The 55,001-nt window shown below is 71.2% G+C and carries 55 protein-coding genes and 2 pseudogenes (2 of these 57 cut by a window edge); 23 read left to right on the forward strand and 34 right to left on the reverse strand.

Annotated elements, in window-relative coordinates; translation table 11 throughout:
• Window positions 1–72: the 5' end (the start) of a hypothetical protein gene (locus SY2F82_RS17890; RefSeq protein WP_200420101.1), read on the reverse strand. Its footprint begins 2,304 nt before the window's first position; the window shows 72 of its 2,376 coding nt (coding positions 1–72); it begins with the start codon at window positions 70–72; the stop codon falls past the left edge of the window.
• A gap of 276 nt (window positions 73–348) precedes the next feature.
• Here SY2F82_RS17890 and SY2F82_RS17895 point away from each other — a divergent pair, with 276 nt between their 5' ends.
• Window positions 349–1,179 (forward strand): DeoR/GlpR family DNA-binding transcription regulator, encoded by an 831-nt coding sequence (locus SY2F82_RS17895; protein WP_200420102.1) that lies wholly within the window; start codon window positions 349–351, stop codon window positions 1,177–1,179.
• 67 nt (window positions 1,180–1,246) lie between these two features.
• Entirely contained in the window at window positions 1,247–1,756 is a 510-nt protein-coding gene (locus SY2F82_RS17900; RefSeq protein ID WP_200420103.1) for an SRPBCC family protein, read from the forward strand.
• Between the two features lie 64 nt (window positions 1,757–1,820).
• Here SY2F82_RS17900 and SY2F82_RS17905 read toward each other — a convergent pair whose 3' ends face one another.
• On the reverse strand, window positions 1,821–2,930 hold the full coding sequence (locus SY2F82_RS17905) for a PLP-dependent cysteine synthase family protein (protein ID WP_200420563.1): 1,110 nt from the start codon (window positions 2,928–2,930) through the stop codon (window positions 1,821–1,823).
• A gap of 417 nt (window positions 2,931–3,347) precedes the next feature.
• Between SY2F82_RS17905 and SY2F82_RS17910 the strand changes: the two genes are divergently transcribed.
• Both SY2F82_RS17910 and SY2F82_RS17915 read left to right on the forward strand, forming a co-directional pair.
• Window positions 3,348–3,671 (forward strand): hypothetical protein, encoded by a 324-nt coding sequence (locus tag SY2F82_RS17910; protein WP_200420104.1) that lies wholly within the window; start codon window positions 3,348–3,350, stop codon window positions 3,669–3,671.
• 244 nt (window positions 3,672–3,915) lie between these two features.
• Window positions 3,916–4,440: an ATP-binding protein gene (locus SY2F82_RS17915; RefSeq protein WP_200420105.1), complete on the forward strand. Its 525-nt coding sequence runs from the start codon at window positions 3,916–3,918 to the stop codon at window positions 4,438–4,440.
• A gap of 37 nt (window positions 4,441–4,477) precedes the next feature.
• On the opposite strand, the pseudogene SY2F82_RS17920 reads toward SY2F82_RS17915, so the two are convergent.
• The 3 genes and pseudogenes from SY2F82_RS17920 to SY2F82_RS17930 all read right to left on the reverse strand — a co-directional run.
• Window positions 4,478–4,858, reverse strand: a pseudogene (locus SY2F82_RS17920) (ABC transporter permease); the annotation flags it as partial.
• Window positions 4,850–5,152 (reverse strand): annotated as a pseudogene (locus tag SY2F82_RS17925) (ATP-binding cassette domain-containing protein); the annotation flags it as partial. The pseudogenes SY2F82_RS17920 and SY2F82_RS17925, both read right to left, overlap by 9 nt.
• A gap of 34 nt (window positions 5,153–5,186) precedes the next feature.
• Complete coding sequence (locus tag SY2F82_RS17930) at window positions 5,187–5,474, reverse strand: SHOCT domain-containing protein (RefSeq protein ID WP_200420106.1); 288 nt, start codon at window positions 5,472–5,474, stop codon at window positions 5,187–5,189.
• 205 nt (window positions 5,475–5,679) lie between these two features.
• Between SY2F82_RS17930 and SY2F82_RS17935 the strand changes: the two genes are divergently transcribed.
• From SY2F82_RS17935 to SY2F82_RS17955, 5 genes are all read left to right on the forward strand, one after another.
• Window positions 5,680–6,240, forward strand: coding sequence for a TetR/AcrR family transcriptional regulator (locus SY2F82_RS17935; RefSeq protein WP_236041598.1), 561 nt, complete (start codon window positions 5,680–5,682; stop codon window positions 6,238–6,240).
• Window positions 6,241–6,252: 12 nt separating this feature from the next.
• Complete coding sequence (locus SY2F82_RS17940; protein WP_200420108.1) at window positions 6,253–6,837, forward strand: DUF4865 family protein; 585 nt, start codon at window positions 6,253–6,255, stop codon at window positions 6,835–6,837.
• The gene (locus SY2F82_RS17945; protein ID WP_200420109.1) at window positions 6,834–7,742 is read left to right on the forward strand and encodes a phosphotriesterase; all 909 of its coding nucleotides are present in this window, start codon (window positions 6,834–6,836) and stop codon (window positions 7,740–7,742) included. The genes SY2F82_RS17940 and SY2F82_RS17945 overlap by 4 nt, the downstream gene beginning before the upstream one ends.
• 116 nt (window positions 7,743–7,858) lie before the next feature.
• Window positions 7,859–8,044 (forward strand): DUF1272 domain-containing protein, encoded by a 186-nt coding sequence (locus SY2F82_RS17950; RefSeq protein WP_200420110.1) that lies wholly within the window; start codon window positions 7,859–7,861, stop codon window positions 8,042–8,044.
• Window positions 8,045–8,061: 17 nt separating this feature from the next.
• Window positions 8,062–8,520: a tautomerase family protein gene (locus SY2F82_RS17955; RefSeq protein ID WP_200420111.1), complete on the forward strand. Its 459-nt coding sequence runs from the start codon at window positions 8,062–8,064 to the stop codon at window positions 8,518–8,520.
• On the opposite strand, the gene SY2F82_RS17960 is transcribed toward SY2F82_RS17955, so the two are convergent.
• Both SY2F82_RS17960 and SY2F82_RS17965 read right to left on the reverse strand, forming a co-directional pair.
• The gene (locus tag SY2F82_RS17960; RefSeq protein WP_200420112.1) at window positions 8,513–9,751 is read right to left on the reverse strand and encodes an ROK family protein; all 1,239 of its coding nucleotides are present in this window, start codon (window positions 9,749–9,751) and stop codon (window positions 8,513–8,515) included. The genes SY2F82_RS17955 and SY2F82_RS17960 overlap by 8 nt on opposite strands.
• Window positions 9,748–10,437: an alpha-ketoglutarate-dependent dioxygenase AlkB gene (locus SY2F82_RS17965; protein ID WP_200420113.1), complete on the reverse strand. Its 690-nt coding sequence runs from the start codon at window positions 10,435–10,437 to the stop codon at window positions 9,748–9,750. Before SY2F82_RS17965 ends, SY2F82_RS17960 begins: the two co-directional genes overlap by 4 nt.
• Before the next feature lie 70 nt (window positions 10,438–10,507).
• Between SY2F82_RS17965 and SY2F82_RS17970 the strand changes: the two genes are divergently transcribed.
• Window positions 10,508–11,650: a methyltransferase gene (locus SY2F82_RS17970; RefSeq protein WP_200420114.1), complete on the forward strand. Its 1,143-nt coding sequence runs from the start codon at window positions 10,508–10,510 to the stop codon at window positions 11,648–11,650.
• Window positions 11,651–11,695: 45 nt separating this feature from the next.
• Here SY2F82_RS17970 and SY2F82_RS17975 read toward each other — a convergent pair whose 3' ends face one another.
• Together SY2F82_RS17975 and SY2F82_RS17980 are read right to left on the reverse strand one after the other, a co-directional pair.
• A complete protein-coding gene (locus SY2F82_RS17975) occupies window positions 11,696–12,580 on the reverse strand; it encodes a class II fructose-bisphosphate aldolase (RefSeq protein WP_200420115.1) in 885 nt (294 codons plus the stop codon).
• Between the two features lie 12 nt (window positions 12,581–12,592).
• On the reverse strand, window positions 12,593–13,489 hold the full coding sequence (locus tag SY2F82_RS17980) for an SIS domain-containing protein (RefSeq protein WP_200420116.1): 897 nt from the start codon (window positions 13,487–13,489) through the stop codon (window positions 12,593–12,595).
• 132 nt (window positions 13,490–13,621) lie between these two features.
• Here SY2F82_RS17980 and SY2F82_RS17985 point away from each other — a divergent pair, with 132 nt between their 5' ends.
• Both SY2F82_RS17985 and SY2F82_RS17990 read left to right on the forward strand, forming a co-directional pair.
• A complete protein-coding gene (locus SY2F82_RS17985) occupies window positions 13,622–14,401 on the forward strand; it encodes a DeoR/GlpR family DNA-binding transcription regulator (RefSeq protein ID WP_200420117.1) in 780 nt (259 codons plus the stop codon).
• A 100-nt stretch (window positions 14,402–14,501) separates the two neighbouring features.
• Window positions 14,502–16,337 (forward strand): glycoside hydrolase family 15 protein, encoded by a 1,836-nt coding sequence (locus tag SY2F82_RS17990; protein WP_200420118.1) that lies wholly within the window; start codon window positions 14,502–14,504, stop codon window positions 16,335–16,337.
• Window positions 16,338–16,359: 22 nt separating this feature from the next.
• On the opposite strand, the gene SY2F82_RS17995 is transcribed toward SY2F82_RS17990, so the two are convergent.
• Genes SY2F82_RS17995 through SY2F82_RS18010 form a run of 4 tightly spaced genes read right to left on the reverse strand, consistent with a single transcriptional unit; the run spans window position 16,360 to window position 20,674 of the window.
• Entirely contained in the window at window positions 16,360–17,886 is a 1,527-nt protein-coding gene (locus SY2F82_RS17995) for an alpha-N-arabinofuranosidase (protein ID WP_200420119.1), read from the reverse strand.
• A gap of 47 nt (window positions 17,887–17,933) precedes the next feature.
• A complete protein-coding gene (locus SY2F82_RS18000) occupies window positions 17,934–19,007 on the reverse strand; it encodes a lactonase family protein (RefSeq protein ID WP_200420120.1) in 1,074 nt (357 codons plus the stop codon).
• A gap of 45 nt (window positions 19,008–19,052) precedes the next feature.
• Window positions 19,053–20,012, reverse strand: coding sequence for a sugar kinase (locus SY2F82_RS18005; protein ID WP_200420121.1), 960 nt, complete (start codon window positions 20,010–20,012; stop codon window positions 19,053–19,055).
• Window positions 20,009–20,674 (reverse strand): bifunctional 4-hydroxy-2-oxoglutarate aldolase/2-dehydro-3-deoxy-phosphogluconate aldolase, encoded by a 666-nt coding sequence (locus SY2F82_RS18010; RefSeq protein WP_236041599.1) that lies wholly within the window; start codon window positions 20,672–20,674, stop codon window positions 20,009–20,011. Before SY2F82_RS18010 ends, SY2F82_RS18005 begins: the two co-directional genes overlap by 4 nt.
• Window positions 20,675–20,922: 248 nt before the next feature.
• Here SY2F82_RS18010 and SY2F82_RS18015 point away from each other — a divergent pair, with 248 nt between their 5' ends.
• From SY2F82_RS18015 to dgoD, 3 genes are all read left to right on the forward strand, one after another.
• A complete protein-coding gene (locus tag SY2F82_RS18015) occupies window positions 20,923–21,960 on the forward strand; it encodes a LacI family DNA-binding transcriptional regulator (protein WP_200420122.1) in 1,038 nt (345 codons plus the stop codon).
• Complete coding sequence (locus tag SY2F82_RS18020; protein WP_200420123.1) at window positions 21,957–22,718, forward strand: SDR family NAD(P)-dependent oxidoreductase; 762 nt, start codon at window positions 21,957–21,959, stop codon at window positions 22,716–22,718. The genes SY2F82_RS18015 and SY2F82_RS18020 overlap by 4 nt, the downstream gene beginning before the upstream one ends.
• Before the next feature lie 73 nt (window positions 22,719–22,791).
• Window positions 22,792–23,937, forward strand: coding sequence for a galactonate dehydratase (gene dgoD / locus SY2F82_RS18025; protein WP_200420124.1), 1,146 nt, complete (start codon window positions 22,792–22,794; stop codon window positions 23,935–23,937).
• A 126-nt stretch (window positions 23,938–24,063) separates the two neighbouring features.
• On the opposite strand, the gene htpG is transcribed toward dgoD, so the two are convergent.
• Window positions 24,064–25,971, reverse strand: a complete 1,908-nt coding sequence (htpG, locus tag SY2F82_RS18030) for a molecular chaperone HtpG (RefSeq protein ID WP_200420125.1) — start codon at window positions 25,969–25,971, stop codon at window positions 24,064–24,066.
• A 147-nt stretch (window positions 25,972–26,118) separates the two neighbouring features.
• Between htpG and SY2F82_RS18035 the strand changes: the two genes are divergently transcribed.
• Complete coding sequence (locus SY2F82_RS18035; RefSeq protein WP_200420126.1) at window positions 26,119–27,564, forward strand: glyceraldehyde-3-phosphate dehydrogenase; 1,446 nt, start codon at window positions 26,119–26,121, stop codon at window positions 27,562–27,564.
• Between the two features lie 88 nt (window positions 27,565–27,652).
• Here the strand turns inward: SY2F82_RS18035 and SY2F82_RS18040 are convergent, their stop codons facing one another.
• On the reverse strand, window positions 27,653–28,768 hold the full coding sequence (locus tag SY2F82_RS18040) for a GNAT family N-acetyltransferase (RefSeq protein WP_200420127.1): 1,116 nt from the start codon (window positions 28,766–28,768) through the stop codon (window positions 27,653–27,655).
• A gap of 459 nt (window positions 28,769–29,227) precedes the next feature.
• On the opposite strand from SY2F82_RS18040, the gene SY2F82_RS18045 reads away from it, so the two are divergent.
• Together SY2F82_RS18045 and SY2F82_RS18050 are read left to right on the forward strand one after the other, a co-directional pair.
• Window positions 29,228–30,397, forward strand: a complete 1,170-nt coding sequence (locus tag SY2F82_RS18045) for an MFS transporter (RefSeq protein WP_200420565.1) — start codon at window positions 29,228–29,230, stop codon at window positions 30,395–30,397.
• A gap of 125 nt (window positions 30,398–30,522) precedes the next feature.
• Complete coding sequence (locus SY2F82_RS18050; protein ID WP_200420128.1) at window positions 30,523–31,257, forward strand: maleylpyruvate isomerase family mycothiol-dependent enzyme; 735 nt, start codon at window positions 30,523–30,525, stop codon at window positions 31,255–31,257.
• Here SY2F82_RS18050 and SY2F82_RS18055 read toward each other — a convergent pair.
• Window positions 31,250–31,663 (reverse strand): MarR family winged helix-turn-helix transcriptional regulator, encoded by a 414-nt coding sequence (locus tag SY2F82_RS18055; protein ID WP_200420129.1) that lies wholly within the window; start codon window positions 31,661–31,663, stop codon window positions 31,250–31,252. The two genes, SY2F82_RS18050 and SY2F82_RS18055, sit on opposite strands and share 8 nt — an antisense overlap.
• An 86-nt stretch (window positions 31,664–31,749) precedes the next feature.
• Here SY2F82_RS18055 and SY2F82_RS18060 point away from each other — a divergent pair, with 86 nt between their 5' ends.
• Complete coding sequence (locus SY2F82_RS18060) at window positions 31,750–33,231, forward strand: MFS transporter (RefSeq protein WP_200420130.1); 1,482 nt, start codon at window positions 31,750–31,752, stop codon at window positions 33,229–33,231.
• A gap of 170 nt (window positions 33,232–33,401) precedes the next feature.
• Complete coding sequence (locus SY2F82_RS38980) at window positions 33,402–33,500, forward strand: DUF6332 family protein (RefSeq protein WP_374707174.1); 99 nt, start codon at window positions 33,402–33,404, stop codon at window positions 33,498–33,500.
• Here the strand turns inward: SY2F82_RS38980 and SY2F82_RS18065 are convergent.
• From SY2F82_RS18065 to SY2F82_RS18075, 3 genes are all read right to left on the reverse strand, one after another.
• A complete protein-coding gene (locus SY2F82_RS18065) occupies window positions 33,461–34,126 on the reverse strand; it encodes a response regulator transcription factor (protein ID WP_200420131.1) in 666 nt (221 codons plus the stop codon). The genes SY2F82_RS38980 and SY2F82_RS18065 overlap by 40 nt on opposite strands.
• The gene (locus SY2F82_RS18070; protein ID WP_200420132.1) at window positions 34,123–35,373 is read right to left on the reverse strand and encodes a sensor histidine kinase; all 1,251 of its coding nucleotides are present in this window, start codon (window positions 35,371–35,373) and stop codon (window positions 34,123–34,125) included. Before SY2F82_RS18070 ends, SY2F82_RS18065 begins: the two co-directional genes overlap by 4 nt.
• Window positions 35,374–35,472: 99 nt before the next feature.
• Complete coding sequence (locus tag SY2F82_RS18075; RefSeq protein ID WP_200420133.1) at window positions 35,473–36,165, reverse strand: TetR/AcrR family transcriptional regulator; 693 nt, start codon at window positions 36,163–36,165, stop codon at window positions 35,473–35,475.
• A 285-nt stretch (window positions 36,166–36,450) separates the two neighbouring features.
• On the opposite strand from SY2F82_RS18075, the gene SY2F82_RS18080 reads away from it, so the two are divergent.
• Window positions 36,451–36,912, forward strand: a complete 462-nt coding sequence (locus tag SY2F82_RS18080) for a nitroreductase family deazaflavin-dependent oxidoreductase (RefSeq protein WP_200420134.1) — start codon at window positions 36,451–36,453, stop codon at window positions 36,910–36,912.
• Here SY2F82_RS18080 and SY2F82_RS18085 read toward each other — a convergent pair.
• On the reverse strand, window positions 36,902–38,134 hold the full coding sequence (locus SY2F82_RS18085; RefSeq protein ID WP_200420135.1) for a geranylgeranyl reductase family protein: 1,233 nt from the start codon (window positions 38,132–38,134) through the stop codon (window positions 36,902–36,904). The genes SY2F82_RS18080 and SY2F82_RS18085 overlap by 11 nt on opposite strands.
• 213 nt (window positions 38,135–38,347) lie before the next feature.
• Here SY2F82_RS18085 and SY2F82_RS18090 point away from each other — a divergent pair, with 213 nt between their 5' ends.
• A complete protein-coding gene (locus tag SY2F82_RS18090) occupies window positions 38,348–39,703 on the forward strand; it encodes a dipeptidase (RefSeq protein WP_200420136.1) in 1,356 nt (451 codons plus the stop codon).
• A gap of 135 nt (window positions 39,704–39,838) precedes the next feature.
• Here the strand turns inward: SY2F82_RS18090 and SY2F82_RS18095 are convergent, their stop codons facing one another.
• The 9 genes from SY2F82_RS18095 to SY2F82_RS18135 all read right to left on the reverse strand — a co-directional run bounded on the left by SY2F82_RS18095 (window position 39,839) and on the right by SY2F82_RS18135 (window position 49,074).
• Window positions 39,839–40,975 (reverse strand): ABC transporter ATP-binding protein, encoded by a 1,137-nt coding sequence (locus SY2F82_RS18095; RefSeq protein WP_374707175.1) that lies wholly within the window; start codon window positions 40,973–40,975, stop codon window positions 39,839–39,841.
• 26 nt (window positions 40,976–41,001) lie between these two features.
• Window positions 41,002–42,078: an ABC transporter ATP-binding protein gene (locus SY2F82_RS18100; protein WP_200420137.1), complete on the reverse strand. Its 1,077-nt coding sequence runs from the start codon at window positions 42,076–42,078 to the stop codon at window positions 41,002–41,004.
• 32 nt (window positions 42,079–42,110) lie between these two features.
• Window positions 42,111–43,103 (reverse strand): ABC transporter permease, encoded by a 993-nt coding sequence (locus tag SY2F82_RS18105; RefSeq protein ID WP_200420138.1) that lies wholly within the window; start codon window positions 43,101–43,103, stop codon window positions 42,111–42,113.
• A 137-nt stretch (window positions 43,104–43,240) separates the two neighbouring features.
• Window positions 43,241–44,866: an ABC transporter substrate-binding protein gene (locus tag SY2F82_RS18110; protein ID WP_236041600.1), complete on the reverse strand. Its 1,626-nt coding sequence runs from the start codon at window positions 44,864–44,866 to the stop codon at window positions 43,241–43,243.
• Window positions 44,867–44,990: 124 nt separating this feature from the next.
• Window positions 44,991–46,022, reverse strand: coding sequence for an ABC transporter permease (locus SY2F82_RS18115; RefSeq protein ID WP_200420140.1), 1,032 nt, complete (start codon window positions 46,020–46,022; stop codon window positions 44,991–44,993).
• Window positions 46,019–46,165 (reverse strand): hypothetical protein, encoded by a 147-nt coding sequence (locus tag SY2F82_RS18120; RefSeq protein ID WP_200420141.1) that lies wholly within the window; start codon window positions 46,163–46,165, stop codon window positions 46,019–46,021. Before SY2F82_RS18120 ends, SY2F82_RS18115 begins: the two co-directional genes overlap by 4 nt.
• Before the next feature lie 472 nt (window positions 46,166–46,637).
• Complete coding sequence (locus tag SY2F82_RS18125) at window positions 46,638–47,681, reverse strand: NUDIX hydrolase (protein ID WP_200420142.1); 1,044 nt, start codon at window positions 47,679–47,681, stop codon at window positions 46,638–46,640.
• A 181-nt stretch (window positions 47,682–47,862) separates the two neighbouring features.
• On the reverse strand, window positions 47,863–48,057 hold the full coding sequence (locus SY2F82_RS18130; RefSeq protein ID WP_103840602.1) for a hypothetical protein: 195 nt from the start codon (window positions 48,055–48,057) through the stop codon (window positions 47,863–47,865).
• Between the two features lie 63 nt (window positions 48,058–48,120).
• Complete coding sequence (locus SY2F82_RS18135; protein WP_200420567.1) at window positions 48,121–49,074, reverse strand: ROK family protein; 954 nt, start codon at window positions 49,072–49,074, stop codon at window positions 48,121–48,123.
• Window positions 49,075–49,344: 270 nt separating this feature from the next.
• Here SY2F82_RS18135 and SY2F82_RS18140 point away from each other — a divergent pair, with 270 nt between their 5' ends.
• Complete coding sequence (locus SY2F82_RS18140) at window positions 49,345–50,406, forward strand: LacI family DNA-binding transcriptional regulator (RefSeq protein ID WP_200420143.1); 1,062 nt, start codon at window positions 49,345–49,347, stop codon at window positions 50,404–50,406.
• Window positions 50,407–50,457: 51 nt separating this feature from the next.
• Here SY2F82_RS18140 and SY2F82_RS18145 read toward each other — a convergent pair whose 3' ends face one another.
• From SY2F82_RS18145 to SY2F82_RS18165, 5 genes are all read right to left on the reverse strand, one after another.
• Window positions 50,458–51,762: an aldolase/citrate lyase family protein gene (locus tag SY2F82_RS18145; protein ID WP_200420568.1), complete on the reverse strand. Its 1,305-nt coding sequence runs from the start codon at window positions 51,760–51,762 to the stop codon at window positions 50,458–50,460.
• A gap of 196 nt (window positions 51,763–51,958) precedes the next feature.
• Window positions 51,959–52,921 carry an electron transfer flavoprotein subunit alpha/FixB family protein gene (locus SY2F82_RS18150; protein WP_200420144.1) on the reverse strand — a complete coding sequence of 321 codons (963 nt, stop codon included), beginning with the start codon at window positions 52,919–52,921 and terminating at the stop codon, window positions 51,959–51,961.
• A gap of 57 nt (window positions 52,922–52,978) precedes the next feature.
• On the reverse strand, window positions 52,979–53,764 hold the full coding sequence (locus SY2F82_RS18155; protein WP_200420145.1) for an electron transfer flavoprotein subunit beta/FixA family protein: 786 nt from the start codon (window positions 53,762–53,764) through the stop codon (window positions 52,979–52,981).
• 224 nt (window positions 53,765–53,988) lie between these two features.
• Window positions 53,989–54,498 (reverse strand): flavin reductase family protein, encoded by a 510-nt coding sequence (locus SY2F82_RS18160; protein WP_200420146.1) that lies wholly within the window; start codon window positions 54,496–54,498, stop codon window positions 53,989–53,991.
• 207 nt (window positions 54,499–54,705) lie between these two features.
• Window positions 54,706–55,001, reverse strand: the 3' portion of a protein-coding gene (locus tag SY2F82_RS18165; RefSeq protein WP_200420147.1) for a thioredoxin family protein. Its footprint extends 118 nt past the window's final position; the window shows 296 of its 414 coding nt (coding positions 119–414); its start codon lies off the right edge, out of view; the stop codon is at window positions 54,706–54,708.

Below are 55,001 nucleotides of genomic sequence, written 5' to 3' on the forward strand. Positions count from 1 at the left end.
GAGTTCCAGGGCCGGCGCGGAGGGCTCGGTGAAGTCGCCGCACTCCCCCTCGTGTTCCCGTGCACGTTCCACTGTTCCGCTCTTCCCCCGCGCTGCGTACGGTGTGTCCGGGCAGCGACAGGATCTCCGCTGTGCCGGCGGCGCACACCTGCCGGCGCGGAATCTCCCCGATATGTGTGACAGCGGCGGGGAGGACGGAAGGATCCCAGGTGACGGGCGATGGCGCCACCTGCGGGGAGGCCGTGCGAGGATGGGGCGTCCGCGGTGCCGGCGGCGGGAGAATGACCTTGTCGGAGCCGGTATGGGCGACATGTGGGATGTGATGGGATGAAAGGGGACGGAGCGGACGTGAGCGAGAATCAGAACCTCCTCGCGGAGCAGCGCCGTGCCCTGATCCTGGACGAGGTGCGACGGCGCGGCGGCGTCCGCGTGAACGAGCTGACGCGCAAGCTCGGCGTCTCCGACATGACGGTCCGCCGCGATCTCGACGCACTCGCCCGCCAGGGCGTGCTGGAGAAGGTGCACGGCGGCGCGGTGCCGGTGGTGGAGGCCAGCACGCACGAACCGGGGTTCGAGGCGAAGTCGGGCCTGGAGCTGACGGCCAAGGAGGACATCGCCCGGGCCGCGGCCGAGCTGGTCACTCCGGGCACGGCGATCGCGCTGTCCGGCGGCACGACGACGTACGCACTGGCCCAGCACCTGCTCGACGTGCCGGATCTGACCGTCGTCACCAACTCGGTGCGGGTGGCCGACGTCTTCCACGCCGCGCAGCGCACCTCCGGCCAGCGACAGGGCGCGGCCACGGTGGTCCTCACCGGCGGTGTGCGCACCCCGTCCGACTCGCTGGTGGGCCCGGTCGCCGACCGGGCGATCGCCTCCCTCCACTTCGACGTGCTGTTCCTCGGGGTGCACGGCATATCGCTGGAGGCGGGCCTGTCGACGCCGAACCTGGCGGAGGCCGAGACCAACCGGCAGCTCGTGCAGTCCGCACGGCGTGTGGTGGTGGTCGCGGACCACACCAAGTGGGGCACGGTGGGTCTGAGTTCGTTCGCCGCGCTGGAGGAGGTCGACACGCTGGTGACCGACGCGGGACTGCCGACGGACGCGCGGACGGAGATCTCGGAGCACCTGCGGCGGCTGGTGGTCGCGGGAGAGTCCGAGGAAGGCACAGACAGCTGACACCCCGTCAGCTAGGGTGAACGCAGCCGGCTTCCGTTCGCGCACGTCCCGCGAGGAGGTTTCGTCCATGGCACACCGCCTGCGCCCGGTGGGACTCGCGTTCACGCGGACCGCTCCCGTGCGGCTCGTGTTCGCCGGGGAGATGGCCGCCTCCCCCCAGGTGGTCTTTCGGGCCCTCGCCGACGACGTACCCGGCTGGAGCGACTGGTTTCCCGCGGTGAGGTCCATAGGTCTCATCGACGAGGGCGCTGGACGCACGGTGCGTCTCGCCGGCGGCACCCGCTTCCGCGAGACGATCGTCGCGGCCGAGCCCGACGAGCTGTACGCGTACCGGGTCGACGAGGCGACCGTCCCCGGCGTCCGCGCGCTGCTCGAGGAGTGGCGGCTCACCCCCGTCGGTACGGGCACCCGTGTGCAGTGGACGTGGGCGGCCGACGGCAACGCGCTCTTCCGCCTGCTGGTGAGGCTGTCGCGTGGTGCCCTGGCACGGGTGTTCCGCGGCGCGGTGACGGCACTGGACCGCAGGCTCGCGGGTCAGAGCTCCGAACAGGGCGGGCGCCGGGCTCGCGAAGGCTGAGACGCACTCCCCCGAGCTCTTCGAGCAGCGCCCCCAGCCGTGTCACCGAGACGCCGGGCCGGGATCAGCCCGGCCAGACCCCCGTCCGCAGCAGTGACTCGATCGCCTCGGCGTACGGTGCGATGCCCAGTCCCTGGTCGGCCAGCCACACGTCCGAGTAGTACTTGTCCAGATAACGGTCCCCCGGGTCGCACAGCAGGGTGACCACGCTGCCCGTGCGCCCGTCGGCCACCATCTCCGCGACGATCTTCAGCGCGCCCCACAGGCCCGTGCCGGTCGAGCCGCCCGCCTTGCGGCCGATCGCCCGCTCCAGGGCCCGCACCGCGGCGACGGCGGCCGCGTCCGGGACCTTCATCATCCGGTCGATGGCGCCGGGTACGAAGCTGGGCTCCATCCGGGGCCGGCCGATGCCCTCGATCCGCGAGCCGCGGTCACAGGTGACCTCCGGATCACCGGTCGTCCACCCCTCGAAGAAGCAGGAGTTCTCCGGGTCGGCGACACAGACGCGGGTGTCGTACCCCATGTAGTGCACGTACCGCGCGATGGTCGCCGAGGTGCCACCGGTGCCGGCCGTGGCGACGATCCACGCGGGCTCCGGAAACCGCTCCAACTCCAGCTGGCGGAAGACGGATTCGGCGATGTTGTTGTTGCCGCGCCAGTCCGTGGCCCGTTCCGCGTAGGTGAACTGGTCCATGTAGTGACCCCCGGTCTCCTCCGCGAGGGCGGCCGAGGCCTCGTACATCGTGCGCGGGTCGTCCACGAAATGGCACCGCCCGCCATGGAACTCGATCAGGCGGCACTTCTCGGCGCTCGTCGTGCGCGGCATGACCGCGACGAAGGGCACGCCGATGAGCTTCGCGAAGTAGGCCTCCGAGACGGCCGTGGAACCACTGGACGCCTCGATCACCGGGCGGCCCGGCCGGATCCAGCCGTTGCACAGCCCGTACAGGAACAGCGAGCGCGCCAGACGGTGCTTGAGGCTGCCCGTGGGGTGGGTCGACTCGTCCTTCAGATACAGGTCGATGCCCCAGTGCTCGGGCAGTGGGAAGCGCAGCAGATGCGTGTCGGCGGAACGGTTGGCGTCGGCCTGGACCTTGCGGACGGCCGCTTTCAGCCAGGCCCGGTACTCCGGGTCGCTGCGGTCCACGTCGAGGGTCTCGCCGGGTCGGGTCATCTGGGAGGTACTCACGGCGGGACTCCTTGCCGGGGCGTGCCGATGTCCGGATCACTCGGTCGGACCTCTGCATCATAGGCATCTTTCACATGCCTTCTCACCTGCATAAACGCATCTTTGAGCCACTCAAAGGCGCACCTGGGAAGGGAGCGGGAAACAGGCGGAAATCCGTGGGGGCGCATCCGCGCGAGTGCGCCGGCCGGTCGCCGCCGCCTCGGTATGCGCACTGGTGCGACGCGCCGGGCCGGGGCAGACTGCACCGCGGGACGGGAGCCGGTGCGGCGGACTCCGCACGGGAGACCCGTCCGAGCCGGGGATGCACACTGGATCACGACCGACTCTCGATCGAGGCCGCGAGATCGCGCCACCGGGCGGGATGCGCAGCGGGCCCAGCCGACGCACAAGGGGGCGGACATCATGGCGGAGCCGGACTTCACGGCCACGGGTGTGCGAATCGGGAAGGGGCTGCGGTCGCTCACCCGGGCCGGGCAGGTCCGGATCAGCGACGGCAGGCTGCGACTGCTCACCAGTTACGGCAGCGAGATCGACAGCGCGCCGGTGCAGGCGGTGCGTGCGTCCCAGCCCTGGTTCGCGCCCGAGGACCGGGCGCTGGCCGATCTCAACGGCACGCGCTATTCACTGACCCTCGGTGAGCAGGACCCGGCACCGGGGCAGCCGGGGACGCCGTCGGCGCGGCGGTTCATCGAGGCGGTCCGCAAGGCGGCAGGTCGCGGCGGCTGAGCGCGGCGTGAGTTGCGGCGCGGCGTGCCCTGCGTCACTCTGGTCTCACATCACTCTCGGTTTACCGGCGATTACGCTGAAGAACCAGCCGCCGGTCACGACAGCGGGCGGCCCCCGTACGAAGCCGTTCCGCACCAGGCGGCCGGAGTACTCAGCCGCACAGCAGGCGGCATGCACACCCGGCCACCCTGCTGGATCCGATCTCCGTGTCTTCTTCCGGACCTCAATTCGGGGAGTCGCAGCCGTGATCAGCCAGCCAAGCAGGCACTGCACGGTGGAGCTCCAAGCCCTGCCGTCGCGGATCGGCCAGGTCCGCAGAATCGTATCGGCGCAGTTGCGCTACTGGCATCTCGATTCCTTGATCGACCGGGCCGCGCTCGGTGTGACGGAGCTGTTGACCAACGTCCACCTGCATGCCCAGCCCGACAAGACGTGCACCGTGGAGATGGAGTTGCTGCTCGACCGGCTCACCGTCTCGGTGCACGACCACGATCCGCGCCTGCCGGAGTTGCGCGCGCCGGATCCCTCCGCCACCAGCGGACGCGGGCTGGCGATGGTCGCCGCTGTGGCCGCCAGCTGGGGGGCGCGTCCGGACGGCGATTCGGGGAAGGTCGTCTGGTTCACGCTTCCCGCGCCGTCGGCGGCGCCGGCCGGGCCGGTGCGCAGCCGTACCCCGTACGAACGTGCTCTCGAGGCGCCCGCCCATGGGCGGGCGGTCGACGAGCACACGACCCGCCATGCTCCCGCCCGGTCCGCCGTTGCCGGCTGACCGGGCGGTGACCCTCTTCCCGTGCGTACCGGCCGGGTCATTCCGTGGCGATGGCCCGCAGGGCGTCAAGGCGGGCCGCCCGCCTGGCCGGGCACAGCCCGGCGAGGGCTCCGGCCGCACTACCCACCACAGCCACCACCAGGAGCTGCGCGAGCGGTATCGCAAAGGTGAAGGCGGTGTCGGACGCGCTGTCGGAGGACCTCACCAGCAGCCAGCCGAGGAAGGCGCCCAGGGCCAGCCCGCCCGTGGTGCCGAAGGCGGCGACGAGGACCGACTCCCAGCGCACCATGGCCCGCAGCTGGGCCCGGGTCTGGCCGACGGCCCTGAGCAGGCCGAGTTCGCGGGTGCGTTCATGGACGGCCAGCGTGAGGGTGTTGGCGATGCCGAGCAGGGCGATGAGCACCGCGAGGTCAAGCACCTTGTCGGCCGTCGGAGATTCCATACGGTCCACCAGGCGCCCGTCGGCGAGGAAGACGACCTCGTCGGCGTGGGCGGCGGCGACCGGATCGTGCGTGACCATGACGACGGTGCGGTCCATCTGGCGCACCGCGCGTCCGAGCAGGCCCAGGACCTCCTCACCGGAGCGGGAGTCGAGATTGCCGGTGGGTTCGTCGGCGAAGACGACGTCGGGGCGGCCGGCGAACGCACGAGCGACGGCGACGCGTTGCTGCTGGCCGCCGGAGAGCTCCGCGGGCCGGTGGTGCAGCCGGTCGCCCGGGCGGCTGTCCGCGTGCCGGTCGCCGTGGTCATGCGGGACCGCCCTTGCCGGTGCGGCCGAACTGCTCGTCCAGGACGGAGAGGCGGCGCCAGTACTCGTCCTCGTCGATCTCTCCGGAGGCGAAGCGGCGGCCGAGCACCGCGATCGGCGAGTCGCCGGTGGGGCGTCCGTCCATCGGGCGCCAGGGGCCGCCGCGGCCGCGCCGAGCGGTGCGGCGCAGGACGGTGACGGCGCCGACGACGACGGCCGCCCAGATCAGCGGGAAGAACAGGATCCACGGGCCGGGGCCGCCGTCCCAGTGAGCCAGGGTCTGCATCGTGAGGCCATCTCCCTCGGTGGGTTGTCGGGTGATGCCTCGAGACTGGCTCCGGGAGGGGGTCCGGGTCGTCGTACGGCCGAGGGCAGTGCGCGTACCTCCCGGGGAGTAGGCGGGCGTTCGAGCGCTGCTCCTTCAGGAGCGGGGTCCCGAGAGGCGGCTCGGCAGGTCGACTTCTGTACCTACTAGTATGTACAGTGCTCGAATGGGCACACCGGAGCGACTGATCGAGTCCACCCGCGAGCTGCTGTGGGAGCGCGGCTACGTGGGCACCAGCCCCAAGGCGATCCTGGAGCGCTCGGGCGCCGGGCAGGGCAGCATGTACCACCACTTCAAGGGCAAGCCGGACCTGGCGCTGGCCGCCATCCGCCGCACCGCCGAGGAGATGCGCGCCACCGCAGGGGGCGTGCTCGACGGGCCCGGGACACCGTACGAGCGGATCGAGGCGTATCTGCGGCGCGAACGCGACGTGTTGCGCGGCTGCCCGATCGGTCGGCTGACGATGGACCCGGACGTGGTGGCGAGCGACGAACTGCGGGCGCCGGTCGACGAGACGATCGACTGGCTGCGCGAGCAACTGGCCGGAATCGTCGAAGAGGGCAAGGAGCAGGGCCAGTTCGGGCAGTCCCTGGACGCGGAGGAGACCGCGGCGACGATCCTCGCGACGGTACAGGGCGGCTATGTGCTGGCCCGTGCCTCGGGTTCACCGGCGGCTTTCGACGCGGGGGTGCGAGGTCTGCTCGCCCTTCTCCGACCGACCTCTTAGGAGCTGTTGACGATGCATGCCATGCAGTACGAACTGGCCCTGCCCGCCGACTACGACATGGGGATCATCCGAGACCGCGTCTCCCGCATCGGGCATCTGCTCGACGACTGGGACGGCCTCGGCTTCAAGGCGTACCTGATGCGTGAGCGGGGCGTGCACGGCTCGCCGGTCAACCAGTACGCGCCGTTCTACCTGTGGAACACCATGGAGGGCATGAACACCTTCCTGTGGGGAGGCGCCTTCCAGGGGCTCGTGGGCGACTTCGGGCGGCCGGTGGTCCAGCAGTGGACGGGGCTGGCATACGCGGAGGGCACGGCCGCGGACTCCCCCGCCGTCGTGGCGGTGCGCCGGCGTCAACCGGTGCCCGACGGCGTCCAACTGTCCGAGGTCATGGAGGACGCGGTGCGCGAGGCCGGACGGCTGGCCGGGGACGACGGTGCGGTGCTCGCGGCGGCGGCCGTCGACACGCGGGGCTGGGAGTTGGTCCACTTCTCGCTCTGGGAGCACGACACGCCGAAGGCCGAAGGCGACGTGTTCCAGGTGCTGCACATGTCGGCGCCTGGACGGGGTGAGCTGCCGCGGGGGCGGCAGTGGTGAGCTTCGTCCGTACGGTCCTCGGCGACGTGCGTCCCGAGGACCTGGGCGTGTGCGACGCCCATGACCATCTGTTCTTCGCCAGTCCGCAACTGCCGGGCCAGGAGCTGCGCAGCGTGTCCGCGGCCCGGGCCGAGCTGGCCGCGTTCCGTGCCGAGGGCGGCTCGGCCGTCGTGCAGTGGACCCCGTACGGCCTGGGCCGGCGCGCCGCCGACCTGCCGCCGTTGTCCCGGGAGACCGGTGTGCACCTGGTCGCCGCGACCGGACTGCACCAGTCCGTCCACTACGACGACGGCACTCTCGACGGCCTGCGCGGCCGGCTGGCCGACGTCTTCGTCCACGAACTCACCGAGGGCATCGGCACGTCCGGGATCAGAGCCGGGCTGATCAAGGTCGCCGGCGGCTTCCACGCCCTCGACGCACACGCCCGCTGGACGATGTCCGCGGCGGCGGAGGCGCATCACGCGACGGGCGCGCCGATCGCGGTCCACCATGAGCTGGGCACGGGCGTGCTCGACGTACTGGACCTGCTGTGCGGCGAGTTGGCGGTCCCTGCCCACCGGGTGATCCTCGGACACCTCAACCGCAACCCGGACTTCGTCGTGCACCGCCAGGCCGCGGAATCCGGCGCCTATCTGGCGTTCGACGGTCCGTCACGGGGGAACCACGCCACGGACTGGCGGATGCCGGACGCGGTACGGGCCCTGGCCGACGCCGGCTTCGGCGACCGGCTGCTGCTCGGCGGCGACACGACCACCGCCGCGGCCCGCTCCGTGGACGGCGGCCCCGGCATGCCGTATCTGCTGCGCCGCGTGCGGCCGAGGCTCGAAGCCGCCCTGGGCAAGGAGCTGGTGCACCGCATCCTCACGGAGAACCCCGGCCATGCCTTCGGCGTGGACTGGCGCTGAGCATCGCGGACCTGCCCCTGGCCCGATCGTGTCGAGCGTTGTCCCTGCCGGCGCTTTCGGCCTGCGCGGCGGATCGGAGGATGTGAGGGAACAGGTTCCGGACGAAAGGCGACGACATGGCTCTGGAGATGCGTGACCACTGCGAGCACTGCGAGACCACCGCGCTGCCGCACGACGCGCCCGCCCGCATCTGCTCGTACGAGTGCACGTTCTGCGAGCCCTGCAGCGAGGCCATGCGGCACATCTGTCCCCACTGCGGCGGCGAACTGGTCGCGAGGCCCCGCCGTGCCGCAGCCGCCTGAGAAAGGAACACGAGCCCATGCCCTTCGTACGGGTGGACGCCCTGGGCGCCGGCCCCGAGCGCCTCGACGCGCTCGGCCGTGCCGTGCACGACGCCCTGGTCGAGACGCTCGGCATCCCGCCCGACGACCGTTTCCAGGTCCTCACCGGCCACGACGGCACCCGCAGCACGCTGCGCTACGACGACTACCTGGGCGTGCACCGTGACGAGGGCATCGTGTACGTCGCGATCACCATGCGCTCCGGGCGTCCGCCCGAGCAAAAGCAGGCCCTGTACCGGCGGATCGCCGAACTGGCCCAGAAGTACGCGGGAACCGAGCCGCGCAACGTGTTCGTCACCGTGACCGAGAACGAATCCGCCGACTGGTCGCTCGGCGACGGGGTGGCGCAGTACCTGGTCCGCCCGGGTGCGCCCGCATCCGCCGCACACGGCCCAGCCGGCGAAACCCCGTCCGGCGCCCGAAGCGGCGTCAGGTGAGGGCGGCCAGTGGGTCGTCCAGTACCGGCTGCCACGCCAGCTCCGCCGCTCCGACCAGGCTGTTGTGGTCGAGTGTGCAGGCGAGGACGGGGACTTGGCCGCTGCGGCCCCACAGGCTGCGGTCGGCGACGACCGCGCGCAGCCGTTCGGGGTCGGCGTCGAGCAGGGTGCGGTGCAGCCCGCCGAGGATGATGCGGTCCGGGTTGAGGATGTTGACGAGGCCGGCGAGACCGAGGCCGAGCCGGTCGATCAGCAGCTCGACGGCGCCGCGGACGGCCGGGTCGGTGGCGTACGCGGTGCGGATGAGGTCGTTGGCCTGTTGAAGCTGTGAGACCTCGGGGCCGGCCTCGCGCCCGGCCGCCGCCAGGAAGGCCAGCGGGTCCGCCTCCACATCGAGGCAGCCACGGCTGCCGCAGTGGCAGGGGCGGCCCTCCGGGTTCACGGTGAGGTGGCCGACCTCGAGCGCCAGACCCGAACTGCCCGTGTGCAGCCGTCCGTCGAGCACCAGCGCGCCTCCCACGCCCCGGTGCCCGGTGGCCACGCACAGCAGGTCCCTGGATCCGCGGCCCGCGCCGTGGCGGTGCTCGGCGAGCGCGGCCAGGTTGATGTCGTTGGCGGCGAAGGCGGGCCCCGTGATGCCGGAGGCGCGCACCCGCTCGGCGAAGATCTCCCGTACGGGTGCTCCCGCCGGCCAGGCGAGGTGCAGCGGGTTGAGCGCCAGGCCCTCCGGCTCGGCGACCGCGGACGGCACGGCGAGCCCGGCGCCCACACAGCGCCGCCCGGTCTCGCGCAGCAGTTCGGCGCCCGCTTCGACCACCGAGCCGAGCACCTTGGCCGGGTCGGCGTCGACGGTCTCGCAGCCGGGGGCGGTCGCGACGATGCTGCCACCGAGGCCGACGAGCGCGGCCCGGAAGCCGTCGGCGTGCACCTGTGCGGCGAGCGCGACGGGTCCGTCCTCGGCGATCTCCAGCCGGTGCGAGGGCCGGCCCTGCGTTCCGGCGGCGGCCCCCGGGTGGGCGTCGACGCGGATCAGGCCGAGCGCCTCGAGTTCGGCGGCCACCGCTCCGGCGGTCGCCCGGGTGACGCCCAGCTCTGCGGTGAGCACGGCGCGCGTCGGCGCACGACCGGTGTGCACCAGCTCCAACGCGGGCCCGAGCGCGCCGCGCCCACGGTCCAGCCGTGTCCGTGTGTTCCCTTCCCCTACCGCCCGGGGGCCCGCCTTACCGCTCATGAAGGGGAGTCTCCCATGATCCGCTGCGGGTCCCGGCCGAAGCCGCTCACCCTGAGGGTGATGTTCAACCGGCCCGTCAGCCCCAACGCGGGCGGCGCGGTCCCCGGCCGCACCCTCGGCACCCCGTGGTGGGCGAGCCGCGCCGGGCCGCCGAAGACGAACAGGTCCCCGCTGCGCAGCTCCACGTCCGTGTAAGGGCGGCTGCGGGTCTCGGTGTTGCCGAAACGGAAGACGCAGGTGTCGCCGAGACTCAGCGACACCACGGGGGCGTCGGACGTCTCGTCGCTGTCGCGGTGCATCCCCATACGGGCGCCCGCATCATAGAAGTTGATCAACGCGATGTCGTAGGGCTCCGACGGCACCGCCCGCGGGCCCAGGGCGGCCTCGACCGCCTCGCGGCCCAGTGCGGCGAGCCAGTCCGGGAGCGGCTTCACGGGGGCGCCGTCGCCGTCGACGACCGTGCGGGCGTACCCGTAGGGATACCAGTGCCAGCCGAGGCAGACCTGCCGTGAGGTCATCGTGCCCCCGCCGGGCGTGCGCACCGTCCGCAGTCCGGCCGGCGGGCGGGCCCACTCCCGGCAGGCGTCCAGGAGCCGCTGCTGACGGTCCGCGTCCAGCCAGTCGGGCACATGGACCGCGCCTGGGGCGACCTCGGCGCGGCTCCGCGGGAACAGCTCGGCGTCCATGGCCCCATCATCACGTATCCGGCCCACCGGGGACGGGCCCCACCTGCGGCTCCGCTAGCCTGGACCCACGATGAACGACCGTTTGACCACGCCGTGGGGCGAGTACGCGCTGGCCCGCTTCCCGGAGGACCCCCGCGACCGGCTGCGCGCCTGGGACGCCTCCGACGCGTATCTGCTGCGGCACCTCGCGGCGAGCGGCACCCCGCTCGACGGTTCGGTCGTCATCGTCGGCGACCGGTGGGGTGCGCTCACCACGGCGCTCGCGGCGCACCACCCGACACAGATCACCGACTCGTTCCTGGCGCACGAGGCGACCCGCGCCAACCTCGCGCACAACGGCGTCGACGCGGGCGCCGTCCGGCTGCTCAGCACCCGGGACGACCCGCCGTCCCGTATCGACGTGCTCCTGATCCGTGTCCCGAAGAGCCTCGCGCTGCTGGAGGACCAGCTGCACCGGCTGGCGCCAGGCGTGCACGAGGGGACGGTGGTGATCGGCACCGGCATGGTCAAGGAGATCCACACCTCGACGCTGCAGTTGTTCGAGCGCGTCCTCGGGCCGACCCGTACCTCACTCGCCGAGCAGAAGGCGCGGCTGATCTTCTGCACCCCCGACCCGGCCCTCGACCGGGGCGGCAACCCGTGGCCGTACCGCTACCGACTCCCCGACGGCATCGGCCCGTTGTCCGGCCGAACCGTCACCAACCACGCGGGCGTCTTCTGCGCCGACCGCCTCGACATCGGCACCCGTTTCTTCCTCCAGCACCTTCCGCGCGGCCGGGGCGCCGAGCGGATCGTGGACCTCGGCTGCGGCAACGGCATCGTGGGGCTGGCGGCCGCGCTGGCCGATCCCGGGGCCGAGGTGCTGTTCACCGACGAGTCGTACCAGGCGGTGGCCTCGGCGGAGGCGACCTACCGGGACAACGCCCGGGGGCGGGCGGAGTTCCGGGTCGGAGACGGTCTGTCCGGGGTGCCCGCCGCGAGCGTCGACCTGGTCCTCAACAACCCGCCGTTCCACTCCCACCAGGCGACGACGGACGCCACCGCCTGGCGCATGTTCACCGGCGCGCGGCGCGCCCTGCGGCCGGGTGGCGAGCTGTGGGTGATCGGAAACCGTCATCTGGGCTACCACGTGAAACTGCGCCGTCTCTTCGGCAACAGCGAACTGGTCGCGAGCGACCCCAAGTTCGTCGTTCTGAAGGCGGTCAGGAAATAGCCGAACCCGCGACCGTCCCCCACGTGGAGCGTGCCGGGGGCATGCCTACGGGGGCGGGGGCTCCGGTGCGGGCTTGCCCCCGTCCCGCAACACGGTCACGAGACGGGTCACGGTCCGGGCCATCGCCTCCCGTCCCACGCCCAGGTAGCCGCGCGAGTCGACCGCCTCGGGCCGCCCGGCGAGGAACTCCCGGATGGCGTCGGTCATCGCGACGTTCAGGGCGGTGCCGATGTTGACCTTCGTGATGCCGCCCGCGACGGCCGCGGTCAGTTCGTGGTCCGGCAGTCCCGACGAGCCGTGCAGCACGAGCGGTACGTCGAGGGCGGCACTGAGCCGCTCGATCAGGGCGTGGTCGAGTGCGGCCGTGCGCGTGGTCATCGCGTGCGTGCTGCCGACGGCGATGGCCAGCGCGTCGACACCGGTGTCCGCCACGAAGGCGGCGGCCTCGGCCGGGTCGGTGCGGGCGCCGGGTGTGTGCGGGCCGGGCGGCGGTTCGCCGTTCTTGCCGCCCACCTGCCCCAACTCGGCCTCGATCCACAGCCCTTGGGCATGCGCCCAGTCGGCGGCGGCCCGGGTCGCGGTGAGGTTCTCCTGGTAGGGCAGCCGGGCCGCGTCGTACATCACCGAGCCGAATCCGGCGCCGGGTGCCTGGCGGAGCAGGTCGTCGCTCTGGACGTGGTCGAGGTGGAGGGCGACGGGCACGGCGGCACGCGCGGCGGCCGCGGCGGCGGCGCGGGCGAGCGGGAGAAGCCGCCCGTAGCGGTACTTGACGGCGTTCTCGCTGACCTGGAGCACGACGGGGGTGTCCGCGGCCTCGGCGCCCGCGATCACGGCCTCGATGTGCTCGAGGGTGATGACGTTGAACGCGGCGACGGCACCGCCCGCGGCAGCGGCGGCGGCGATCAGCTCACCGGTGGGGGCGAGGGGCACGGCTCCTCCCTCTCACCTGGCACGGGAATCGGGTGCGAGGATCACCGAGCGGGTCAGATGGCGCGGCCGGTCGGGATCGAGTCGGCGGGCGGCGGCGAGGGCGACGGCGAGCCGCTGGACGAGGAGGAGTTCGGCGAGCGGGTCGAGGCCGCCGGCCACCCACAGCGCTCCCGTCTCCCGGACCTGCGCGGCCAGTCGGTCGGGTGCCTCGCCGAGCATCCAGGTCGCGGTGGTGTCGGTGGTGATGCTGATGGGGCCGTGCCGGTACTCCATCGCGGGGTACGCCTCCGTCCAGGCCTGCGCGGCCTCGCGCAGTTTCAGCGCGGCCTCGTGGGCGAGCCCGACGGTCCAGCCGCGCCCCAGGAAGGTGAACTGCGTGCGCTGGACGAGCCCTTCGGGCAGCGGGGACTCCAGCGCGGTGCGGGCGTCGGCGATCACGGCGTCCGAGTGGAGGCCGAGGTGGGCGCGGAGCAGGGTGAGGGCGGTGGTGGCGAACCGGGTCTGGACGACGGAGCGTTCGTCGGCGAAGCCGAGCTCCACCACCTCGTCGGCGCACTCCGTCACGGACGTGCGCACATCGGCGGTGATCGCGGTGGTCCGCACCCGACCGCGGAGCCGGCCGAGGAGGTCGAGGACCTCGGTGGTGGTCCCGGACCGGGTGAGGGCGACGACCCGGTCGTAGGCCCGGCCGTGAGGAAACTCGGAGGCGGCGAAGGCGTCCGTCTCGCCCTGCCCGGACCGCTCGCGCAGCGCGGCCGCGGACTGCGCCATGAAGAACGAGGTCCCGCACCCCACGATCGCCACCCGCTCCCCCGCCGCCGGCAGCGCGTCCTTGTGCCCCTGCGCGCTCTCGGCGGCGCGCGTCCAGCACTCGGGCTGGCTGGTCAGCTCCTGCTCGACGTACGTCATGCCGCACCCTCCCAGCCGAGGCAGTAATGCTTGCTCTTGCAAGATATAGCCAGATTTCGAGCACGATCAAGCATTGTGACGGAAGTGCTGTGCGCTAGGGTCACCCGCAAGGTCAAGGAAACGGAGAGTGGGATGTCCCGCGACGCCCGCTGGAAGGCGCTGCTGGAGCTGCTCGTCGAGCGGGGCCGGCTGGAGGTCGAGGAGGCGGCGGCCGAGCTCGGGGTGTCGGCCGCGACGATCCGTCGCGACTTCGACCAGCTCGCGGAGCAGCAGATGCTGGTGCGTACCCGGGGCGGCGCGGTGGTGCACGGGGTCTCCTACGAACTGCCGCTGCGCTACAAGACCGCCCGCCGCACCTCGGAGAAGCAGCGCATCGCACAGGCGGTGGCCGGCCTGATCACGCCCGGCGAGGCGGTGGGTCTCACCGGCGGAACCACCACCACCGAGGTGGCGCGGGCGCTCGCCGTGCGCGGCGACCTGGCGTCGGGCTCCCCCGCGCTGACGATCGTCACCAACGCGCTGAACATCGCCAACGAGCTGGCCGTGCGCCCCCAGTTCAAGATCGTGGTCACCGGCGGGGTCGCGCGACCGCAGTCTTACGAGCTGATCGGTCCGCTCGCGGACGGCGTACTCGGCCAGATCACCCTGGACGTGGCCGTCCTCGGGGTCGTGGCCCTGGACGTCACGCACGGCGCGGCGGCGCACGACGAGGCGGAGGCAGCGATCAACCGTGTGCTGTGCGAGCGCGCCGCGCGCGTGGTCGTCGCGGCGGACTCCAGCAAGCTGGGGCAGCGCGCCTTCGCGCGGATCTGCGCGGTGGAGGCGGTGGACACCCTGGTCACGGACACGGCGGCCGGGGCGGACACGGTGCGGCGGTTCGAGGAGGCGGGCGTCCGGGTGATCACGGCCTGACGACGGAGGCCGGGGGCGGATCCGCTCCCCGTGCCGCCCCCTCGCCTTGCGCCTACCCTGGGACCTGCGGTGCGCGTACCCGGTGGTCAGGGAGGCTGCGATGGCCGAAACGCCGAGCGAGCAGTACGGGCCCGGGCACTCCCGGTACCTGCCGATCGCCGACCACGGTCTGATCGGTGACATGCGCACCGTCGCCCTGGTGGGAAGCAACGGCACCATCGACTGGTACTGCTGCCCCTCCTTCGACTGCCCGAGCGTGTTCGGCGCCATCCTGGACGCCGAGCGGGGCGGGTGCTTCGAACTCGCCGCGACGGTGCCGGGCCGCACGAAGCAGTTCTACTTCCCCGACACCAATGTCCTGATCACGCGGTTCTTCACCGAGGACGGCGTCGGCGAGGTGCAGGACTTCATGCCCGTCGGAGCGCAATCGGTCGAGACCGAACGCCACCGGCTCATCCGGAGGGTCCTGTGCGTGCGGGGCTCCCTGCCCTTCCGGGTACGGGTGGCTCCACGGTTCGACTACGGCAGGCAGCCGCACACCCTGCGGCTGCTCGGTGACGTGGCGGTCTTCGAGTCCGCCGACCTGTCACTGGCCCTGACCGCCACCGTCCCCCTGGAAGGCGACGACCGCGACGTGTGGGCCGACTTCAAACTCGCCGAGGGCGAGTCGACGGTGTTCACGCTGGACCAGGTCGGTGAACATCTGGCGCCGCGCATGTGCGCACGCGTCGAGGCCGAGAAACAGTTCTCCGCCACGGTGGAGTACTGGCGGCGCTGGCTGCACCAGTCCCGATACCGCGGTCGCTGGCGGGAGATGGTGCACCGCTCCGCCCTCACCCTCAAGCTGCTCACCTACGCCCCGACCGGCGCGATCCTGGCCGCGCCGACGACCAGCCTGCCCGAGCGGCTCGGCGGCGAACGCAACTGGGACTACCGGTACGTGTGGGTGCGCGACGCGGCCTTCTGCGTCTACGCCATGCTGCGGCTGGGGTTCACCGACGAGGCCGAGGCGTTCATGAAGTTCGTGAACCGGCACATCACACCCGGCGACGGCGGACCGTCCGGCCCGCTGCAGATCATGTACGGCATCGACGGCCGCACCGACCTGCCCGAGTACGAAATCGACCACCTCGAGGGCCATCAGGGCTCCGCGCCGGTCCGGGTCGGCAACGCGGCCGCCGACCAGCTCCAGCTCGACATCTACGGCGCCCTGATCGACTCCATCTATCTCTACGACAAGTGGGCACAGCCCATCTCCAGCGACCAGTGGGACCAGGTCTGCGCGCTGGTGGACTGGGTCTGTGACCACTGGGACCAGCCGGACGAGGGCATCTGGGAGACCCGGGGCGGCCGCAAGAAGTTCCTGTACTCGCGCCTGATGTGCTGGGTGGCGATCGAACGGGCCATCCGGATGGCCCGCCGCCGCGGCCTGCCCGCCGACATGGTCCGCTGGCTGCAGTGCCGCGACACCATCTACCGGCGGATCATGCAGCGCGGCTGGTCCGTCAAGCGCCAGGCCTTCGTCCAGCACGAGGACGGCGACGTGCTGGACGCGTCCGTGCTGATGATGCCCCTGGCCAAGTTCATCGCGCCCACCGACCCCAAGTGGCTGTCCACGCTGGACGCACTCACCCAGGACCTGGTCTCCGACTCCCTGGTCTACCGCTACGACCCACAGGCCAGCCCGGACGGCCTGCGGGGCGACGAGGGCACGTTCTCCATCTGCTCCTTCTGGTACGTCGAGGCGCTGGTCCGCGCCGGACGGCTGGACGAGGCACGGCTGGCGTTCGAGAAGATGCTCACCTACGCCAACCATCTGGGCCTGTACGCCGAGGAGATCAGCCACACCGGTGAGCAACAGGGCAACTTCCCGCAGGCGTTCACGCACTTCGCCCTGATCAGCGCGGCGTTCAATCTCGACCGGGCGCTGGGGTGAGGCGGAGCGGCGTGCCGTTCCCTCAGCTCTGCGTGCGCGTCAGACGGATCATGTTCCAGGACAGGGGCTCCAGTCCGGCACGCAGGACCCCGTCCTTGACGAGGGTGCCGGTGGCCGGGTGCGGTGTCACCCGGTCGGGGTGGTCCAGGGTGTTGCGGGCGTCGGGGTCGGCGTCGGACAGCACCAGGTGCTCCTCGACGGTGTGCGCGTCGATGCCGCGCAGGTCGATCTCGAGCGGCAGCGCCTCGCTCTGACTCCGGTTGACGGCGAACACGGTGACGGCGCCGGTCTCGTCGTCGGTCACGGCGGTGGCGTGCAGCAGGGGCACATCGCCGAACCGGGCCGTGGGGTACGTGGGGCCGTCCACCTCGACGCGCAGCACCCGGCCGCGGCCGTGCCGCGATGCCTGGGCGAACGGGAAGAAGGTGGTCTGCCGCCAGGCGGGTCCGCCCGGCTCGGTCATGATCGGCGCGATGACGTTGACGAGCTGGGCGAGCGAGGCGGCGGTGACCCGGTCGGCGTGCCGCAGCAGGGCGATCAGCAGCGAGCCGAAGACCACGGCGTCGGTGACGGTGTAGACGTCCTCCAGCAGGCGCGGCGCCTGCTGCCAGTCCTCGACGTGATGCGGGTTGGGCCGGCTCTGGTACCAGACGTTCCACTCGTCGAAGGAGAGGTTGATGCGCTTGGTCGCCTTCAGCCTGGCGCGGACGTGGTCGCAGGTGGCCACGACCGACTCGATGAAGTGCTCCATGTCGACCGCGGAGGCGAGGAAGGAGTCCCGGTCGCCGTCGGTCTCCTCGTAGTAGGCGTGCAGCGAGACGTGGTCGACGAGGTCGTACGCGGCCTCCAGAACGGTCGCCTCCCAGGCGGCGAAGGTGGACATCCCGGAGCCCGAGCTGCCGCACGCAACCAGTTCCAGGTCCGGCTCGATCATCCTCATGGCGCGGGCGGTCTCGGCGGCGAGCCGCCCGTACTCCTCGGCCGTCTTGTGACCGATCTGCCAGGGGCCGTCCACCTCGTTGCCCAGGCACCACATCCTGATGCCGTACGGCTCCTCGCCGCCGTGGGCGATGCGCAGGTCGGACAGTTCGGTGCCGCCCGGGTGGTTGCAGTACTCCAGCAGCCGTACCGCGTCCTCCACTCCGCGGGTGCCGAGGTTGACGGCCATCATGGGCTCCGCGCCGGTCTTGCGGCAGAAGTCCATGAACTCGCCGAGGCCGAACTCGTTGGTCTCGGTGGTCTTCCAGGCGAGGTCGAGGCGCACCGGCCGCTCCTCGCGCGGTCCGACGGTGTCCTCCCAGCGGTAGCCGGAGACGAAGTTGCCGCCTGGGTAGCGCACGGTGGTGACGCCCAGCTCCCGGATCAGCGCGAGCACGTCCTGCCGCAGGCCGGCGGGGTCGGCGGCGGGGTGGCCCGGTTCGTACAGACCGCTGTAGACGCAGCGGCCCAGGTGTTCCACGAACGACCCGTACAGACGGGGGTGGACGGTTCCGATCCCGAAGGCCGAGTCGAGGGTGAAGCGTGCGGGGGTGGTGGCGGGGGCGGACATGGCTGCCTTTCAGGTGGGATGCGTGTACGGGACGTCGTGCGGGCTTTTCAGAGGGGAAGCGTGCAGACCACCGACGGCAGGGATGCCGCCGGGGCGGGCTGTTCGAGGGTGCCGTCGTCCCGGACCCGCAGCGCGGCGAGGGTGCCGCTGTGCTGGTTGGCGACGAGGAGGTGACCGGCCGTCAGGGTGAGGCCGCGGGGCCAGGTGCCGCCGCTGGGGACCTCGCCGATCGGCGTCAGGCCGGAGCCGGTGATCCGGAACGCGGCCACCGTGTCCGCTCCGCGGTTGGTCACCCACACGAAGCGCCCGCACGGGGAGGCGACGATCCCGCCGGGATAGTTGTCGACGTCCTGGGCCGTGGTGGCGGGCACGGCGGAGCCCGCCGTCAGGATGCCCGTCCCGGCGTCGTAGCGGTGGCAGGTGACGGTGGAGGAGAGCTCGTCGGCGCTGAACACCAGCTCGCCGTCGGGGGCGAACGCGAGATGGCGGGGGCCGGAGCCGGCGCGCAGCCGGCTCACCGCGGTCTGTGCGAGCGTTCCGGCGCGGGTGTCCAGCACATAGGCGAACACCGCGTCCGCGCCCAGGTCGGTGGCCAGCACGAAGCGGCCCGACGGGTCGACGACGACCTGGTGGGCGTGGCTGCCCTCCTGCCGTCCGGTGACCGGGCCCGACCCCTCGTGCACGACGACGTCGGTCGGCTCGCTCACCCGCCCGTCCTCGTCGAGCCGGTGCACGGCCACGGTGCCGGGATCCGTGTCGCTGCCGTAGTTGGCGGTCAGCAGCCAGCGGCCGTCGGGGTGGACGGTCAGGTGGCACGGGTTCGTCCCGCCGCCGGCGACCGGGGTGCCCAGGGTCGTCAGGGCGCCGTCGAGCTGCCGGGTGACCGCGGTGACGGTTCCGGGGTCGGTCTCGTTCGTGCTGTAGACGACGTCCAGGGTCGGGTGCGCCGCCAGGAAGGAGGCGCCGCTGACGGGCAGCGGTGGCAGCCCGCTCTCGGGGGCCGGACGGCCGCTCGCCGGATCGAAGCGCACGACGGCGAGTCCGGCGCCGTCGCCCCCGGTGTCGGGTGTGTAGGAGCCGGTGAGGACGAGGAGGGGGCCGGACGAGGCAGGTGTGGGCATGGGCTTCGCGGGACTTTCCTTGAAGGGGGACGGTGGCGGGGCTGTTCAGCGGACGTTGTCGTCGTGGTGGTCGAGCAGGGCCAGTTCGGAGCGGCGGGGCAGGCCCTCCCAGTCGCCCGCGGTGCTGACCGCGAAGGCGCCGAGGAGGGCAGCCGTCCTCAGCCGCTGCTCGGGTGGCTCACCCGCCAGCAGTTCGGCGAGGTATCCGGCGGCGAAGGCGTCCCCCGCGCCAACGGAGTCGTGGACGCGCACGGGTATCGCGGGCTGCCGGTGCGGCTGTCCGTCGAGGAGGGCGAACGCTCCCTCGGCACCCAGTTTGATCACGGCACCGGACGGGCCGAGGTCGCGGATGCCGCGGGCGAGTTCCACCGGGTCGTCGGTGCCGGGGACCGCGAGCCGGGCCTCGTGCGGTGATGCGAAGACGAGGTCGCAGCGGCGCAGCAGCGGCAGCAGGGCGTTCCTGGCCTCCTCCTCGCCCCACAGCAGGGAGCGGAAGTTGATGTCGAGTGAGAGGGTCACCCCCGCGTCGGCGGCGATGTCCACGGCCCGGGTGACGGCCTTCGCGGGTCCGTCGCCCAGCGCGGGGGTGATCCCGGTGAGGTGCAGGACGGCCGCGCCGGCGACGACGTCTTCGGGGATGTCCTCGGGGGACAGTCCGGCACCGGCCGTGCGGGTGCGGTAATAGCGCGTACGGTGGTGGCCGGCGGTGCGCCGTTCCTTCAGCATGAGCGACGTGGGGGCGGGGTCGCGTACGGCGAGGACGGTGACCCCTTCCGCGCGCAGCTCGCGCAGGACGAGGTCGCCGAGAGCGTCCTCGCTGACACGGCCGATCCAGACGGCGCGGCCGCCGAGCCGGCTGACCCCCACCGCGACGTTCGACTCCGCTCCGGCGAGCCCGAGACGCAGATCGGCGCCCAGGGACAGCGGGCCCGGCTGCGACGCCGACAGGGCCGCGAGGGTCTCCCCGACCGTCACCAGGTACGGCGTGCGCGGGGCGCTGTTCATCGGCCGACCTCCTCGGCGGTGGTCGCCCCGACCGTGTCGAGCACGGTGCGCGCCCTCTCGGTGAGCGCTTCCAGGGCCGTCGCACTCGGATCCCGGTCCGCTCCGCGCAGCAGCGGCGAGCCGATGCCCACGGCACGGGCTCCCGCGTCGATGTAGTCGCGCGCCTGGGCGATGTCCACGCCGCCGACGGCCATCAGCGGGATCTCCGGCAGCGGCGCGCGCAGTTGGCGCAGATGGGCGGGGCCGCCCGAGCAGGCCGGGAAGAGCTTGACCGCGGCGGCGCCCGCCTGCCACGCGGCGGCCACCTCGGTCGGCGTCCAGGCACCCGGGTAGCACGGGATGCCGCTCTTCGCGGTGCTGCGGATCAGATCGGCGTCCACGACCGGGGAGACGAGGAACTCGGCTCCGGCTGCCAGCGCGTCACGGGCCTGGCCGGTGGTCGTCACGGTACCGGCGCCGACCGCCACCGCAGGTCCGAGGTCGTCCCGGATGCAGGACAGGGCGTCGAGGGCACCGACGGTGGTGAGGGTGACCTCCAGGCAGGAGATGCCGCCGTCCGCGAGCGCCCGGGCCACGGCGGGCAGTCCGGAGGCGTCGGCGGACCGGAGGATGGCCATGATCCGGGTCCGGCCCAGCTGCGGGGTGATGGGGGGACGCTCCATCACCCCACCGGCCTGCACGACTTGCCGATTCCTTGCATGTCGGTCATGCGAAGTTCCTTTGGCAGAAGGTCCGGTGTCATGTCCGGTTGGCCGACGTGCTGGGCCGTACGCAGAACTCTTGTTGGGCTTCGCCCAGATATATCGTCTATTTCCGTCTGAGGAAACCGGTTGACCCCGACTCCCGCGGACGTTAAGTTCCGTCGCCGGAACGTGTCAAGACCTCCCAATCCAGCGAGAGGGGTGCCCTGTTGGCGCAACAGACCATCCGGGCCAGGCTGGTGGACGTCGCACAGGCGGCCGGGGTCTCCAAGGCCACCGTGTCCAAGGTGCTCAACGGCCGCCAGGACCTGTCCGTCCGGCCGGAGACCCGGCGGCGCGTCCACGAGGCCGCCGAAGCGCTCGGCTACCGTCCCCACTCCGGGGCGCGGGCGCTGGCGGGTGCGAGCACCCACGCCCTCGCGCTGCTGGTCCCCGCCCTCACCAACCCCACGTACGTCACCATCGCCCGCGGCGCCTACCAGCGGGCCCGTGAGCTCGGCTATCTCTCCCTGCTGGCCGAGGACTTCGACGGGCAGGAGGCGGACGAGTCCTTCAACGACCTGGTCCAGGAGGGCCGCGTGGACGGACTGCTGATCGCCTCGGCCCGACCCGGTCACCCCCTGCTCGACGCACTCCGCCGCAGCCCGGTCCCGCACGTCTTCCTCAACCGGTCGGTCGAGGGGTCCGGCCGGAACGTCACCATGGACGTGGCCCGCTCCAGCGTCACCGCCCTGGACCACCTGTACGACCTCGGCCACCGCGCGGTCGGCCACATCGCCGGTCCGCCCGGCATCACCCCCAGCGACACCCGCAAGCAGGCGTTCCTGCGGCACGCCCAGGAGCTCTCAGTCGCCGCTCCGGTCGCCTCCGGCGACTTCACCGAGGACGGCGGCGTGTCCGCGGCACTGGAACTGCTCCGTCCCGCCGACGGCGGCAAGCACCCCCCGGTCACCGCGCTCTACACCAGCTCGCTGGCCCAGGCCATCGGCGCGATGGGCGCGATCCGGAGCCTGGGGCTTCGGATACCCGAGGACATCTCGGTGGTCGGCAACGACGACCTGCCCGTCGCCGGGCACCTCCACCCGCCGCTGACGACCGTGGCCATGCCCCTGTACGAGCTGGGAACCGCCGCCGTCGACGCCCTCGTGGCCGCCATCCGGGGCACGCCGCCAGGAGACGTGGTCGTACCCACCGAGCCGCATCTGGTGCTGCGCGGTTCCACCGCACGCCCCGGAGACGCACCATGACCGCAGCTCTCGCCCGCTTCGCGCGCCGCACCGCCCTGCTCACCGCGGCCGGCTCCGGCATCGGCGAGGCCACCGCCCACCGCTTGGCCGCCGAGGGAGCGTCCGTCGTCGTCACCGATGTCGACGCGGAGGCCGCCCACCGGGTGGCCGAGGAGATCGGCGCCAAGGGGGGCCAGGCGCGCAGCCGCCGTCTCGACGTGACCTCGCCCGACGAGTGGGTCGCCACCGTCGCCGAGATCACCGCGCGGAACCGGCACCTCGACGTGCTGCATCTCAACGCCGGCCGGAACCTGCCCGGAGCCGCCCACGAACTGGACGACACCTCCTGGCACGACCAGCTGCGGCTCTCCCTCGACTCGGTGTTCTACGGCGTCCGGGCGACCGTGCCCCTGCTCAGAGCCGCCGGGGGCGCGGTCGTGATCACCTCCTCGATCCACGCGGCCATCGGCTTCCACGGCTTTCCCGCGTACGCGGCGGCCAAGGGCGGGATCGGAGCCCTGGTGCGCCAGCTCGCCGTCGAGTACGGCGGTGAGATCAGGTTCAACGCCGTGCTGCCCGGCGCCGTGGTCACGGCCCTGTGGGCGCACACGCCTGCGGAGTACAAGGCCAGGGCGGCCGCGCGGACGCCTGTCGGCAGACTCGGGACCCCCGAGGACATCGCGGCCGCCGTGGCCTTCTTCGCCTCCGACGACGCCTCCTTCATCACCGGACAGAACCTGCTCGTGGACGGCGGCCGCAGCATCAGCGCCCACGAGTGACATCTCCCGACCGCCACCACCACTGCCACCGCCACCCCCTTTCGTGCGCACAGGACCCGGAGGCCGCCGAAAGATGAAGATCACCGGTTACGAACTCTTCCTCGTCGAACCGCGCTGGCTCTTCCTGCGCGTCGACACCGACGAGGGGATGTCCGGCTGGGGCGAGCCCATCGTCGAGGGCAAGGCGCACACCGTCGCCCGCTGTGTCGAGGAGATGTTCGACTACCTCGTGGGGCAGGACCCGGCGCGTATCGAGGAGCACTGGCAGACGCTCGCCAAGGGCGGCTTCTACCGGGGCGGTCCCGTGCTGATGAGCGCCCTGGCCGGCATCGACCAGGCGCTGTGGGACATCGCCGGCAAGACCCACGGCGTCCCGGTGCACCAGCTGCTGGGCGGTCATGTGCGCGACCGGGTCCGTGTCTACGGCTGGGTGGGGGGCGAAACCCCCGAGGAGCTGGCGGAGTCGGCGGCCGAGCAGGTCGCCAAGGGCCTGACCGCGGTCAAGCTCAATCCCTGCGGTCAGTTGGAGCCGCTCGCCGCGCCCGCCGCCATCCAGGCCATCGTGGACAACGTGACCGCCGTACGCGAGGCCATCGGCCCGGAGTGCGACCTGGCGCTGGACTTCCACGGCCGGTTCAGCGGGGCGATGTCCCGGCGGGTGCTTCCGTTGCTGGAGCCCCTGCTGCCGATGTTCGTCGAGGAACCGGTGCTGCCCGAGTTCACCCAGGACCTCGGCGCCGTGGTGCGCTCCACGTCGATCCCCATCGCCACCGGTGAACGGCTCTACTCCCGCTGGGACTTCCGCTCCGCGCTGGCGGACGGCATCGCCGTGGCCCAGCCGGACATCAGCCACGCCGGCGGCATCTCGGAGACCCGGAGGATCGCCGCGATGGCCGAGACCTACGACGTCATGGTCGCGCCACACTGCCCGCTCGGCCCGATCGCGCTGGCCGCCAGTCTCCAACTCGACTTCGCCGCACCGAACTTCCTCATCCAGGAACAGGCGCTCGGCATCGGCTACGGCGACAGCAGCGGTCTGCCGGCCTACCTCGTCGACGCCGAGCCCTTCACGTTCCGCGACGGCTACATCAAGCGCCTGACCGCGCCCGGTCTGGGCATCACCATCGACGAGGACGCGGTCCGTGCCGCCGCCGAGCGCGGGCATCGCTGGCGCAACCCGGTGTGGCGCAACGCGGACGGGTCGCTGGCTTCCTGGTAGCCCCGGTCACCGCCGGACCGGAAGCGTCAAGGGCCGCAGGACGCGGTCGCGCGGCCCTCACGCGGAGCATTCCGGGCGACCCGCGCGACCCGGCGCCCCGAACTCCCGCCGCACCGGCCGGCTGGGCTACAGCGTGCGCTCCAGGCGGTCCGCCACCAGCTTCACGAAACGCGCGGGTTCCTTGGGCTGGCCGCCCTCCGCGAGCACCGCCAGGCCGTGCAGCAGTTCGGTGGTCTCGGCGAGCACGGTGCGGTCCTCGCGTTCCTTGTACGCCTGGTTCAGGCCCTTCACGAGCCGGTGGTCGGGGTTGATCTCCAGGATCCGCTTGGTGCGCGGCACCTCCTGGCCCATCGCCCGGTACATGTTCTCCAGGGCCGGGGTCAGGTCCTGCGCGTCCGAGACGATGCAGGCCGCCGACACGGTGAGGCGCGACGACAGACGCACCTCCTTGATGTCCTCGTCCAGCTGTTCCTTCATCCAGCCGAGCAGATCCGCGTATTCCTCGGTCTGCTTCTCCCGCTCGTCGTCGCCCTTCTCGTCCCCCCGCGCGCCGAGGTCGATCTCACCCTTGGTCACGGACCGCAGTGCCTTGCCCTCGTACTCCCCCACGGCGTCGACCCACACCTCGTCGACGGGGTCCGTGAGCAGCAGCACCTCGATGCCCCGGTCCCGGAACGCCTCCATGTGCGGGGAGTTCTCGACGCTCTGCCGGGACTCACCGGTGATGTAGTAGATGTGCTCCTGCCCGTCCTTCATCCGCTCCACATAGCCCTTGAGCGTGGTCGGCTCGTCGTCGCCGTGCGTGGTGGCGAACGAGGAGACGGCGAGGATGGCGTCGCGGTTCTCGGGGTCGGTGACCAGCCCCTCCTTCAGGACGGCACCGAACTCCCGCCAGAACGTGGCGTAGCGGTCCGGGGCACCGGTCATCATGTCCTTGACCGTGGACAGGACCTTCTTCGTCAGACGCCGCTGCATCATCCGGATGTGGCGGTCCTGCTGCAGGATCTCGCGGGACACGTTGAGCGAGAGGTCCGCCGCGTCGACGACGCCCTTGACGAAGCGGAGGTAGGGCGGCAGCAGCGCCTCGCAGTCGTCCATGATGAAGACGCGCTTCACATACAGCTGCACCCCTCGCTGGAAGCCCTGCGTGAACAGGTCGTGCGGGGCGTGCGACGGGAGGAACAGCAGGGCCTGGTACTCGAAGGTGCCCTCTGCCTGCAGCCGGATCGTCTCCAGCGGATCGCGCCAGTCGTGGCCGATGTGCTTGTACAGCTCGTGGTACTCGTCGTCGGAGACCTCGTCGCGCGAGCGCGCCCACAGGGCCTTCATCGAGTTCAGCGTCTCGGGTTCGCGCGCGCTGTCGTCGCCCTCTGCCGTGGCCGCCTGGGGGACCAGCCGGATCGGCCAGGTGATGAAGTCGGAGTACCGCTTGACGATCTCCCTGATCTTCCATTCGGAGGCGTAGTCGTGGAGCTGGTTGTCCGGGTCCGCCGGCTTGAGGTGCAGGGTGACCGCCGTGCCCTGCGGCGCGTCGTCGACCTTCTCCAGCGTGTACGTGCCCTCGCCACGGGACGTCCAACGGGTGCCCTGGCTCTCGCCGGCGCGGCGGGTCACCAGGGTCACCTCGTCCGCCACCATGAAGCCGGAGTAGAAGCCGACCCCGAACTGTCCGATGAGCCCCTCGGCTCCGGCCCCGTCCTCGGCCTCCTTGAGCTCCTTCAGGAGGGTGGCCGTGCCGGAGTGGGCGATGGTGCCGATGAGTTGCCCGACCTCGTCGTACGACATGCCGATGCCGTTGTCCCGCACGGTGAGGGTGCGGGCGTCCTTGTCGATCTCGATCTCGATGTGCAGGTCGGACACATCGGCATCGAGCGTGTCGTCCCGCAGCGCGGCGAGGCGCAGCTTGTCCAGCGCGTCGGAGGCGTTGGACACGAGTTCGCGCAGGAAGACATCCTTGTTCGAGTAGACGGAGTGGATCATCAGCTGCAGCAGCTGACGGGCCTCTACTTGGAACTCAAACGTCTGGGTCGGCATGGTTCGCGATTACCTCACGGGTCTTCAGTCGCCGGACGGTTGGTAGTCACTGTAAAACACCACGTGAGGACGGACTGCCGACCCGTTGCCGATAATCGAACAACAAGGGTTAGCATATGAGCGCCGCCTAGCTCGAAAGATAAGACTGTGACTGTCAACGACGACTCGTTCACCAGCTGGAAGCACCGCGAAGAGATCGCGGAGTCGATGATCCCCGTCATCGGGAGACTGCACCGGGAGCGGGACGTCACAGTCCTCCTTCACAGTCGCTCCCTGGTGAACAAGTCGGTGGTCAGCATCCTCAAGACCCACCGGTTCGCCCGGCAGATCGCCGGGGAGGAGCTCTCGGTCACCGAGACGCTGCCGTTCCTCCAGGCGCTCACCGCCCTCGATCTCGGCCCCTCCCAGATCGACATCGGCATGCTCGCCGCCACGTACAAGGCCGACGACCGGGGTCTGTCGGTGGAGGCGTTCACCGCCGAGGCCGTCGCCGGCGCCACGGGGGCGAACAAGATCGAGCGCCGTGAGCCGCGTGACGTCGTCCTCTACGGGTTCGGCCGCATCGGGCGCCTGCTCGCCCGCCTGCTCATCGAGAAGGCCGGCTCCGGCAACGGGCTGCGACTGCGCGCCGTCGTCATACGCGGCGGTGGTGACCAGGATCTCGTCAAGCGCGCCTCGTTGCTGCGCCGCGACTCCATCCACGGCCAGTTCCACGGCACGATCACCGTCGACGAGGCGAACGGCACGATCGTGGCCAACGGCAACGAGATCAAGGTGATCCACGCCGACGATCCGAGCGAGGTCGACTACACGGCGTACGGCATCAAGGACGCCATCCTCATCGACAACACCGGCAAGTGGCGCGACCGCGAGGGCCTGTCGAAGCACCTGCGTCCCGGTATCGACAAGGTCGTCCTGACCGCCCCGGGCAAGGGCGACGTCCCCAACATCGTCCACGGTGTGAACCACGACATGATCAAGCCGGACGAGCGGCTCCTGTCCTGCGCGTCCTGCACCACCAACGCGATCGTGCCGCCGCTGAAGGCGATGGACGACGAGTTCGGCGTGCTGCGCGGGCACGTGGAGACGGTCCACTCGTTCACCAACGATCAGAACCTGCTCGACAACTACCACAAGTCCGACCGCCGTGGCCGCTCGGCGCCGCTCAACATGGTCATCACCGAGACCGGTGCCGCCTCGGCCGTCGCGAAGGCTCTGCCCGACCTCAAGGCGAGGATCACCGGCAGCTCGATCCGCGTCCCGGTGCCGGACGTCTCCATCGCGATCCTCAACCTGCAACTCGCCCGGGAGACCACCCGGGACGAGGTCCTCACCCACCTCCGCGACGTGTCGCTGACCTCGCCGCTCAAGCGCCAGATCGACTTCATCAGCGCCCCCGACGCCGTCTCGAGCGACTTCATCGGCTCGCGCCACGCCTCGATCGTCGACGCCGGCGCGACCAAGGTCGATGGCGACAACGCGATCCTCTACCTGTGGTACGACAACGAGTTCGGCTATTCCTGCCAGGTCATCCGGGTCGTCCAGCACGTCTCCGGCGTGGAGTACCCGACCTACCCGGCACCGGCGGTCTGAGCGGAGGCGGGTCGGCCTCGACCGGATCCGGCCGGAGGCGGCCGACTCCCGGCACGGCGGACACGCGGTGCCGGGAGCGGGACGCCCCTCAGCGTGCTCCGGGTCGCCCTCCGCCGGAGTCCGCTCCGCCCGACGTGCGCAGGGTGCCGACCGTCTTCAGCAGCCGGTCGGCCGGTTTCCGCAACTCGGGGTGGGCCAGGACCGTGTTGCGCAGGCCCCGCACCGGCCTGCGCCACAGCCGGTACGCCGCCGCCACCGGGTGGGGGCGGGTGGCGAACCCCTCGCCCACCCGCAACTCCCGGGTCTTGAGCCAGTCCTTGTACTCCTTGTCGCCCCGCCCCAGGTCCACGAGCGTCACACCGTGCCGGGCCGCCGCCTCGGCCAGCCGGAGGTGCATCATCAAGCCGGGCGAGTAGTAGCGGAGTTCGGGGTCGTAGGCGGTGAACCAGGCCGCGAGCACCGTGCTGGACCTCGGCCCGAAGTGGGCGGCCATCGGCCGGTCGCCCGCGTACAGCACGGACAGCACGCCGGTGAAGTGCTCCTCGCGGACGCGGGAGAGGTGGTCCACCAGGTCGACGATCCACGGCCGCGAGAACCGGTCCATCCGTCCGGTCCGACGGTACTGGGCGGACTTCCACTGCATCAGCGTGCGCAGCGCCCGCGGATCGCGCTCGTCGAAGACGAACCGCACCTCGCCGACGTCGCGCCCCACGCGGCGCTCCTTCTTCAGGACCGTCTTGGCCAGCCCCGGATACGTGCCGCGCAGCCAGTGCGGGTAGTCGCCGTCGCCGGGCTTCACATCGATCACGGGTGAGGCGAACGTCCCCGTGACGTGTCGGCCGAAGGGTCTCTGTTCCTCGACGAGATGGTCGAACTCGAAGATGGACAACCCGCAGGCCTGCAACAGGTCCTGCGCGTCCCAGGAGATCCCGGGCCGGTGCACGAGGGCCTGGCAGTCGGACAGGCCCAGACCGATGGCCCGGCCCACGCCCAGGGCGTTGCGCTCGTACGGGAGGAATCCGACGGGCTCCCCGTTCTCGCGGAGCACCGCCACCCGTGCCCCACCGCGGTACCGGCCGATCCCGGTGGCGAACTCGGGTGCCAGGAAGGGATTGGCGTACTCGGGCGACACGTCCATGGCCTGGTGCCAGGCCCCGCGCAGCGCGTCGCTCAGCTCGTGCGGCCGGTGAATGGTGATGTCCACCTCACATCAACCGCCCTTCCGCAGGCTCCGCAAGGAACATGCCGGTGACGGCACAGCCCGGCAAGGCATGGTGACGACTACTCATGGATCTGCTCGTGGACCGCATGGACGACCGCTCCCCCCTGTGACGCTGTCGCGTCCTGTCACTGCTTCGGGCCCTTCCGGCCCGGACGCCGTGTACGCGCTCGTGTCACGATCGAGGACCGGGACGAAACACGTTCGGCAGGGATCAAACGTCGCGAAACACTGCGCACGCTGTCAAGAGCGCCTGCCGTAACGAAAGTGCGCACGGGAGACGTTCCGCTCGGCCGCCTCAGGGCCGCCCCCCTCCCGGACTTACCGTTCCGGCGCGTGCGACACCCGGCTCGGGCGGTACCCGCCATCGCCTTGCCCAGCCGGGGCTGACTCTCCTAGCCTCATTTTGTGCCGCTCATAAACAAATCAGTCCTGCACAAAGGCGTGCCGGGCAGCGACCTCACCCGGCTCCGTGTCGCCCTCACCGCCTTCTTCGCCCTCGACGGCTTCGTCTTCGCCGGTTGGGTCGTACGCATCCCGGACGTCAAGGAGCAGACGGGCGCGTCGGCGAGCACCCTGGGGCTCGCGCTGCTAGGGGTGTCCGCGGGCGCGGTGATCACGATGACGCTGACCGGCCGGCTCTGCCGCCGGTTCGGCAGCCACCCGGTGACCGTCGTCTGTGCGGTCCTGCTGTCGCTGAGCGTGGCCCTGCCCCCGCTCACCCACTCCGCACCGGCGCTCGGCGCCGTCCTGCTTGTCTTCGGGATGGCGTACGGAGGCATCAACGTCGCGTTCAACAGTGCCGCCGTCGACCTGGTGGCCGCACTGCGGCGGCCGGTCATGCCCAGCTTCCATGCCGCGTTCAGCCTGGGCGGCATGGTGGGCGCCGGGCTCGGCGGACTGGTCGCCGGATCGCTGTCGCCCACCCGGCACCTGCTCGGACTGACCGTGACGGGCCTGCTCGTGACCGCGGTCGCCGGGCCCACGCTGCTGCGCCAGCGGCCCCCGGAACCGCCGGACAGGGCGCGGCCCGAGGACACCGCGCCACACCGTCTCGGCACCCGAACGCGGGGCCTGGTCACCGTGTTCGGCCTGATCGCGCTGTGCACCGCCTACGGTGAGGGCGCGCTGGCGGACTGGGGCGCGCTGCACCTGGAACAGGACCTCGACGCCCACCCCGGGGTGGCGGCGGCCGGTTACTCCTGCTTCGCGCTCGCCATGACGGTGGGCCGGATCAGCGGGACCACGCTCCTCGAACGGCTCGGGCGGGTCCGTACGGTGGTGGCCGGCGGCGCCACGGCATCGGCCGGCATGCTGCTCGGCTCGCTCGCGCCGTCGGTGTGGGCGGCCCTGCTCGGCTTCGCCGTCACCGGGCTGGGCCTCGCCAACCTCTTTCCGGTCGCCGTGGAGCGAGCCGGTGCGCTCGCGGGCCCGGGCGGAGTCGCGGTGGCCTCGACACTCGGTTACGGCGGCATGCTCCTCGGCCCGCCCGCCATCGGGTTCATGGCCGACTGGTTCTCACTGCCCACCGCGCTCACCAGCGTGGCCGTCCTCGCGGCCGTCGCCTCCGCGATCGGATACGGGGCGCGCCGCGCGACCGCAGGCCGCCCGTGACCGGAGGAGGCCGTCGAGGACTTCACACCGGCCGGGGCGGCCCAGGTCGCCCTTCATACCGGGGTCGCTCTTGATACGGGGGTCGCTCTTGCCCTGGAGTGCGCTTCATCCGGCACACTCGCCGCATGGAGACTGCCGAGTTCGTGGGAGCCCTGGACCGGGAGGGCCGGCTGCTGGCCGCGGCGGCCGAAGAGGCGGGTACCGAGGCGAAGGTGCCGACCTGCCCGGGCTGGCAGGTTCGGGATCTGCTGCGGCACACCGGCGTGGTGCACCGCTGGGCGGCGGCCTTCGTCGCCGAGGGGCACACCTCGTACCGCCCTGACAGTGGGCTGCCGGACCTCGACGGGACGGAGCTGACGGCCTGGTTCCGGGAGGGGCACCGCCACCTCGTCGACACCCTCTCCTCGGCCGCGCCCGACGTCCGGTGCTGGCACTTCCTGCCCGCGCCCTCGCCGCTGGCCTTCTGGGCCCGGCGGCAGGCGCACGAGACGACGGTGCACCGGATCGACGCCGAGTCGGCACGCGGCGGTACGCCCACCGGGATCGGCCGGGAATTCGCGGTGGACGGCATCGACGAGCTGCTGCGCGGCTTCCACGCCCGCTCCAAGAGCCGGGTCCGCAGCGAGGAGCCGCGGGTGCTGCGGGTGCGGGCGACGGACGCCGACGGCGCGGTGTGGACCGTACGGCTGTCGGGCGAGCCTCCCGTGACCGAGCAGGGCGGGAGCGGCGACGCCGACTGCGAAGTGGCCGGGCCCGCGGCGCACTTGTACCTGTCGCTGTGGAACCGGCTGCCGTTCCCGGACGTGACCGGTGACACCTCCCTCGCCGCGCTGTGGCGTGAGAGGTCCGCCGTCACCTGAGGCTGAGCATCCTGGTCAGCACCGCGCGCTGCACCGGCCGCACCTCGTCGTGCAGGGCGCGGCCCTTGTCCGTGAGCGTCACCCGCACACCCCGCCGGTCCTCGGTGCACAGGGCGCGCTCGACCAGGCCGTCCTTCTCCAGGCGGGCGATCAGCCGTGACAGCGCGCTCTGGCTGAGGTGGACCCGCTCGGAGATCTCCTGGACGCGGTAGCCGCAGGAGCCGTCCGCCGCCGGCCCCGGCCCGTCGGACAGCACGTCCAGCACTTCGAAGTCGCTGGCGCACAGACCGTGCTGGTGCAGGGCGCGGTCGAGCTCGCACTGGGTGCGGGCGTGCAGCGCCAGGATGTCGCGCCACCGGTCCACGAGCGCCCGGTCGGAAGTGTCCGCCTCGTCCTTGGCAGCCATGGCCGCACCGTAGCAGAGAGCAGGCTTTGTTGCATCCGAATTAAATGCACTTGCATCCAATGCAAATGCATGGAAGTCTGTCGGGCATGACCTCTCCGCTCACCACACCCGCGTTCGAAGGACGCTGGACCCCCCGGCTCTGGGGCACCCTGCTGGTGCTCTGCGCCGCGATGTTCCTCGACGCACTGGACGTGTCCATGGTCGGCGTCGCCCTGCCGTCCATCGGGACCGACCTCCATCTGACGACGTCGACGCTCCAGTGGATCGTCAGCGGCTACATCCTCGGCTACGGCGGGCTGCTCCTCCTCGGCGGACGCACGGCCGACCTGCTCGGCCGGCGCCAGGTCTTCCTGGTGGCACTGGGCGTCTTCGCGCTCGCCTCGCTGCTCGGCGGACTCGTCGACTCCGGTCCGCTGCTGATCGCCAGCCGGTTCATCAAGGGCCTCAGCGCCGCGTTCACCGCACCGGCGGGCCTGTCGATCATCACCACGACCTTCCCCGAGGGCCCGCTGCGCAACCGCGCCCTGTCGATCTACACCACCTGCGCCGCCACCGGCTTCTCCATGGGCCTGGTGCTCTCCGGCCTGCTCACCGAGGCCAGTTGGCGCTTCACCATGCTGCTGCCCGCGCCGATCGCGCTGCTCGCCCTGCTCGCCGGCCTGAAGCTGCTGCCGCGCAGCGCACGCGAGAAGGACCACAACGGCTACGACATCCCCGGCGCCGTCCTCGGCACCGCCTCGATGCTGCTGCTCGTCTTCACCGTCGTCGAGGCGCCGCACGTCGGCTGGGCCTCCGCCCGCACGCTGCTGTCCTTCCTCGCCGTCGCCGCCCTCCTCACCGTCTTCGTCGTGGTCGAGCGGCGCTCGGCGGGACCGCTGATCCGGCTCGGCGTGCTGCGCTCCGGCAACCAGGTCCGCGCCCAGCTCGGGGCCATGGCCTTCTTCGGCTCGTACGTCGGCTTCCAGTTCCTGGTCACTCTGTACATGCAGTCGCTGCTCGGCTGGTCCGCACTGCACACGGCACTCGCGTTCCTCCCGGCGGGCGCGCTGGTGGCCGTGTCCTCGACGAAGGTCGGCGCGATCGTGGACCGTTTCGGCACCCAGCGGCTGATCGCGGTGGGCTTCGCCCTCATGGTCGCCGGATACGCCCTGTTCCTCCGCGTGAACCTGCACCCGGCGTACGCAGCGGCCATCCTGCCGAGCATGCTGCTCATCGGCGCGGCCTGCGCCCTGGTCTTCCCCTCGCTCAACATCCAGGCCACGAACGGCGTGGACGACCACGAGCAGGGCATGGTGTCCGGCCTGCTCAACACCTCGGTCCAGGTGGGCGGCGCGATCTTCCTGGCCGTCGTCACCGCGGTGGTGACCGCCAACGCGCCCGCGCATCCCTCGGCGCAGGCCGTCCTCGACAGCTACCGGCCCGGCCTGATCGTGGTCACGGGCATCGCCCTGGCAGGCCTGCTGATCACCCTCACGGGCCTGCGCACGCGCCGGACACAGCGATCCCTGGTGGTCGCGAAGTCCCTCCAGGAGGAGGCGAACGCGGAACCGGTCGGGGTCCGCGACTAGGGTCTTTCGTTCGGATCAGCCCGGCATGATCAACGAGAGGCCCTTGGGGGACGCCTCCTCACGTACGCCCGGCGGGGTTCCTTGCCCCGCCGGGCGTACGCCTGTTTGACTTCGGGCTGTCGGGCGGCACGCGGCACACGCTCGTCACCTCGGGCATCGCGGTGGCGTCCGTGGTGTTCCTCGTGCGTGTCGTCGGCGTGCCGGTCCGCTTCGGGCGCGGTGGGGGTGCTCAGCCCAGCCAGCCCGGTCGTACCAGCCCCGACTCGTAGGCCAGCACGACCAGTTGGGCCCTGTCCCGCGCGCCCAGTTTCACCATGGTGCGGCTGACGTGGGTCTTCGCGGTGAGCGGGCTGACGACCAGCCGGCGGGCGATCTCCTCGTTGGACAGTCCGATGCCGACCAGGGCCATCACCTCCCGTTCCCGCTCGGTGAGTCCGGTGAGCGACGCGGTGGCCGCGGGCTCCTTGGAGCGGGCCGCGAACTCGGAGATCAGCCGCCGCGTCACGCTCGGAGAGAGCAGGGCGTCGCCCGCGACCACCGCCCGTACGGCGCGCAGGAGTTCCTCCGGCTCGGTGTCCTTGACGAGGAAGCCGGAGGCACCGGAGCGGATCGCCTCGAAGACGTACTCGTCGAGTTCGAAGGTGGTGAGCATGACCACCTTCACGCCGTCCAGGTCCGGGTCCCGGGTGATCCGGCGGGTCGCGGCGAGCCCGTCGAGCAGCGGCATGCGGATGTCCATCAGCACGACGTCGGGCCGCGCCTCGCGCACCGTGCGCAACGCCTCCTCGCCGTCGGCGGCCTCCCCGGCCACCTCGATGTCCGGCTGGGCGTCGAGCAGCGCCTTGAACCCTGCCCTGACCAAAGACTGGTCATCGGCGAGCAGTACCCGGATCAACGGTCCTCCCTGTGCGCGAGTGCCCCCTCGGTCGATGTCCTCAGCGGCAGTACGGCAAGCACCCGGAAACCGCCGTCCGCGCGCGGGCCCGCCTCGATCGTGCCACCGAGCGCGGCCGCCCGCTCCCTCATCCCGGCCAGGCCGTTCCCGCTCCCGCCCGCCTCGGCGCCGGTCGCGGGCCCGTCGTCGTCGACGCGAAGGCGCAGCACACCCTGAGCGCTGTCGACGTGCACGCGCGCGTGCCGGGATCCCGAGTGGCGTACGACGTTGGTGAGCGCCTCCTGCACGATGCGGAACGCGGCGAGATCGGTGCCCGGCGCAAGCCGCGGCGCCTCGCCCTCGACCGTCACCGTCAGCCCGGCGCCCGCGGCCTGCTCGACGAGTTCCGGCAGCCGGTCCAGACCCGGCGCGGGCGCGCGCGGCGCGTCCCCGGGCGTGCGCAGGCTGTCGAGCACCTGGCGCACCTCCCCGAGCGCCTCCTTGCTGGCGGCCTTGATGGTGGTGAGCGCCGTACGCGCCTGCTCCGGGTCGGAGTCCAGCAGCGCGAGGCCGACGCCGGCCTGGACGTTGATCACCGAAATGCTGTGGGCGAGGACGTCGTGGAGCTCACGGGCGATGCGCAACCGCTCCTCGTCGGCGCGCCGCCGTAGGGCCTGGGCCCGTTCGGCCCGCTCGCGCGCCCACTGCTCGCGCCGCACGCGCACGAGTTCCGCCATCGCCACGATGGCCACCACCCAGGCGGAGATGAGCAGTTCCTGCCCCCAGGAGGCCGCGGAGTCCCCGGGCGGCGGCAGCCATCGGTACAGCCAGTGCGCGACCAGGACGTGCCCGGCCCAGAACATCCCGACAGCCGTCCACGCCGCGGTGCGGCGGCCCGCGGCGAGGGCGCTGAAGCAGCCGACGGCGACGGTGAAGAAGACCGGGCCGTACGGGTATCCGGCGCCCAGGTACACCATGGCCGCCGCTGCCGTCACGAAGACGACCGGCACGGGATGCCGTTGCCGCCACAGCAGCGCTCCCGAGGCCACGACGACCAGCACGTAGGCGAGGACGTCGAGGGACGCGCGGTGGCCGTGCTGGTTGCGGGCGGAGAAGTGCGTGCCGACGACCACGAAGGCGGTGAACAGCAGGGTGGAACGCCAGGGAAGGCCGGAGCCGCGGGGCTCATGCCTCCACCACGGCGGCCCGTGCCTCCACGACGGCGGTCCTTTCCCCCGCCACGGGGCGTCTGCGTGCTGCTCCTCCATGCCGTTCACGCTAGACGGCCCTGGCGGGGGACGGCGTCGGCCGGGCGAGGTGATCACGGATACTCCCCGGGGAGTACGCCCACGGGGGCACCGGGCCCCCTACGGGAACACCAGGCCCACGCCGTGCGCGAGCTGGGCCGCGGCGTGCCGGAAGAACGTCGCGCGGTCCTCCACGACGTTGTTGAACTGCCCGAACAGCTCGAACCCCACCAGCCCGTACAGCTGCGCCCAGGCGGCGACCAGGGCGGCGACCGCCTCGGGCGGCAGGTCGGGCGCCAGCTCGCCGGCCATGCGCCGGGCTTCGGGCTCGAGCTCGGCGGGGACCCGGGTGCGGGCCACACCGTGCTGCCGGTACGCGTCGCGGACGATGCCGATCAGCAGGACCCCGACGCGGGAGGCGGCCGGGACGGTGGCCTGGGGTGCGGAGTATCCGGGCACGGGCGAGCCGTAGATGAGCGCGTACTCGTGCGGATGCGCCAGCGCCCAGGCGCGCACGGCCTCGCACACGGCGACCCAGCGCTGGGCGGGGGCGGCGTCACCGGCCTGGGCGTCGGCTGCCTCGGCGGCCTCACCGAGGGAGTCGTAGGCGTCGATGATGAGCGCGGTGAGCAGGTCGTCGCGGCTGGGGAAGTAGCGGTAGAGCGCGGAGGAGACCATGCCCAGCTCTCGGGCGACGGCGCGCAGGGAGAGCGCGGCGGCGCCTCCGGCGGCGAGCTGTCTGCGCGCCTCGTCCTTGATGGCGGCGGTTACCTCCATGCGGGCACGGGCGCGGGCTCCTTGGGGGATGTTCATGCTGGGCAGTCTGCCACGGTTCTGGAGCAGTGCACACAAACGAGAGCAGTGCGCTCTGAGGTGAGCGGCGGGCTGCGACGTGAGCGATGGGCTGCGACGCGAGCGGTGCGCGCACAGGAGAGAGACGCACACAGACCGGGGCGCCGCTTGGCAAGGAGCGGCGCCCCACCTCGAGAGCGCCGCCCTAAAAAGAGAGCACCGCTCTTGCTTTGGACCACCGATCTAGCGCACACTGCTCTCAAGCGAGAGCACCGCTCACACTTCCAGGCCCCAGGAGGCCCCGTCATGTCCGACGCCCGGTCCGCGCACGTCCGGAAGCCCGGCTGGTTCACCGTCAACGTCTTCAACCGCGCTGTGGCCTGGCTGACCCGCCGCGGCATCAGTGTCTGGGGCTCCCGGGTCCTCGCGGTCCGCGGCCGCAAGACCGGCGAGTGGCGGACCACCCCCGTCAACCTGCTGACCGTGGACGGGCAGCAGTATCTTCTCGCCCCCCGCGGCCACGTCCAGTGGACCCACAACATGCGCGCCGCCGGCGGCGGCGAGCTCCGGCTGGGCAAGCACGTGGACGTGTTCACCGCCACCGAGGTCGCCGACGACGACAAGGTCCCGCTGCTGCGCGCCTACCTCAAGCGCTGGAAGGCCGAGGTCGGCGTCTTCTTCAACGGGGTCGGTCCCGACTCCCCCGACACCGACCTGCGCCGTATCGCCCCCGACCACCCCGTCTTCCGGATCACGGTCACGAGCTGACCTCGCCGCCCGCCGGCCGCCGGTCCAGCGCGGTCAGGGCGCGCTGGGCGATCGGGCGGTTGCGGACGATCTCGCCCAGGGACGTGGCCCCCTGCGTGATGTCCTTGAACGCGTTCCAGGCGGGCCGGAAACCGGTCAGAGCCGCGTGGAAGAGACCGGGGCGGCGTTCGAACGCGTTCAGCAGCCGCTTGCCGACGCTCATCTCGACGCCCAGGCCGGCCTTGATGGCGAAGGCGTAGTTCAGGGCCTGACGGCGCGTGTCGACCGCGTCGTGCGCCTCCGCGATCCGTACCGCCCACTCCCCCGCGAGCCGCCCGGACCGCAGCGCGAACGAGATCCCCTCCCGGGTCCACGGCTCCAGCAGCCCCGCCGCGTCCCCGCACACCAGCACCCGCCCGCGCGACAGCGGCGAGTCGTCGGCGCGGCAGCGGGTCAGGTGCCCGGAGGAAATGCTCGGCCGGAACCCGGCGAGTCCGAGCCGCGCGATGAAGTCCTCCAAGTACCGCTTGGTCGCGGCACCTTCACCACGCGCCGAGATGACGCCCACGGTCAGCGTGTCACCCTTAGGGAAGACCCAGCCGTAGCTCCCCGGCATCGGCCCCCAGTCGATGAGGACCCGCCCCTTCCAGTCCTCGGCGACGGTCTCCGGAACCGGGATCTCCGCCTCCAGGCCGAGATCCACCTGATCGAGCTTCACCCCGACATGGGCTCCTATCCGGCTGGCGCTGCCGTCCGCGCCCACCACGGCCCGGGCGAGCAGCGTCTCGCCGCCCTGCAGGACGACGGCGACCGTGCGCCGGTCCGGCACCGCAGAGCCGTGCTGCTCGACCCGCGACACCGTGGCCCCGGTGCGCAGCTCGGCACCCGCCTTCTGCGCGTACTCGACGAGCTGCTGATCGAACTCCGGCCGGTTGATCAGCCCGAACAGCATCTGCTTGGAACGGCGGGTGCGGGTGAAGCGGCCGTTGTGCGAGAAGGTGACCGCGTGCACCCGGTCGCGCAGCGGCAGCTCGAAGCCGGGCGGCAGGGCGTCGCGCGAGGGGCCGATGATGCCGCCGCCGCACGTCTTGTAGCGGGGCAGCTCGGCCTTCTCCAGCAGCAGCACGCTGCGTCCCGCGACCGCCGCCGCGTAGGCGGCCGAGGCCCCCGCGGGTCCCGCGCCCACCACGACGACGTCCCACACCCGCTGCACGCCGTCCGCCGAAGAGTTCTCGCCGCTCACGATGGTCTACTGCTCCCGATCAAGCCGCCTGCCGCATCTGTCCCCCGCATCCTACGGCCGCGTCCTCACAGCCCGCTGTGGGAGGATCTGCAGCGTATGCGCCCTGTCGTCGGCATGCGCGTACGCCCGAAGGACCGCCCGTTACACACCCGCACACGTACACACCAGAGGTACTCGTCGGTACCTGAGTCGCAACCTACGAGGAGCGCTTCCATGTCGTCGAATCCGGTCGCCGAGACCGTCGCCTCGCTGATGCCCAGGGCGAAGGAGGAGCTCACCGAGCTGGTGGCCTTCAAGTCGGTGGCGGACTTCGACCAGTTCCCGAGGAGCGAGAGCGAGGGCGCCGCGCGGTGGATCGCCGAAGCGCTCACCGCCGAGGGCTTCCAGGACGTGGCGCTGCTCGACACCCCGGACGGCACGCAGTCGGTGTACGGCTACCTGCCGGGCCCCGAGGGTGCGAAGACCGTGCTGCTCTACGCCCACTACGACGTGCAGCCGCCGCTGGACGAGGCCGGCTGGACCACGCCGCCGTTCGAGCTGACCGAGCGTGACGGCCGCTGGTACGGGCGCGGCACCGCCGACTGCAAGGGCGGCGTCATCATGCATCTGCTGGCACTGCGCGCGCTCAAGGCGAACGGCGGCGTGCCCGTGCACGTCAAGGTCATCGCCGAGGGTTCGGAGGAGCAGGGCACGGGCGGCCTGGAGCGGTACGCCGAGGAGCATCCCGACCTGCTCGCGGCCGACACGATCGTCATCGGCGACGCGGGCAACTTCCGCGCCGGCCTGCCGACCGTGACCACCACCCTGCGCGGCATGACCCTGGTCCGCGTCCAGATCGACACCCTCGAAGGCAACCTGCACTCGGGTCAGTTCGGCGGCGCTGCGCCCGACGCGCTGGCCGCGCTGATCCGTGTGCTCGACTCGCTGCGCGCTCAGGACGGTTCGACGACCGTGGAGGGTCTCGACGGCGAGTCCCCGTGGGAGGGCCTGAGTTACGACGAGGAGCAGTTCCGCAGGGATGCCAAGGTCCTCGACGGGGTGGAGCTGATCGGTTCCGGATCGGTCGCGGACCGCATCTGGGCGCGCCCGGCGGTGACCGTCCTCGGCATCGACTGCCCACCGGTCGTCGGTGCGACCCCGTCGGTGCAGGCGAGTGCGCGGGCGCTGATCAGCCTCCGGGTGCCGCCGGGCGTGGACGCGGTCGAGGCGACGAAGCTGCTCCGGGCCCACCTGGAGACGCATACGCCGTGGGGCGCGCGGGTGCGGACGGAGCAGATCGGGCAGGGCCAGCCGTTCCGCGCGGACACCTCCAGCCCGGCGTACGCGGCGATGGCCGAGGCGATGGCGGTCGCGTACCCCGGTCAGGAGATGAATTACGCGGGCCAGGGCGGCTCCATCCCGCTCTGCAACACCCTCGCGTCGCTCTACCCGGGGGCGGAGATCCTGCTGATAGGTCTGAGCGAGCCGGAAGCCCAGATCCACGCGGTCAACGAGAGCGTGTCCCCACAGGAGTTGGAGCGGCTGTCGGTCGCGGAGGCGCTGTTCCTGCGGAACTACGCGGCGAGCTGAGGCCGCCCGACGGCGACGTCCACCGTGTGGCGCGCGGAGGACGTCGGCGGGCGGTCTCCGTACGGTGAAGCCGCCCGCCCCGTCGCACGCCGAGCGCCTCACGGGCCAGGGCCTTGGGCAGGTGCCCTCACCCGGTCAGGAGTTCCTCTCGGTCGGTGACTTCTCCAGCGCGGCGAGGGCCGGGTCGAGGACGATGTCCTCGCCGCGTGCCTCTACTGTCGGCTCCTCGGGGAAGTGGCAGGCGGTCAGATGTCCCTCGGGGTTGGCCGTGAGGCGGACGAGCGGCGGCTCGTCGGTCGCGCACTTGTCCTGCGCCTTCCAGCAACGGGTGCGGAAGCGGCATCCCGAGGGCGGGTCGATCGGGGACGGCACGTCGCCGGCCAGGCGGATGCGCTCGCGCCGCTCGGTGCTGTCCGGATCGGCCTCGGGAACGGCGGACAGCAGTGCGTGCGTATAGGGGTGCCGAGGCCGTGTGTAGAGCGTCTCCCGGTCGGCGACCTCGACGATCTTCCCCAGGTACATCACCGCGACCCGCTCGGAGAAGTGGCGGACGACGGCGAGGTCGTGGGCGATGAAGACGAAGGCGATGCCGAACTCCCGCTGCAGGTCCTGCAGCAGATTGACGACCTGGGCCTGGATGGACACGTCCAGCGCCGAGACCGGTTCGTCGGCCACGATCAGCTTCGGCCGCAGGGCGAGTGCGCGGGCGATGCCGATGCGCTGGCGCTGGCCGCCGGAGAATTCGTTCGGGTAGCGGTTGTAGTGCTCGGGGTTGAGACCCACCGTCTCCAGCAGTTCCTGGGCGCGCCTCTTGTGGCCCTGTGGCGGGTTGATCCCGTTGAGCTTCATCGGAGTCTCGATGATGGTGCCGACGGTGTGCCGCGGGTTCAGCGAGGAGTACGGATCCTGGAAGATCATCTGGAGGTTCCGGCGCGCCTCCCGCATCTTCGCGACGGGTTTGTGGGTGATGTCCTCACCGTCGAACACGATGCTGCCGGCCGTGGGCTCCAGCAGCCGCGTGATCAGGCGTCCGGTCGTCGACTTGCCGCACCCGGATTCGCCGACCAGGCCCAGCGACTCGCCGGCCCTCACGGAGAAGTCGATTCCGTCGACGGCGTGCACGGCCCCTATCTGCCGCTGGAACACGATGCCCTGCCGGATCGGGAAGTGCTTCTGCAGACCACTGACCTCGAGCAGGTTCTCGCCGGCCGGCGGCTTCGCGGACGCCGGGGAAGCGAGCTCCTGCTCGGGGATGGACTGGGTGGTGCTCACGGCATGCTCCTGTTCGTCCGTCGCCGTCACTGCTCGGCCCCTGCGGCTCGGCCGCCGCGGATCTGCTGTTTGGTCTCTGCGGTGAGGTGGCAGGCGGCGATGTGCTCGGCGGTACCGGAGACCGCCAGCAGTTCGGGCCGCTCCACCGTGCAACGCCCGTCGGGCACCCAGCCCTTGTAGGCGCAGCGCGGGTGGAAGGCGCAGCCGCCGGGAAGGTTGATCAGACTCGGCGGGCTGCCCGGGATCGGGTTCAGCCGCCGGGTGACGTCGTCGTGGATGTGCGGCATGGATTGGAGCAGTCCCCAGGTGTAGGGGTGCTCGGGCTGCTTCAGCACGTCCCGCACGGTGCCGTACTCGATCCGACGGCCGCCGTACATGACCAGGATGTCGTCGGCGATGTCGGCCACCACGCCGAGGTCGTGGGTGATGATGATGACGGCGGAGCCGAACTCCTCCTGCAGGTCGCGGATCAGGTCCAGGATCTGCGCCTGGACGGTGACGTCGAGGGCGGTGGTCGGCTCGTCGGCGATGAGCAGCGCGGGGTCGCAGACCAGGGACATGGCGATCATGGCGCGCTGTCGCATTCCGCCGGAGAACTGGTGCGGGTAGTCCTTCACCCGCCGCTCGGGCTGCGGTATGCCGACCCGCTTCAACATCTCCACGGCGCGGTCCTTGGCCTCCTTCTTGGAGACCTTGTGGTGCACCCGGTAGGCCTCGGCGATCTGGGCGCCGACGGTGAAGAACGGGTGCAGCGCGGACAGCGGGTCCTGGAAGATCATGGAGACCGTGTCGCCGCGCAGCTCCCGCATCTCGTTCTCGGGCAGGGCGACGAGTTCCCTGCCCTCCATCCAGATCTCCCCGGAGACCCGGGCGCGCGTGCCTTTGTGCAACCCGAGCAGGGCCAGTGAGGTCACCGACTTGCCCGAGCCGGATTCACCGACGATGCCGAGGGTCTGGCCCTTCTCCAGGGTGAAGGACACTCCGTCGACGGACTTGACGAGGCCGTCCTCGGTCGGAAAGTGCACGCGCAGGTCCCGCACGTCGAGGAAGGAGGAGGGCGCGGGCGCGACGTCCGCGGGCTGTGGCGAGGTCTGCAGGGACACTGGTGTTTCCTTGGGGGCTGCGGGGTCGGGTGTCAGGCGAGGCGTACGCGGGGGTCGACGAGGCCGTACACCAGGTCCACCACCACATTGGCGAGGACGACGAACGTGGCGGCGAAGAGGGTGGTGCCGAGGATGACGGGCAGGTCGGAGTTCTCCACCGAGTTCACCGCCAGCTTGCCGATGCCGTTGATGCCGAACACCGACTCGGTGATGACCGCGGAGCCGCCGATGAGCGAGCCGACATCCATGCCGAAGATGGTGATGATCGGCGTGATCGCGGCGCGCAGCCCGTGTTTGAGGACGACCGTGCCGGCCGGCAGCCCCTTGGCCCGGGCGGTGCGCATGTAGTCCTCGCTGAAGACCTCCAGCATGGAGGAGCGAGTGAGCCGGGTGTAGAAGGCGAGGTAGACGATGACCAGGGTCGCCCACGGCAGAAGGAGCCCCTGGAACCACGCCACCGGGTCCTGGGTGACGGGGGTGTAGCCGGAGGCGGGCAGGATCTGCCACTTGTCGACGAACACGAAGAGCAGCAGCAGGCCGACGAAGTAGATCTGCGTGGAGACACCGACCAGCGCCAGTCCGACCGCCGCCTTGTCGACGGCTTTCCCCCTGCGCACCGCGGCCGCCGTGCCCAGGCCGACGCCCAGGACCAGGAAGGCCACCGCTGCGCCGGCGCCGAGTGAGAGGTCCGCCGGGAAGTCCTGCAGCAGTGTGGTCAGGACGGGGGTGTCGGTCTGGAAGGAGACCCCGAGGCAGGGCGCGCCGCAGTGGATGCGCATGCTCTGGTCGCCGTAGTCGCGGCCGACGAAGAGCCCCTTGAAGAACTCCCAGAACTGCGTCGTGGTGCTCCGGTCGAGGCCCAGCGAATGCTTGATCTCCGAGAGGCGGGAGGGGGAACAGGTCTTTCCGCAGGCCAGGAGTGCGGGGTCGGAGGGCAGCGCGAAGAAGATGAAGAAGGTGATCACGCTGATCACGAGCAGGATCACGGCCGCTGCCAGCAAGCGGCGGATGAGATAACGAAGCATGTCGTGCTGGGACCTGGGGGGTGCCCGGTCCGCCTCCCTCTAGCTGTGGGCCGGTGGGGTGGTGCCTGCGCCCGGTTGGGCCGGACGCGGATGGGGTGGCCCCGCCGACGGCTGAACCGTCGGCGGGGCGACCGGGGTCACTGCTTGACGTAGACGTGCACGAGGCTGGGCTCGGCCATGATGGTGTCCGGGATGACCCCGCCCACCTTGGAGCCGCTGATGGCGCTGAACTTCATGTACATGAGCGGGACGACAGCGGCGTCCTTCATGATCTGCTCGTCCAGGTCCCCGTAAGCGGCGTTGCGCTGCGAGATGTCGGCCATCTTGGAAATCTTGGTGATCTGCGCATTGACGTTCGGGTCGTTCAGGTACGACAGGTCCTGGTTGGCCTGTGGGTTCTGCGCGATGAGATCACCGTTGAACAGGGTGGGGAGCACGGTGGAGGCGTTCGGCCAGTCCGCGATCCAGTCGCCCCAGGTGAGGTCGTACTGGTTCTTGATGTTGTTGACGGTGTTGAAATAGTTCGCCACCTGCATCGGGACGAGGTTCACCGTGATGCCGATCGCCGCGAGGGAGGTCTTCACCGCGTCACCGAAGTGCTCCTGGGTGGGCGTGTTCTCGATCGCCATCGACATGGTCGGCTTCGGGTCGCCGGCCTGCTTCATCAGCGCCTTGGCCTTGGTGAGGTCACCGGCCGGGTTGGTGCTGTACAGGTTGAACTTCTTGTAACCGCCGACGCCGGGGCTCAGCATCGTGCTCGCGTAGTCGCCGTACGCCTCGCCGCCGAAGGCGCCGCGGACGGTGGTCTTGTCGATCGCGTACTCGATCGCCTCGCGGACCCTGATGTCCTTGACCGTCCGGGTGTTGATCGCCAGGTAGTTGATGCCCGGAGCGGCGTTGTTGTAGTAACGCGACTTGATCGCCGGGTCGTTGGCGAACGAGTTGAGGTCGGAGCCGGCGAGCGGGTACTGCTCGATCGAGGTCTGGGCGACTCCGCCGTCCGACTTGATCTGCTGGTCGATGGCCGCCTGGTCCTGGCCGAACTTGAAGTCGAACTCCTCGACGTTCTGCTGGCGGATCGGGTCGGTCGACTGCTGCCAGTACTTGTTCTTGACGAGGACGAGTTCCTTGTTCTTGGTGTACGACTTGATCATGTACGGGCCGTCGGACCAGACGTGCGTGTCGTATGTCGAGCCCGTGTCATGGGCCTTGGGCACCGCCGACCACCCGGACATGGCCGTCGTCTCGTTGAAGTCGGCGACCGGCTGGTCGAGGTGGAAGACGATGGTGTACTGGTCCGGCGTCTGGATGGAGTCGAGCTGCTTGCCGCTGTAGGGGCCCTTGTAGTCCCTGCCGCCGACGAGCCACTGCGCCGCGTACGGCGGGCCGCCGTTGATGTCGCCGGAAAAGGCGCGCTCCACGCCGTACTTGACGTCCTGGGCGGTGACGTCGGTGCCGTCCTGCCACTTGACTCCGTGGCGCAGGTGGAAGGTCCACACCGTGTCGCCCTTGCTGGGTGTTCCCGTGTCGGTGGCGAGGTCACCGACCAGCTTCGGCGTGGAGCCCGTCTCGTCCCATCCGGTGAGGGTGCGGACGAACAGCTCGTCCGTGCTCTGCCCCTCGGTCGTGTAGGTGCGCTGCGGGTCGGTGTGGTCGAAGTCCGACTCGTCGAGGACCGTCAGCGTGCCGCCCTTGACCGGGGCACTGCTGCTGGTGTTGCTCGAGGAACCACCGCACGCGGTGGCCCCGAGTGCTATCGCCACGGCAGAGGCCGTAAGAGCGACCGTGCGCGTTCTGCGCATCATCTGGGAACTCCGTTCTTGTCATGGGCTCGGCCTCGGCAGTCGTTCGTGGGACGGCCTGTGCCGACACTCGAAGGGCAGCGCGTCAGCTGCGGTTGGCGCGGGGGTCGAGGGCGTCCCGGACCCCGTCCCCCAGGAGGTTGAGCGCCAGCACGAGGATCAGGAGCAGGACGCCGGGGATGAACAGGTACATCGGGTCCTGCAGGAAGAACTCGGACGCGTCCGAGAGGAGGGCTCCCCAGTCCGGAGCGGGCGGAATGACGCCGACGCCCAGATAGGACAGGGCCGCCTCGGTGGAGATGTTCTGCGGGACGGCGAGGGCGAAGGAGATCAGGATCGGCGCCCACAGATTGGGCAGCAGCTGGCGGAAGAGGATGTGCCGCCGGCCGGCGCTCATGATCCGCGCGGCGTCGACGAACTCCCGCTCGCGCAGGGACAGCACCTGACCGCGCACCAGGCGGGCGGTGTAGGCCCAGGCGAAGACCGCGATGGTGAGGACCAGGACCAGCAGCCGGAGGTTCTCGTCCGTCCCGCCGTGGCTGTTGGTCTGCAGCGCGTTCTGGATCACCGGGGTGAGCGCGATGATGAACAGCAGCTGCGGGAAGGCCAGCATGACGTCCATGACCCGCGACAGGGCGGAGTCGATCCAGCCGCCGAAGTACCCGGCCGCCAGCCCGGCCACGACGCCGACCACGGTGGACACCACCGCCGACGCGAAACCAACGAAGAGCGAGGTGCGCAGGCCGTAGACGATCCGGGCGAAGATGTCGTACCCCGTACCCGGCTCGACGCCGAGCAGGTGCTTGAGGCTGATTCCGCCCAGTGATCCGTACGGCTGGTTGCCCGTGTCCGGGTTGATCGCCTTGGAGTCCGGGGTGATCGGTCCCCAGCCGGTGAGCGCGGTGAGCGCCGGGGCCAGCAGCGCGACCACGATGAACAGCAGGGTGATCACCAGCGCGATCATCGTGATCTTGTCCCGCCTGATGCGCCTCCAGGCCGTCCTGGCGGGTGAGCGGCCCTCGACTGCCGTGCCGCCGGGCAGGGAGTCCTGCGACGGTTCGCCGGCCGGGAGCGTGGTATCGCCGACGGCCTGGACCGACTGGTGTTGCGTGGTCATCGTATGGACTTCCCGGAGGTGAGCTGGGGCCGCCGCGAGGATCTTCCGTCCGGCTCACCCACGGCCTTCGCGCAGGTCTCGTCGGCGGCGGGCAGGCGGACCGGGGTCGGGCGCGTGGTCGCCGTCGTGGTCGAACTCGTCATGGCGGTTCTGCCCCTGAATGCAGGAGTTGGCTGGCGGCCGGTGCCGGCGCCAGGAGACTGAGCGGACTTTCGCAACCCTGCGCGAGCTCGGTCAACACCGATAAGGCACCGAAAGGGGACTGTTTACCCGAATGGACAAGGCTTGACGGATGCGGGATGCGGGATGCGGGGTTAGCCCTGCTGTGAATACATCGCGAGAGTTTCTTGGCCATCGATTGGCGCAACGCTGCGTGGACAGGTCGGACACGCCCGGCTCACGGGGCGGGCCATTGGGCCCTTGGCTCGATCGTCGCCGCAGGTGGTGAGGTTCCTCGAACCCTTCTGCCCCGTCTTTGAGTTGATATTCACACCCGGACGGGGCAGGCGGCCTCACGCTTCTTCGGGAACTCTACGATCCCAGCGAAATCGCCGGGCATCATTAAGAATTCTCATAATTGCCGCCGTCGTCCGGGGGCAGGCGGGTCATCGGCTCTCAGCCGAGCGGAATTCCTGCTTCGAGGTACAGAGCGGCACCGCGTTCACGCGCCCGCAGTGCCCAGCGGAGCCGTTCGTAACGCACGGGCGGGAGCAGAACGGCCGCTTCCTCTTCCGTGACGAACCGGCAGTCGCGCAACTCCGGGCCGGGCAGCAGGAGTCGGCCGGCTTCGGCGCTGTCGAGGCGGCCGCCGTCGAAGAGGAGTCGCAGGCCGCCGTAGCCGGGCGGCGCGGGGGGCTCCCAGTCGAGGACGAGCAGCCGGGGGACCTCCTCCAGCCTGATCCCGGTCTCCTCCTCGACCTCGCGCATACCGGCGCGAGCGGGCGCCTCGCCGGGTTCGACGACTCCGCCGGGGAACTCCCACCCGGCCTTGTAGGTGGGGTCGACGAGCAGCACGCGGTCCCGTTCGTCGAACAGGAGCACTCCGGAGGCGACGGTCTCGGAGGTCGGCTCGGGTGTCTGCACGATCTCGCAGGCCGGTGCCTGGCCGGACCGGACGGCCTCGGCGATCCGCAGGGCTGCCTCGTACGGGGTGAGGGCGCTGGTGTCCACGGGGTGGGCGTCGGCGGTGAGCCAGGCGGCGAGGGCCGTGCGATAGGGCTCGATGTGGTCGTACGACCACTGGCGGATGCGCATCTCCCCGTCGGGGAGGTCGGGCGGGACCTCACGGCCGGCTATGCGCTGGCGCAGGATCGTTTCGGCCGGAGCGAGGAGGACATGGCGTACGGCGATGCGCCGGGCGGCGAGGCCGCCGAAGATCTCGTCACGGTACTCCTGGCGCAGCAGGGTCATCGGTACCACGAGGACACCGTCGAGTTCGGCGAGCATCGCGGCCGCGGTGTCGATCACGAGCCGTCGCCAGATCGGCAGGTCCTGGAAGTCGCCGACCTCCGCGAGGCGTTTCGGCGGCAGGAGTTGGGTGAGCACTGCGCCGATGACCTCGGGGTCGAAGAGCGTGCTGTTCGGGATCAGTTCGATCAGTTCCCGTGCGGTGGTCGTCTTCCCCGCACCGAACGCACCGTTGATCCAGACGACGGTCACGGTTCCCCCTCTTCTGTTGGCCCCCTGGGGCTTGCCCGCTCCACCCTGCCACGGAAACCCGGCGCTGATGAGGGGGCCTCGGCGTGGTCGAGGTCACCACCACCGCGGCCGCCGCGCTCCGCACACCGCGGCGCCGGGCCCCCATCGTTCGGGGGCACCGGCGCCGCGCAGTCGGCTCCCCTCAGCCGTCCTGCCCCAGGGCATCGTCGTCCACGGCCAGGCTGTCCTGCCCGATGGTGTGGTCGACGGCGCCGAGGGTGTCCTTGACGCTCAGATCGCCGAGCCTGTCGTGGTCGGCGGCATGGGAGGGGCTGACGGCGGCCACGACGAATCCGGTGGCGAGGGAGGCGATGGCGAGCATGCTGCGCTTCTTCATGCCCTGTTCAACTGCCGAAGGACGCCGGGGTCACGCAACGAACCCCGGCCGGGCTCTTCGGCTTCACACCCCGGCAGCGGTCGCGTCCGTGCCCCTCGTCAGCGCCGCGGCAGCGGCCCCCACCAGGCCCGCGTCCGTGCCCATCAGCGCAGGCGCCACCGTCAGGCGCTGGACGAAGGACAGCGTGGCGTAGTCGGTCAGGGCCTTGCGCAGGGGGGCGAACAGGAGGTCGCCGGCGCCGGCCACTCCCCCGCCGATGACCGCGATGTCGATCTCGACCAGCGTCGCGGTCGCCGCGATCCCCGCGGCCAGCGCCTGGGCGGCCCGCTCGAAGGACGCCACGGCCACGGGGTCACCCGCACGGGCGGCGGCGGCCACCGCGGCGGCCGAGGTGTCCCCGTCGAGCCCCGGCCGCCAGCCGTCCTCCAGGGCGCGGCGCGCGATGTTCGGTCCGCTCGCGATGCGCTCCACGCAGCCGCGCGAGCCGCACGGGCAGGGATCGCCGTCCAGGTCCACGCTGATGTGCCCGATGTGGCCGGCGTTCCCCGTCGGGCCCGGGTGCAGCCGCCCGCCCAGGACCAGACCGCCGCCGACCCCCGTCGACACCACCATGCAGAGCGCGTTGTCATGGCCGCGGGCCGCGCCCTGCCAGTGCTCGGCGGCGGTGATGGCCACGCCGTCGCCGATCAGCTCGACGGGCAGGCCGCCCGTCGCCGCCCGGACACGCTCCACCAGCGGAAAGTCGCGCCACCCCGGTACGTTGACCGGGCTCACCGTGCCCGCCGAGGCGTCCACCGGCCCCGCGCTGCCGATGCCGACGGCACGCGCCCGCCCCCAGAACGGGGAGCCCGTCAGCTCCCGTATGACGTCCTCGACGGCCCCCATCACGGTGTCGCCGTCCTCCTGCGCGGGCGTCGCGCGCTGCGCACGCAGCAGGATCCGGCCGTGGCCGTCCACCAGCGCTCCGGCGATCTTGGTGCCGCCGATGTCGAGCGCGGCCACGAGGTCGGTGTGCATCAGTGTCTGATCTCCCAATGCGTGAGTGGTATCGGCCCCGGCATACGGCGTGCGGTCGCCGCCGCGGGGTCCGGACGCCGGGTACGAGCGGGCAGGGAGCGCCCCTGGGGGGAAGGCGCGGGCCGAAGAGTGCGGTGGACAGTCTCTCCCGCATCTGACAACGTTGTCCAGGCTCTATGCTCGACGCCACATCCTCATACAACCCCATGGAATCCCGGTAGTGCCCGGGACCGACGCATCTTCCGTGGACGACAGACAGGACAGCGCATCGTGCCCGAGACCGCCCGCCGCACCGGCCGCCCCGCAGACCGTCACGCCGGGACCCGCTACGGCAACCGTCCGACCATGAAGGACGTCGCGGCACGCGCAGGGGTGGGCCTGAAGACGGTGTCGCGTGTGGTCAACGGCGAGCCGGGGGTCACCCCGGACACCGAGCGCCGGGTTCAGGAGGCGATAGAGGCGCTGGGGTTCCGGCGCAACGACAGCGCGCGGGTGCTGCGCAAGGGCCGCACCGCGAGCATAGGTCTGGTCCTGGAGGACCTCGCGGACCCCTTCTACGGGCCGCTGAGCCGCGCCGTCGAGGAGGTCGCCCGGGCGCACGGGGCCCTGCTGATCAACGGCTCCAGCGCGGAGGACCCGGACCGGGAGCAGGAGCTGGTGCTGGCGCTGTGCGCACGCCGCGTGGACGGACTGGTCATCATCCCGGCGGGTGACGACCACCGCTATCTGGAACCGGAGATGAAGGCGGGGGTCGCCACGGTCTTCGTGGACCGCCCCGCCGGGAGGATCGACGCCGACGTGGTGCTGTCCGACAGCTTCGGCGGCGCCCGGGACGGAGTCGCCCACCTCATCGCGCACGGCCACCGCCGGATCGGCTTCATCGGCGACATGCCGCGCATCCACACCGCGGCCGAGCGGCTGCGCGGCTACCGGGCCGCCATGGAGGGCGCGGGCATACCCGTCGAGGACTCCTGGATGTCCCTGGGCGTCACCGATCCCGAGCGGGTGCGCCGGGCCGCCGAGGCGATGCTCGAAGGGCCCGCCCCCGTCACCGCGATCTTCGCGGGCAACAACCGCGTGACCGTCACCGTCATCCGTGTCCTGGCCGCACACCGCCGTCCGGTCGCCCTGGTCGGCTTCGACGACATCGAGCTGGCCGACCTGCTCCAGCCCGGCGTCACGGTCGTCGCACAGGACGCCGCCGCCCTCGGCAGCACGGCCGCCGAGCGCCTGTTCCGCCAGCTCGACGGCACGCTCATCACCCCGGAACGCATCGAGCTTCCCACCCGGCTGATCACCAGGGGCTCGGGCGAACTGCCGCCCGTCGACTGAGGTCCCGCCCGGGGCCGCGGCCGCACGCCGCTGCCGAAGCCGCAGCGCATGTCACTGCGCCGAGGCCGTGAGGTCCCCTCGCCTCGGTGCCGCGAAGCCCTCCAGGCCGGCCCGGGTCAGGCCGGTGGCCCGCGTGACCTCCGCCGTGTCCAGGGCGCCGCAGTCCAGCCCCCGCAGCAGATAGCCGCTCAGCGCCTTCGCCGTGGCCGGTTCGTCCAGGACGTCGCCGGCGGTGCGGTCGGCGTAGCGGGCGAGACGTGCCGCGGCCTGCTGGAAGCCCTCCCGGTAGAAGGCGAAAACGGCCGCGTACCGGGTGGGAAGGTGGCCCGGATGCATGTCCCAGCCCTGGTAGTAGGCGCGGGCCAGCGCCCGTCGGGTGAGCCTGTAGTGCAGCCGCCAGGCGTCGTGGACCTGCTCGGTGGGGCCGACGGGCAGGACGTTCGTGGAGCCGTCCGACACGCGGACGCCGGTGCCCGCCGCCGCGACCTGCATGACCGCCTTGGCGTGGTCGGCGGCCGGGTGGTCACTCGCCTGGTGGGCGGCGGACACACCGAGACAGGCGCTGTAGTCGAAGGTGCCGTAGTGCAGTCCGGTGGCGCGGCCCTCGGCGGCGTGGATCATGCGGGCGACGGTGGCGGTACCGTCGGCGGCGAGGACGGCCTGGCTGGTCTCGATCTGGATCTCGAAGCCGAGGCGCCCCGCATCGAGCCCGTGCGCCTTCTCGAACGCCTCCAGCAGCCGCACCATGGCGGTGACCTGCTCCGGATACGTCACCTTGGGCAGCGTCAGCACGAGCCCGTCCGGCAGCCCGCCGGCCTCCATCAGGCCGGTGAGGAAGATGTCGAGCGTGCGGATGCCCCGGTCGCGTACCGGCGCCTCCAGGCACTTCATACGGATGCCCATGTACGGGGCGGCGGTGCCCTCCCGGTACGCCTGAGCGATCAGCCGTGCCGCGCGGGCGGCCGCCTGGTCCTCCTCGGCGTCGGGGCGCGGCCCGTAGCCGTCCTCGAAGTCGACGCGCAGGTCTTCGATCGGCTCGTGCTCGAGTTTGGCGCGGACGCGGTCGTGGACCGGCTCGGCGAGTTCGTGGCCGAGACCGAGGACCGAGGCGAACGAGGCGGCGTCCGGGGCGTGTTCGTCGAGGGCGGCGAGGGCCCTGTCGCCCCAGGAGCGCACGGTGTCGGCGGCGAAGACGTCACCGGGGACGTAGACCGTGTGGACGGGCTGGCGGGTGCCGGGGTCGCCCGGGTAGCGGCGGGCCAACTCGGCGTCCACCGGGGCGAGGGAGGCACCGATCTCCTCGCCGACGGCACCCGCGAGGCTCGTCGACACCCGCTCCTGCCGGCCCTGGCCCATCCCACACCCCTCCCGCTTCCACTTCCACTTCCACTGCACGGAATCAACAATCCGTAGAGCGAAGCTATCCATGGCTGTCGCCGCCGGTCAACACCGTCACGTGGACGAAGCGGCCCTCCACCAGCGGCCCCGGGAGCGCACGAAGGCCCCCGCGACCGCAGGCGCGGTCGCGGGGGCCTCCCAGCCGTGGAGCGGCTCAGCCCTTGCGGGCCTTGATCTGCTCGGTGAGCTGCGGGACGACCTCGAACAGGTCGCCGACGATGCCGTAGTCGACCAGGTCGAAGATCGGCGCCTCGGCGTCCTTGTTGATCGCTACGATCGTCTTCGAGGTCTGCATACCGGCGCGGTGCTGGATGGCACCGGAGATGCCGGTGGCGATGTACAGCTGCGGGGACACGCTCTTGCCGGTCTGGCCGACCTGGTTGGTGTGCGGGTACCAGCCCGCGTCCACCGCGGCACGCGAGGCGCCGACGGCCGCACCCAGGGAGTCGGCGAGGGTCTCGATCAGCGCGAAGTTCTCCGCGCCACCCACGCCACGGCCGCCGGAGACCACGATCGCGGCCTCGGTCAGCTCCGGACGGCCCGTGGACTCACGCGGCGTACGGCCGGTGATCTTCGTGCCGGTCGCCTTCTCGGAGAAGGTCACCGACAGGGCCTCGACCGTGCCCGCGGCCGGGGCGGCCTCCACGGCGGCCGAGTTCGGCTTCACCGTGATGACCGGGGTGCCCTTGCTGACACGGGACTTGGTGGTGAAGGACGCGGCGAACACCGACTGGGTGGCCACCGGGCCCTCGTCGCCGGCCTCGAGGTCGACGGCGTCGGTGATGATGCCCGAGCCGATGCGCAGCGCCAGACGCGCGGCGATCTCCTTGCCCTCCGCGGAGGACGGGATCAGCACGGCGGCCGGGGACACCTGCTCGTAGGCAGTCTGCAGGGCGTCCACCTTCGGCACGACCAGGTACTCGGCGTACTCGGAGGCGTCGTGGGTGAGGACCTTGACCGCGCCGTGCTCGGCGAGCGTGGCGGCGGTGTTCTCGGCACCGGAGCCGAGGGCGACGGCGACCGGCTCGCCGATGCGGCGGGCCAGGGTCAGCAGCTCCAGCGTGGGCTTGCGGACGGCACCGTCCACGTGGTCGACGTAGACGAGAACTTCAGCCATGGGAACGGATCTCCTTGCGGATTGCGAAGTCTGAGGGACGGTAAGGGAGTCGATCCCTTAGATGAACTTCTGGCTCGCGAGGAACTCAGCGAGCTGCTTGCCGCCCTCGCCCTCGTCCTTGACGATCGTGCCCGCGGTGCGCGCCGGGCGCTCGGCCGCGGCCTCGACCGTGGTGTAGGCACCCTCGAGGCCGACCTCCTCGGACTCGATCTCCAGGTCGGACAGGTCCCAGGACTCCACCGGCTTCTTCTTGGCCGCCATGATGCCCTTGAAGGACGGGTAGCGGGCCTCGCCCGACTGGTCGGTCACCGACACGACGGCCGGAAGAGACGCCTCGAGCTGCTCGGAGGCGGCGTCGCCGTCCCGGCGGCCCTTGACCGTGCCGTCCTCGACCGAGACCTCGGACAGCAGGGTCACCTGCGGGACGCCCAGACGCTCGGCCAGCAGCGCGGGTACGACACCCATGGTGCCGTCGGTGGAGGCCATGCCGGAGATCACCAGGTCGTAGCCGGCCTTCTCGATCGCCTTGGCCAGCACCAGCGAGGTGCCGATGGCGTCCGTGCCGTGCAGGTCGTCGTCCTCCACGTGGATCGCCTTGTCGGCGCCCATCGACAGCGCCTTGCGCAGCGCGTCCTTGGCGTCCTCCGGGCCCACCGTCAGGACGGTCACCTCGGCGTCGTCCGCGTTCTCCGCGATCTGCAGCGCCTGCTCGACCGCGTACTCGTCGAGCTCGGAGAGCAGACCGTCCACGTCGTCACGGTCGACGGTCAGGTCATCGGCGAAGTGCCGGTCGCCAGTGGCGTCGGGCACGTACTTCACAGTGACAACGATCCTCAAGCTCACGCCGGCTCTCCTACTGCATCGTCATTTCTGGGCTGCCTTCTTCCAGGCAGCATAGGCGCCTGAAGCGGCCGATCCCGGTCGGGGCGACCCCGCGCTCCGAACGAAATATTACTCGCCAGTACATCGAGTGAATGCCCGCTAAGCAAGCGCTTTGAACTGTGACCTTGACAACGCTGCGTAACCGGCCGGGCGACGACTCGGGCATGGAGGCCGCTGAGGACGACTCAGTCGCGGAGGCCGTTGAACCGGCCCTGGTGGTACAGGAGGGGGCGTCCGGCACCCGAATGGTCACCGACGACGACCTCGGCGAGGACGATGCGATGGTCCCCGGCCGGCACCCGGGCCACCACGCGGCACACCAGCCAGGCGAGGACGTCGTCCAGAAGGGGCACCCCCTGCGGGCCCTCGCGCCAGCTGGTCGGTGCCCCGAACCGGTCGGCGCCGCTCGTGGCGAAGGTGCCGGCCAGGTCCTCCTGGTGCTCGCCGAGTATGTGCACGCCGACGTGCTCGGCCTCCGAGACGACGGGCCAGCTGGAGGAGCCCACGCCGATGCCGAAGGAGACGAGCGGGGGCTCGGCGGAGACGGAGGTGAGGGAGGTGGCGGTGAAGCCGACCGGCCTGCCGCCGCCCTGGGCGGTGATCACGGCGACTCCGGCCGCGTGCCGCCGGAAGACGGAGCGCAGCAGGTCCGGGGAGGCGAGCCGATGGGTGACGAGGTCGGGCATGGCCCTCATGGAGTGGTCCTTCTGGGAGAGGTGACCTGGGGTCCGCGGGTGCTCAACACGCCGGACAGCGGGCACTCGCGGTGCGGGCCAGATCCACGTGGACACGCTCGAAGAGAAGGAGTTCCGGGGGCATGCGGTCAGGCTGACGATAGGTGGTGGGCGCAGTCAAGTGCGTCCCGGCATCCGGGAGGTACGTCACCGTGGTGGGCACAACCGTCAAACCGCCTCCCCCAGCGCCGCGATGACGTCGGCCTTGCGAGGCTGGCCGGTGGCTCGCCGCACGACCCGTCCACCGGCGTCGAGGATCAGGACGGTGGGCGTCTTCAGGATGTCGAGTTCGCGCACGAGGTCGAGGTGCGCCTCGGCGTCGATCTCGATGTGGGTCACGCCCGGAACCATGTCGGCCACCTCGCCGAGGACCCGGCGTGTGGCCCGGCAAGGAGCACAGAAGGCGCTGGAGAACTGGACGAGCGTCGCCCGCTCGCCGAGCCCCTGGCCCAACTCGGCCGCGC

Source organism: Streptomyces sp. Y2F8-2 (assembly GCF_014905555.1).
GTDB classification, from domain to species: Bacteria; Actinomycetota; Actinomycetes; order Streptomycetales; family Streptomycetaceae; genus Streptomyces; species Streptomyces cynarae.

What these genes read in the sequence shown, in the direction of transcription:
- SY2F82_RS18130 (WP_103840602.1), bottom strand. Translation starts at nt 48,057, where the DNA reads ATGAAGAAGCGCAGCATGCTCGCCATCGCCTCCCTCGCCACCGGATTC.
- SY2F82_RS17930 (WP_200420106.1), bottom strand. Translation starts at nt 5,474, where the DNA reads ATGCAGACCCTGGCTCACTGGGACGGCGGCCCCGGCCCGTGGATCCTG.
- SY2F82_RS18145 (WP_200420568.1), bottom strand. Translation starts at nt 51,762, where the DNA reads ATGGGCCAGGGCCGGCAGGAGCGGGTGTCGACGAGCCTCGCGGGTGCC.
- SY2F82_RS18005 (WP_200420121.1), bottom strand. Translation starts at nt 20,012, where the DNA reads ATGAACAGCGCCCCGCGCACGCCGTACCTGGTGACGGTCGGGGAGACC.
- SY2F82_RS18135 (WP_200420567.1), bottom strand. Translation starts at nt 49,074, where the DNA reads ATGCACACCGACCTCGTGGCCGCGCTCGACATCGGCGGCACCAAGATC.
- dgoD (WP_200420124.1), top strand. Translation starts at nt 22,792, where the DNA reads ATGAAGATCACCGGTTACGAACTCTTCCTCGTCGAACCGCGCTGGCTC.
- SY2F82_RS18060 (WP_200420130.1), top strand. Translation starts at nt 31,750, where the DNA reads ATGACCTCTCCGCTCACCACACCCGCGTTCGAAGGACGCTGGACCCCC.
- SY2F82_RS17960 (WP_200420112.1), bottom strand. Translation starts at nt 9,751, where the DNA reads ATGAGCGGTAAGGCGGGCCCCCGGGCGGTAGGGGAAGGGAACACACGG.
- SY2F82_RS18000 (WP_200420120.1), bottom strand. Translation starts at nt 19,007, where the DNA reads ATGCCCACACCTGCCTCGTCCGGCCCCCTCCTCGTCCTCACCGGCTCC.
- SY2F82_RS17935 (WP_236041598.1), top strand. Translation starts at nt 5,680, where the DNA reads ATGGGCACACCGGAGCGACTGATCGAGTCCACCCGCGAGCTGCTGTGG.
- SY2F82_RS18115 (WP_200420140.1), bottom strand. Translation starts at nt 46,022, where the DNA reads ATGACCACGCAACACCAGTCGGTCCAGGCCGTCGGCGATACCACGCTC.
- SY2F82_RS18070 (WP_200420132.1), bottom strand. Translation starts at nt 35,373, where the DNA reads ATGGAGGAGCAGCACGCAGACGCCCCGTGGCGGGGGAAAGGACCGCCG.
- SY2F82_RS17965 (WP_200420113.1), bottom strand. Translation starts at nt 10,437, where the DNA reads ATGGACGCCGAGCTGTTCCCGCGGAGCCGCGCCGAGGTCGCCCCAGGC.
- SY2F82_RS17955 (WP_200420111.1), top strand. Translation starts at nt 8,062, where the DNA reads ATGCCCTTCGTACGGGTGGACGCCCTGGGCGCCGGCCCCGAGCGCCTC.
- SY2F82_RS18080 (WP_200420134.1), top strand. Translation starts at nt 36,451, where the DNA reads ATGTCCGACGCCCGGTCCGCGCACGTCCGGAAGCCCGGCTGGTTCACC.
- SY2F82_RS17940 (WP_200420108.1), top strand. Translation starts at nt 6,253, where the DNA reads ATGCATGCCATGCAGTACGAACTGGCCCTGCCCGCCGACTACGACATG.
- SY2F82_RS18105 (WP_200420138.1), bottom strand. Translation starts at nt 43,103, where the DNA reads ATGCTTCGTTATCTCATCCGCCGCTTGCTGGCAGCGGCCGTGATCCTG.
- SY2F82_RS17995 (WP_200420119.1), bottom strand. Translation starts at nt 17,886, where the DNA reads ATGTCCGCCCCCGCCACCACCCCCGCACGCTTCACCCTCGACTCGGCC.
- SY2F82_RS17910 (WP_200420104.1), top strand. Translation starts at nt 3,348, where the DNA reads ATGGCGGAGCCGGACTTCACGGCCACGGGTGTGCGAATCGGGAAGGGG.
- SY2F82_RS18050 (WP_200420128.1), top strand. Translation starts at nt 30,523, where the DNA reads ATGGAGACTGCCGAGTTCGTGGGAGCCCTGGACCGGGAGGGCCGGCTG.
- SY2F82_RS18055 (WP_200420129.1), bottom strand. Translation starts at nt 31,663, where the DNA reads ATGGCTGCCAAGGACGAGGCGGACACTTCCGACCGGGCGCTCGTGGAC.
- SY2F82_RS18075 (WP_200420133.1), bottom strand. Translation starts at nt 36,165, where the DNA reads ATGAACATCCCCCAAGGAGCCCGCGCCCGTGCCCGCATGGAGGTAACC.
- SY2F82_RS17990 (WP_200420118.1), top strand. Translation starts at nt 14,502, where the DNA reads ATGGCCGAAACGCCGAGCGAGCAGTACGGGCCCGGGCACTCCCGGTAC.
- SY2F82_RS18120 (WP_200420141.1), bottom strand. Translation starts at nt 46,165, where the DNA reads ATGACGAGTTCGACCACGACGGCGACCACGCGCCCGACCCCGGTCCGC.
- SY2F82_RS17985 (WP_200420117.1), top strand. Translation starts at nt 13,622, where the DNA reads ATGTCCCGCGACGCCCGCTGGAAGGCGCTGCTGGAGCTGCTCGTCGAG.
- SY2F82_RS18150 (WP_200420144.1), bottom strand. Translation starts at nt 52,921, where the DNA reads ATGGCTGAAGTTCTCGTCTACGTCGACCACGTGGACGGTGCCGTCCGC.
- SY2F82_RS18010 (WP_236041599.1), bottom strand. Translation starts at nt 20,674, where the DNA reads ATGGAGCGTCCCCCCATCACCCCGCAGCTGGGCCGGACCCGGATCATG.
- htpG (WP_200420125.1), bottom strand. Translation starts at nt 25,971, where the DNA reads ATGCCGACCCAGACGTTTGAGTTCCAAGTAGAGGCCCGTCAGCTGCTG.
- SY2F82_RS17905 (WP_200420563.1), bottom strand. Translation starts at nt 2,930, where the DNA reads ATGACCCGACCCGGCGAGACCCTCGACGTGGACCGCAGCGACCCGGAG.
- SY2F82_RS17950 (WP_200420110.1), top strand. Translation starts at nt 7,859, where the DNA reads ATGGCTCTGGAGATGCGTGACCACTGCGAGCACTGCGAGACCACCGCG.
- SY2F82_RS18160 (WP_200420146.1), bottom strand. Translation starts at nt 54,498, where the DNA reads ATGAGGGCCATGCCCGACCTCGTCACCCATCGGCTCGCCTCCCCGGAC.
- SY2F82_RS17980 (WP_200420116.1), bottom strand. Translation starts at nt 13,489, where the DNA reads ATGACGTACGTCGAGCAGGAGCTGACCAGCCAGCCCGAGTGCTGGACG.
- SY2F82_RS18090 (WP_200420136.1), top strand. Translation starts at nt 38,348, where the DNA reads ATGTCGTCGAATCCGGTCGCCGAGACCGTCGCCTCGCTGATGCCCAGG.
- SY2F82_RS17970 (WP_200420114.1), top strand. Translation starts at nt 10,508, where the DNA reads ATGAACGACCGTTTGACCACGCCGTGGGGCGAGTACGCGCTGGCCCGC.
- SY2F82_RS18020 (WP_200420123.1), top strand. Translation starts at nt 21,957, where the DNA reads ATGACCGCAGCTCTCGCCCGCTTCGCGCGCCGCACCGCCCTGCTCACC.
- SY2F82_RS17900 (WP_200420103.1), top strand. Translation starts at nt 1,247, where the DNA reads ATGGCACACCGCCTGCGCCCGGTGGGACTCGCGTTCACGCGGACCGCT.